Annotated in this window: 40 protein-coding genes, 1 other RNA gene and 1 pseudogene (1 of these 42 cut by a window edge); 23 read left to right on the top strand and 19 right to left on the bottom strand. The window is 72.6% G+C overall.

Annotated elements, in window-relative coordinates; genetic code table 11:
• A partial coding sequence (locus A3Q37_RS38240) for an ALF repeat-containing protein (protein ID WP_304364744.1) occupies positions 1-980 on the bottom strand: 980 nt, incomplete at its 3' end.
• 404 nt (positions 981-1,384) lie between these two features.
• Here A3Q37_RS38240 and A3Q37_RS37935 point away from each other — a divergent pair.
• On the top strand, positions 1,385-1,891 hold the full coding sequence (locus tag A3Q37_RS37935; RefSeq protein ID WP_255311899.1) for a hypothetical protein: 507 nt from the start codon (positions 1,385-1,387) through the stop codon (positions 1,889-1,891).
• 204 nt (positions 1,892-2,095) lie between these two features.
• Positions 2,096-4,198, top strand: coding sequence for a trypsin-like serine protease (locus A3Q37_RS22335; protein ID WP_369691465.1), 2,103 nt, complete (start codon positions 2,096-2,098; stop codon positions 4,196-4,198).
• A gap of 31 nt (positions 4,199-4,229) precedes the next feature.
• Here the strand turns inward: A3Q37_RS22335 and A3Q37_RS22330 are convergent, their stop codons facing one another.
• The 3 genes from A3Q37_RS22330 to A3Q37_RS22320 all read right to left on the bottom strand — a co-directional run bounded on the left by A3Q37_RS22330 (position 4,230) and on the right by A3Q37_RS22320 (position 8,197).
• Positions 4,230-4,904, bottom strand: a complete 675-nt coding sequence (locus A3Q37_RS22330) for a PhzF family phenazine biosynthesis protein (RefSeq protein WP_065487388.1) — start codon at positions 4,902-4,904, stop codon at positions 4,230-4,232.
• 114 nt (positions 4,905-5,018) lie between these two features.
• Complete coding sequence (locus A3Q37_RS22325) at positions 5,019-6,629, bottom strand: HtaA domain-containing protein (RefSeq protein ID WP_065487387.1); 1,611 nt, start codon at positions 6,627-6,629, stop codon at positions 5,019-5,021.
• 92 nt (positions 6,630-6,721) lie between these two features.
• Positions 6,722-8,197: an HtaA domain-containing protein gene (locus A3Q37_RS22320; protein ID WP_065487386.1), complete on the bottom strand. Its 1,476-nt coding sequence runs from the start codon at positions 8,195-8,197 to the stop codon at positions 6,722-6,724.
• 143 nt (positions 8,198-8,340) lie between these two features.
• Between A3Q37_RS22320 and A3Q37_RS22315 the strand changes: the two genes are divergently transcribed.
• From A3Q37_RS22315 to A3Q37_RS22300, 4 genes are all read left to right on the top strand, one after another.
• A complete protein-coding gene (locus A3Q37_RS22315; RefSeq protein WP_065487385.1) occupies positions 8,341-9,423 on the top strand; it encodes a hemin ABC transporter substrate-binding protein in 1,083 nt (360 codons plus the stop codon).
• On the top strand, positions 9,420-10,529 hold the full coding sequence (locus A3Q37_RS22310) for an iron ABC transporter permease (RefSeq protein WP_065487384.1): 1,110 nt from the start codon (positions 9,420-9,422) through the stop codon (positions 10,527-10,529). Before A3Q37_RS22315 ends, A3Q37_RS22310 begins: the two co-directional genes overlap by 4 nt.
• Entirely contained in the window at positions 10,526-11,365 is an 840-nt protein-coding gene (locus A3Q37_RS22305; RefSeq protein ID WP_065487383.1) for a heme ABC transporter ATP-binding protein, read from the top strand. Before A3Q37_RS22310 ends, A3Q37_RS22305 begins: the two co-directional genes overlap by 4 nt.
• A gap of 138 nt (positions 11,366-11,503) precedes the next feature.
• A complete protein-coding gene (locus tag A3Q37_RS22300; protein WP_065487382.1) occupies positions 11,504-12,526 on the top strand; it encodes a hypothetical protein in 1,023 nt (340 codons plus the stop codon).
• 85 nt (positions 12,527-12,611) lie between these two features.
• Here the strand turns inward: A3Q37_RS22300 and A3Q37_RS22295 are convergent, their stop codons facing one another.
• Positions 12,612-13,358, bottom strand: coding sequence for a bifunctional DNA primase/polymerase (locus tag A3Q37_RS22295; RefSeq protein WP_065487381.1), 747 nt, complete (start codon positions 13,356-13,358; stop codon positions 12,612-12,614).
• A 166-nt stretch (positions 13,359-13,524) separates the two neighbouring features.
• Positions 13,525-14,166: a TetR/AcrR family transcriptional regulator gene (locus A3Q37_RS22290; protein WP_065487380.1), complete on the bottom strand. Its 642-nt coding sequence runs from the start codon at positions 14,164-14,166 to the stop codon at positions 13,525-13,527.
• A 193-nt stretch (positions 14,167-14,359) separates the two neighbouring features.
• Between A3Q37_RS22290 and ddaH the strand changes: the two are divergent.
• Positions 14,360-15,211 (top strand): annotated as a pseudogene (gene ddaH / locus A3Q37_RS22285) (dimethylargininase); the annotation flags it as partial.
• On the opposite strand, the gene A3Q37_RS22280 reads toward ddaH, so the two are convergent.
• Entirely contained in the window at positions 15,208-16,215 is a 1,008-nt protein-coding gene (locus A3Q37_RS22280) for a small ribosomal subunit Rsm22 family protein (protein WP_065487378.1), read from the bottom strand. The pseudogene ddaH and the gene A3Q37_RS22280 overlap by 4 nt on opposite strands.
• 230 nt (positions 16,216-16,445) lie before the next feature.
• Here A3Q37_RS22280 and A3Q37_RS22275 point away from each other — a divergent pair, with 230 nt between their 5' ends.
• Entirely contained in the window at positions 16,446-17,768 is a 1,323-nt protein-coding gene (locus A3Q37_RS22275) for a hypothetical protein (protein WP_065487377.1), read from the top strand.
• A gap of 49 nt (positions 17,769-17,817) precedes the next feature.
• Here A3Q37_RS22275 and A3Q37_RS22270 read toward each other — a convergent pair whose 3' ends face one another.
• A complete protein-coding gene (locus A3Q37_RS22270) occupies positions 17,818-19,134 on the bottom strand; it encodes a multidrug effflux MFS transporter (RefSeq protein WP_065487376.1) in 1,317 nt (438 codons plus the stop codon).
• Between the two features lie 89 nt (positions 19,135-19,223).
• On the opposite strand from A3Q37_RS22270, the gene A3Q37_RS22265 reads away from it, so the two are divergent.
• Positions 19,224-20,219 carry a Gfo/Idh/MocA family protein gene (locus A3Q37_RS22265; RefSeq protein WP_065487416.1) on the top strand — a complete coding sequence of 332 codons (996 nt, stop codon included), beginning with the start codon at positions 19,224-19,226 and terminating at the stop codon, positions 20,217-20,219.
• A 6-nt stretch (positions 20,220-20,225) separates the two neighbouring features.
• Here the strand turns inward: A3Q37_RS22265 and A3Q37_RS22260 are convergent, their stop codons facing one another.
• Positions 20,226-21,893, bottom strand: a complete 1,668-nt coding sequence (locus A3Q37_RS22260; RefSeq protein WP_065487375.1) for an alkaline phosphatase — start codon at positions 21,891-21,893, stop codon at positions 20,226-20,228.
• 143 nt (positions 21,894-22,036) lie between these two features.
• On the opposite strand from A3Q37_RS22260, the gene A3Q37_RS22255 reads away from it, so the two are divergent.
• From A3Q37_RS22255 to A3Q37_RS22245, 3 genes are all read left to right on the top strand, one after another.
• On the top strand, positions 22,037-22,819 hold the full coding sequence (locus tag A3Q37_RS22255) for an SDR family oxidoreductase (RefSeq protein ID WP_065487374.1): 783 nt from the start codon (positions 22,037-22,039) through the stop codon (positions 22,817-22,819).
• Positions 22,820-23,000: 181 nt separating this feature from the next.
• Complete coding sequence (locus A3Q37_RS22250) at positions 23,001-23,480, top strand: lamin tail domain-containing protein (protein ID WP_065487373.1); 480 nt, start codon at positions 23,001-23,003, stop codon at positions 23,478-23,480.
• Positions 23,481-23,609: 129 nt separating this feature from the next.
• A complete protein-coding gene (locus tag A3Q37_RS22245; RefSeq protein WP_065487372.1) occupies positions 23,610-24,464 on the top strand; it encodes a PhzF family phenazine biosynthesis protein in 855 nt (284 codons plus the stop codon).
• Between the two features lie 72 nt (positions 24,465-24,536).
• Here A3Q37_RS22245 and A3Q37_RS22240 read toward each other — a convergent pair whose 3' ends face one another.
• Together A3Q37_RS22240 and A3Q37_RS22235 are read right to left on the bottom strand one after the other, a co-directional pair.
• Entirely contained in the window at positions 24,537-25,559 is a 1,023-nt protein-coding gene (locus A3Q37_RS22240; protein ID WP_065487371.1) for a hypothetical protein, read from the bottom strand.
• Positions 25,560-25,625: 66 nt separating this feature from the next.
• Positions 25,626-26,270: a TetR/AcrR family transcriptional regulator gene (locus A3Q37_RS22235; RefSeq protein ID WP_176711478.1), complete on the bottom strand. Its 645-nt coding sequence runs from the start codon at positions 26,268-26,270 to the stop codon at positions 25,626-25,628.
• A 108-nt stretch (positions 26,271-26,378) separates the two neighbouring features.
• On the opposite strand from A3Q37_RS22235, the gene A3Q37_RS22230 reads away from it, so the two are divergent.
• The 3 genes from A3Q37_RS22230 (at position 26,379) to A3Q37_RS22220 (ending at position 29,599) form a co-directional block, all read left to right on the top strand.
• Complete coding sequence (locus tag A3Q37_RS22230; protein ID WP_065487370.1) at positions 26,379-27,836, top strand: MFS transporter; 1,458 nt, start codon at positions 26,379-26,381, stop codon at positions 27,834-27,836.
• Positions 27,837-27,945: 109 nt separating this feature from the next.
• A complete protein-coding gene (locus tag A3Q37_RS22225; RefSeq protein ID WP_255311898.1) occupies positions 27,946-28,617 on the top strand; it encodes a GNAT family N-acetyltransferase in 672 nt (223 codons plus the stop codon).
• 79 nt (positions 28,618-28,696) lie between these two features.
• Positions 28,697-29,599, top strand: a complete 903-nt coding sequence (locus A3Q37_RS22220) for a glycosyltransferase family 2 protein (protein ID WP_065487369.1) — start codon at positions 28,697-28,699, stop codon at positions 29,597-29,599.
• Positions 29,600-29,606: 7 nt separating this feature from the next.
• Here the strand turns inward: A3Q37_RS22220 and A3Q37_RS22215 are convergent, their stop codons facing one another.
• Entirely contained in the window at positions 29,607-30,107 is a 501-nt protein-coding gene (locus A3Q37_RS22215) for a GNAT family N-acetyltransferase (protein ID WP_255311897.1), read from the bottom strand.
• A 151-nt stretch (positions 30,108-30,258) separates the two neighbouring features.
• On the opposite strand from A3Q37_RS22215, the gene A3Q37_RS22210 reads away from it, so the two are divergent.
• The 4 genes from A3Q37_RS22210 to A3Q37_RS22195 all read left to right on the top strand — a co-directional run bounded on the left by A3Q37_RS22210 (position 30,259) and on the right by A3Q37_RS22195 (position 33,987).
• Positions 30,259-30,669, top strand: coding sequence for a hypothetical protein (locus A3Q37_RS22210; protein ID WP_065487367.1), 411 nt, complete (start codon positions 30,259-30,261; stop codon positions 30,667-30,669).
• Between the two features lie 106 nt (positions 30,670-30,775).
• On the top strand, positions 30,776-31,789 hold the full coding sequence (locus A3Q37_RS22205) for a LacI family DNA-binding transcriptional regulator (protein ID WP_065487366.1): 1,014 nt from the start codon (positions 30,776-30,778) through the stop codon (positions 31,787-31,789).
• A 58-nt stretch (positions 31,790-31,847) separates the two neighbouring features.
• Positions 31,848-33,062, top strand: coding sequence for a D-mannonate dehydratase ManD (manD, locus tag A3Q37_RS22200; RefSeq protein WP_065487365.1), 1,215 nt, complete (start codon positions 31,848-31,850; stop codon positions 33,060-33,062).
• Positions 33,063-33,207: 145 nt separating this feature from the next.
• Positions 33,208-33,987, top strand: a complete 780-nt coding sequence (locus tag A3Q37_RS22195; protein WP_065487364.1) for a glycoside hydrolase family 16 protein — start codon at positions 33,208-33,210, stop codon at positions 33,985-33,987.
• Positions 33,988-34,059: 72 nt separating this feature from the next.
• Here A3Q37_RS22195 and rnpB read toward each other — a convergent pair.
• Both rnpB and A3Q37_RS22185 read right to left on the bottom strand, forming a co-directional pair.
• An RNA gene (gene rnpB / locus A3Q37_RS22190) (RNase P RNA component class A) lies at positions 34,060-34,467 on the bottom strand.
• Positions 34,468-34,523: 56 nt separating this feature from the next.
• On the bottom strand, positions 34,524-35,093 hold the full coding sequence (locus tag A3Q37_RS22185) for a Uma2 family endonuclease (protein WP_065487363.1): 570 nt from the start codon (positions 35,091-35,093) through the stop codon (positions 34,524-34,526).
• Between the two features lie 180 nt (positions 35,094-35,273).
• On the opposite strand from A3Q37_RS22185, the gene A3Q37_RS22180 reads away from it, so the two are divergent.
• Positions 35,274-36,023 carry a MerR family transcriptional regulator gene (locus A3Q37_RS22180; protein ID WP_065487362.1) on the top strand — a complete coding sequence of 250 codons (750 nt, stop codon included), beginning with the start codon at positions 35,274-35,276 and terminating at the stop codon, positions 36,021-36,023.
• Positions 36,020-37,021, top strand: a complete 1,002-nt coding sequence (locus A3Q37_RS22175; protein ID WP_065487361.1) for a hypothetical protein — start codon at positions 36,020-36,022, stop codon at positions 37,019-37,021. The genes A3Q37_RS22180 and A3Q37_RS22175 overlap by 4 nt, the downstream gene beginning before the upstream one ends.
• On the opposite strand, the gene A3Q37_RS22170 is transcribed toward A3Q37_RS22175, so the two are convergent.
• Positions 36,972-38,399: an RNB domain-containing ribonuclease gene (locus tag A3Q37_RS22170; RefSeq protein ID WP_079137926.1), complete on the bottom strand. Its 1,428-nt coding sequence runs from the start codon at positions 38,397-38,399 to the stop codon at positions 36,972-36,974. The genes A3Q37_RS22175 and A3Q37_RS22170 overlap by 50 nt on opposite strands.
• Positions 38,400-38,642: 243 nt before the next feature.
• Here A3Q37_RS22170 and yaaA point away from each other — a divergent pair, with 243 nt between their 5' ends.
• Both yaaA and eda read left to right on the top strand, forming a co-directional pair.
• Positions 38,643-39,443 (top strand): peroxide stress protein YaaA, encoded by an 801-nt coding sequence (yaaA, locus tag A3Q37_RS22165; protein ID WP_065487359.1) that lies wholly within the window; start codon positions 38,643-38,645, stop codon positions 39,441-39,443.
• A gap of 83 nt (positions 39,444-39,526) precedes the next feature.
• The gene (eda, locus tag A3Q37_RS22160; RefSeq protein ID WP_065487358.1) at positions 39,527-40,174 is read left to right on the top strand and encodes a bifunctional 4-hydroxy-2-oxoglutarate aldolase/2-dehydro-3-deoxy-phosphogluconate aldolase; all 648 of its coding nucleotides are present in this window, start codon (positions 39,527-39,529) and stop codon (positions 40,172-40,174) included.
• 16 nt (positions 40,175-40,190) lie between these two features.
• Here the strand turns inward: eda and A3Q37_RS22155 are convergent, their stop codons facing one another.
• The 4 genes from A3Q37_RS22155 to A3Q37_RS22140 all read right to left on the bottom strand — a co-directional run.
• Positions 40,191-41,540, bottom strand: a complete 1,350-nt coding sequence (locus tag A3Q37_RS22155; RefSeq protein WP_065487357.1) for a bifunctional RNase H/acid phosphatase — start codon at positions 41,538-41,540, stop codon at positions 40,191-40,193.
• Positions 41,540-42,283, bottom strand: coding sequence for a zinc ribbon domain-containing protein (locus tag A3Q37_RS22150; RefSeq protein ID WP_218064566.1), 744 nt, complete (start codon positions 42,281-42,283; stop codon positions 41,540-41,542). The genes A3Q37_RS22155 and A3Q37_RS22150 overlap by 1 nt, the downstream gene beginning before the upstream one ends.
• Positions 42,280-43,116 carry a Nif3-like dinuclear metal center hexameric protein gene (locus A3Q37_RS22145; protein WP_065487355.1) on the bottom strand — a complete coding sequence of 279 codons (837 nt, stop codon included), beginning with the start codon at positions 43,114-43,116 and terminating at the stop codon, positions 42,280-42,282. The genes A3Q37_RS22150 and A3Q37_RS22145 overlap by 4 nt, the downstream gene beginning before the upstream one ends.
• A 122-nt stretch (positions 43,117-43,238) precedes the next feature.
• Positions 43,239-44,049: the 3' portion of an ABC transporter substrate-binding protein gene (locus A3Q37_RS22140; RefSeq protein ID WP_065487354.1), read on the bottom strand. The gene runs 227 nt beyond the window's last position; the window shows 811 of its 1,038 coding nt (coding positions 228-1,038); the start codon falls outside the window, past its right edge; it ends in the stop codon at positions 43,239-43,241.

Below are 44,049 nucleotides of genomic sequence, written 5' to 3'. Positions count from 1 at the left end.
GCACCCGCCGCCGCGGCCGCGGCCTGCGAAGCCGCGTTCGCCGCGACCCGCGCCGAGTTGTTCGCCGCCCTCGACGCGTCGATGGCCACCTGCGCCGACACCGCCGCCTGCGAAGCGGCCTTCGCCGCCCGCCCCGCGGCCCGCGCCGCCTTGTTCGTGTCGTTCTTGGCCGCCTCCGCTTCGGACGCGGCCCTCAACGCCGCTTCCTTGGCCAGCTTGGCGGCCTCGACCGCCTTCTTCGACTGCTCCTGGGCCGACTTCGTCTCCTTCGCGGCCTGCCGCCCCGCCTCCTTCGCCTGCGCGGCAAGCTGCGCGACCGTGTCGTGCTCCTGGTCCTTCGCCCGCGCGACGAACTGCCCGACCTCCAGGAACTCACGGATGTCCGCAGCGTTCCCCGACAGGGCCAGACGCCCCGCCGCCTGGACATTGGCCCCGCCCACGCTGATGACCTGCACCAGCTGAACCCGCTCGTCCTGCTCCCGCTGGACGAACTGGCCCTCCTTCAGGAACTTCGAGACGTCCTCCGCCGATCCGGCCAGCGCCGCCCGGCCCGCCTCCTGCACACCGGGCCCGCCCGCATCGATCACCTGGGCGACCCGGACCCGCTGATCCTGCTCGAACGGGTCCTCCCAGCCGTCGTCCAGGAAGTCCTCCAGTTCGTCGGGGGTCCCGGCCAGCGCCTCACGGGCCGCGGCCAGCAGTTCGGGGCCTCCCACCGAAGCGATCTGCGCCGCGCTCACGCGGCCGTCCTGGAAGGACAGTTCCTCCGCCGCGGCGAGAAACGCCTGGACGTCGGCGTCGCTGCCGGTCAGCGCGGCCTCGGCAGCCGCTCTGACACCCGGGCCGCCCGACTTCCAGAGGTCGACCGCCAGACCGCGATCGGTCGGGTCCGCCTCGGCGAGCGCACCGATCCCGGCGGTCGGTCCGTCTTCCCGGGCCACTGCGGGCGAGGCTCCCAGGAGACCCAGCGTGAGCGCCATCGACACCATTCCCAAAGCGGCTGACCTCACCGCCCTCCCCTGAAGCAGAGACCGTCCTCTTCTGCGATTCACGAAATCCCCGTCCCTTGCCCCGCGCAGGCGGATACAGCCGCCTATGAATTTGTCAGAACCGGCGCATCATAACCTCTCGAAGATTCACCGGCCCTCCATAGGTGGCACCCACACGAACCGGTAAATGCTTCCGGATTTCCGGCGAAACCGGGAATTGTGCGCCGCAGAGCGGACGACACCTCCAGACGAAAGCGAAATCACCGCCCATAACGGTCACTTGACGTCGACTCAACTTGTGAGTAAGTTGTGACGGCATCTTTCATGGTTCTTTTTACATTTCATCTAGGCGGGGGTCTTCAGATGCGCAGGCGCCATGCCTGAAAGGAATTTTGATGGCTCTCCGCCGTCGCTCCCTGTGGGCATCCGGAATAATTGGCGCAGCGGCTCTGATATTTGCCGTTCCGTTCTCATCGGCCGCCGGTCCCGCTCCGGCGGCGAATGAGGAACTGCCGCCTTTCGCGGTCGAGGACTTCGCCTACCCCGGGGCCGACCGGGTTCTGGAGACCCGGGGAATCGAGCTGAAGCGGGGCGACGGCCACATCGTGCTGACGGACTGCGACCTGAACGCCCCGCAGATCCGCGTGCTGACCGTCGCGGACTCCGGTGCCGGCCGCGAGGGCACCTACTGCTTCCGGGCGACCGCGGCGAAGGGCTTTCTGACGCTCTCGCTCCCCCGGGTCTTCGCCCTCGAAGCGGCGGACCGCCCGATCAGCGCCGACCTCACCGCCGACGGCGAGACCACCACGGTGGACGTCCCCAAGGGCGGCTTCGAGAGCGTGGGCGAGGGCACCCCGGGCGGAGCCCGTTCCGTGCTCGTCGAGCTTCGCGTCACCGGCTGATCCGCCGGGCGCGGTATTTCGGTCCCCGCTCGGGGATCGTTCGCCCGCCCGACCGCGGAACGCGCGTCCGCGCGTCAGCACAGCCACCTACCCGATAGGAAGAACCCCGTGCTCCTCCCCCGCCCTCGTACGGCTGTGACCAGCGGGCTGCTGGCAGCAGCCCTCGTCTCAGGCACCTTTCTGGCTCCCGCGGCCCATGCCGTCGTGGGAACACCGTCCGCCGCCGACGCCCACGGCTTCACCGCCCGGCTGGACATAGGCAACGGCAAGCGCGCCTGCTCCGGCACGCTCGTCGACCGTGACTGGCTCCTGACGGCGGCCAGTTGTTTCGTGGACGACCCGGCCCAGGCCCAGCAGCTGCTGCCGGGCGCGCCGAAGGACGCCACCACGGCTGTCATCGGCCGCACCGACACCAGCACCTCCGCCGGCCAGGTCCGTACCGTGGTCGAGCTCGTGCCCCGTGCCGACCGCGACCTGGTGCTGGCCCGGCTGGCCAAGCCGGTCACCACCATCGCCCCGGCCGCCCTCGCCGCGACCCCGCCCGCTGCCGGCGAGACCCTCACCGGCACCGGCTTCGGCCGGACCGCGGACGAGTGGGCCCCGATCCGGATGCACCAGGGGCGGTTCTCGGTCGACGGGTCGGACGCCACCACCGTGAACATCACCGGGGTGGACGGCGCGGCCGTGTGCGCCGGCGACACCGGAGGCCCGGTCTTCCGCGAGCAGAGCGGAACCGTCGAGCTCGTCGGCGTCAACAGCCGCTCCTGGCAGGGTGGTTGTTTCGGCGCTCCGGAGGAGGAGACCCGGACCGGCGCGGTCGGGAGCCGCGTCGACGACCTGCGCGACTGGGTCACCGAGACCGTCACGGCGGCCCCGTACGCCGACTTCAACGGGGACGGCCACCGCGACGTGGCCGTCGCCGACCCGAAGGCGACGGTGGCCGGTGCGGCCGACGCCGGGCTGATACGCGTGGTGTACGGCAACGGCGCGGGCGTCGCCGAGCTGGTCCAGGGCGGTCCGGGCGTCAACGGCGGCCCCGAGGCGGGCGACGGTTTCGGTACGGCGCTGGCCACGGTGGACTACAACGCCGACGGCTACACCGATCTGGTGGTCGGGGTGCCCGACGAGGACATCGGCAACGTCGCCGACGCCGGGGCGGTGCAGATCGTCTACGGCTCGCCCGAGGGGCTGGGCAAGGGACGTGCCGGGACCTGGTTCGAGCAGGGCAGCGGCACCGGAGCGCTCCTCGGTTCGGCCTCCGAGGCCAAGGACCACATGGGCTTCTCCGTCGCCGCCGGGAAGACCGCGGCCGGAGACCCGTACATCCTGATCGGCGTGCCCGGCGAGGACCTGGGCACGGTGGCCGACGCGGGCAACGCGATCTATCTGCGGGGCGACACGAACGTCGCGATCAATCAGGGCAACTCGTCCGTCCCCGGGGCGACGGAGAAGGGCGACCAGTTCGGCTACTCCGTCGCGGGCTCGCCGAACCACCTGGCGATCGGCATGCCGTACGAGGCCATCGAGACCACCGCGGGCACCGGTGGCATCCAGACCTTCAAGCACGACCTCAACGCCAACAAGATCCCCACCCCGGTCAAGGCGGTCCACCAGGACACCGAGGGCATCAGCGGCGCCAACGAGGCGAACGACTTCTTCGGCAAGGCGCTGTCGATGATCTCCTACCGGCCCGAGGGTTCCGCCGTCGACGGCGACTCGATCCTCGCCGTCGGCTCTCCGGGCGAGGACCTCGAGGTCGCGGGAGTGAACAAGACGGACGCGGGCCGGGTGGTCGTCCTGCGCATCACGGCGGGCGGCGTGGTCAGCGAGCTCAACGACATCCACCAGGAGAAGGCCGACGTCACGGGCGCCGCCGAGGCGGGCGACCGGTTCGGTGAGCAGGTGGCCGCCGTCAACGCCCGCCCCAGGAACGTCGGTACGACCGCCACACTGCTGCTGGCCGTCGGTATCCCGGGCGAGGACGAGGGCACGGTCGTGGACTCCGGCGCCATCCAGACGTTCGCGCTGCTCGGCGCTCCCGGGGCCTCGGACCGCTGGATCGTCCCGGGCGGAACCCCCGGTCTGCCGGGCGTTCCCGGAACCGGCCAGTTCCTCGGCAGCAGCATCACGGCGACCCCGTCGCACCTGTACATCGGCACGCCGAACGGTCCCGGCGCCCGGGGCGGCGCGCACCTGATGCCGTGGTCCAACGTCACCGGTGGTCCGGTCCAGCCCGTGACCAGCTACGAGCCGGGCAAGGACGGACTGCCGGCGGTCGGCAAGGCGTTCGGCGCCGCGATCCGGTAGGCGCCGTCGCGGGAGGAGAGGCCGCCCGGGTTCACCCCCGGGCGGCCATCAGGACGCGGCCCCCGACCTCCACCGTGCCGTCCGGCGCGGGTGCGGTGAGGATCTGGGAGCCGCGTCCCTGTGTGATGTTCAGGGCCCGGCCGAGGCGGGCGCTCAGCAGCATGGCCGCGGCGCCAGTCGCCTCGTCCTCGGCGATTCCCTCCTCGCCCCGCCTCGGGAAGGCCCGGGCCCGGACCCGTCCGGCCGCCTCGTCCTCCCAGGCCCAGGCGTAGAGCCAGCCCTCGCCGGGCGGCGGGCCGGGCAGTGCCTCGATCTCGGCGGCGCTCGCGTACTGCTGGAGCGTGCGCGGCGGGGCCCATTCGGGGCAGGCGGTGATCCAGGTGAACTCGCCGTCCTGGCGCGCGAACACGTCCCCCACGGCCAGTTCCAGGATCTCCAGGTCGAGCAGCCAGGCGGCGCCGACCAGCGGGTGACCGGCGAACGGCAGCCGGAGTCCGGGGGTGTGGATGTCCACCCGGCCGCGCTCCGGGTCGTCGACGAACACGGTTTCGCTGAAGCCCAGTTGGCGGGTCAGCCGCTGCCGGGACGCCTCGTCGGGGTGGCCGCTTCCGTCGCGTACGACGCCGAGGGCGTTGCCGTACCGGCCGTCGGGTCCGCAGAACACCCGCAGGACGTCGATGCCCCGGGGTACGTCGTAGTCGTTCACCAGGGCATTCAAGCACTGCCGGGCGCCGGGGCGGGAAGCGAGCGGGCATGGCCGCGGGGCCGTACCGGCGAGCACTGCTGCTGCCGGTACGGCCCCGGGGGATGTGCGGGTGGATCAGGCGGTGACGTCGCGGCGACGGCGCGCCACGATCACGGCACCCGCGCCGGCCGCCACGACGACGCCGGAGGCGGCGATCAGGGCGCCGGTCGGGACGTCGGAGCCGGTGGAGGCGAGGGCGCCGGAGCCGCCGACCGAACCGCCGGTGGAGCCGCCGCCGACCGTACCGCCGCCGGTGGTCGAACCGCCCGCCGTGGAACCGCCGGTGGAGCCCGAACCGCCGGTGGAGCCGGAGCCGCCGGTGGTGTCGCCCGGGAGCTGGGCGTCCTTGTCGATGGAGACCGCGACGTTCAGCGCGTCGAGTTCCTCGCCCTTCTCGTAGAAGCCGCCGAACGCCTTGGCGCCGTCCGTGGTGAGCGTCGCCGGGACGTTCTTGAGGTTCACGATGCCGCCCTTGGCGGCGAGCGCGCCGGCGGGCACCTTCAGGTCGGCGAAGGACAGGGCGGTGAACTTGTTGACCTTGCCGGTCTTCTGGTCCTTGGAGGCAACGTCGGCGAGGAGCGTGCCGGAGGTGCCCTCGATGTCGACCTTCAGGTTGCTGATGGACAGGTCGAGGACGTACGCGCCGTTGGTCTCGTGGCCGAGGAAGCGCACCTTGCCCTTGAACGCGGCGTCGAGGGTGTTCTTGTCGGCGTCGAGGAGGCCGGTCGCCTTGGTGAAGCGGTAGCCGTCGCCGTCGGCGGACGCGCCGTCGCTCGTCACGATCTTGCCGTGGGCGATGTTGCCGACGACGTAGGAGCGGAACTTCTCCTTGACGCCCCAGTTGAGGGTGCCGTCGACGACCGGGCCGCTGACGGGCGCGGCGGTCTCGGAGGCGGTCGGGGTCGGGTCGGCGCTCGGGTCCTTGGTCGGGTCCGGGCCCTTGGTCGGGTCCGTGGTGGGGTCCGGGTCCTTGGTGGGGTCCGGGTCCTTCGTCGGGTCCGGGTCCTTGGTCGGGTCGTCCGACGGGGACGGGCTCGGAGCCGCGGTCTTGAGCGTCAGCGTCGCCGGGTCGAGTTCGGCGCCTTCCGCGTAGAAGCCGGCGAAGGCCTCCGAGCCCTCGGCGGTCAGCTTGGCCGGAATGTCGGTGAAGACCGTCTCGCCGTTCGCGCCGCGACCGCGCTCGGCGCCGGTGATGTCGAGGGCGGCGATGGGGGCGTCGTCCTTGGAGACGACGGTGCCGTCCGTCTTCTTGCTGGTGAAGTCGGCGGTGATGGTGCCGGTCTCGCGGCCGGTGCCGACCTTGATGTCGCTCAGCTGGACGTCGAGCACGCCGTGGTGGCCCTCGAACCGGACGCCGCCCTTGAACGCGGTGTCGGAGGCGTGCGTCCCGACGTCGTAGGAGCCCTTGCCGTCGACGAAGGTGAACACGCCGTTGCCGTCGGCCTGCTTGGCGCCGTCGGAGACGGTGATCTCGCCCTGGGCGATCGGGCTGACGATGTACTTGCGGAAGGACTCCTTGATGCCCCAGTCCAGCGTGCCGTCCACGATCTCGAACGTCGGGGCGGCGGTGGGGGCGGCCGCCGGGGCCCCGGCGGCGAGGGCCGGGAGGGCGAAGGCGGTGGCGCCGAGGGCGGCGGCCGTGGCGACGGCCGCGGCAAGGGCTATGGGGCGGCGGGTTGCTGCCATGTCGGTGTGTCTCCTAAGGGGAGCGGGGGCGGAAGAGAAGCGTGGGGGGAGGGGGTGATGATCCATAAGGCACGCATGGGGGGATGCCGGGGTCAGGAAGTCTGGGGTGAGTCGGGGGCCGCGGCGTCGGCGCCGGCTTCGGGGGCCGGCTGCGCGGACCGGCGGCGCAGGACGAAGAACGCCGCCACGGCTCCGAGGACGAGCAGCGCACCGCCGCCGACGGCCGCCCAGGTGCCCGCGCCCGGGCCGGAGTCGGAGGAGGCCGCGGCCGGTGCGGCGGAGGGCTCCTCGGCGGCCTTCTTCGTGGGCTCGGCGGCCGCGGTCGGCTCGCTGCCGAGGTCGGGCAGCGCGGGCAGTTCGGCCTTGTCGTCGACGGCCACGGCGAGCGAGACCGGGTCCATCGCGGTGCCCGCCTTGTACATCGAACCGAACGCCTTGGAGCCTTCGGCGGTGAGGGCGGCGGGGACCTCGGTGAGGGCGGCGAGGCCGTTCTTCGGCGCGAAGTCCTCGGCCTCGAAGGTGACGATCGGGACGTCCTTGGTGGTCTTGCCCTCGCTGGTGACGTCGGCGGAGAGGGTGCCTTCGCCCTTGGCGACGGCGACGGTGACGGCGGCGAACTTCAGGTCGAGGTCGTGGGCGCCGGTGAAGCGGATGCTGCCGCTGAACTCCGCGTCCAGCGTCTCCTTCTTCGCGTCGTACGTTCCCTTGCCCTGAGGGAAGCGGAACAGGGCCCCGCCGTCCTGGGCGCCGTCGGCGAGCGTCCACTTGCCCTGGCCGATGGAGCCGGTGACGTACTCGCGGAAGGTGCGGCGTACGCCCCAGTCGACGGCGGCGTCCTCGAAGCGGCCCGCCTTCTCCTTGTCCTTCTCCGCCTTGTCCTTGTCCTTCTTCTCGCCCTCGTCCTTCTTCTCGTCCGGGGCGGTCGGCTTCGGCTGGGCGGCGGGGCCCTTGGTGTCGACGGAGAGGCTGACCGGGTCGAGCGGGGTGCCCTCGGTGTAGTAGCCGGCGAAGGCGGAGGCGCCCTCGGCGGTCAGCGTGGTGGGGACGTTGGTGAGGGCGACGGGGGTGGACCCGCCCTTCATGTTGATCCCGCCGAGCCCGAGCCGGGCCAGCGGCACCTGGGAGCGGCTGGAAACCTTGCCGGTGCCCCGCTCCTTGCTGACCATGTCCGCGTGGAGCATGCCGCTGCCGCCGCTGATGCGGATCGTGGGGCGGCTGATCGTCAGGTCCAGCTCGTTGCTGCCGTCGGCCTTCTTGTGGCCGGTGAAGTGCACGCCGCCGGAGAAGGCGGAGCTGAACGCCCCGGTGTCCGGGTCGTAGGAGCCGGTCGCCGAGTGGAACCGGAACTGGCTGCCGCCGACCGTGGCCGCGCCGCCGGTCAGGCTCCAACTGCCGTTCGCGATGGGCCCGGTGACATAGCTCTGGAAGGACGCCTTGATGCCCCAGTCCAGCCGTCCGCCCTGCACCGTGCGGCTTGCCGCTTGCGCGGTGGCGGCGGGGAGCAGAGCCCCCAGCAGTACCGCGAGGAGCGCGACGGCGAGCGCGCGGGTGGATCTGGACGACGGCATGAGGGACCCTCCGAGGACTGGATGCGCAGGTAAGGCTAACCTAAGGTATTCCCAGCCTGTGCCGGAACCCCTCCGCCACCTCCACCATCTCCACACATCCGAACCACCCACCGCACGCCGCGGGAACGACAGGACGGTGCCCAGTGCGCATCTCGCAGGACTTCGCCCCGACGGGCCCAGACACCGGACGCACGGCCCGCCGTCGCCCGGCCCGGGGCAGGGCTGCCGCCGCCCTCACCGCCGCCGTGGCCTTCGCCCTGGTCCTGACCGGCTGCGGTGGAGGTAACGATTCCGCGCCGAAGCCCGCGTCCGCCAAGAGCTCCGCCGACGCGGACCGGGTCGAGCCGCTGGCCGCCGCGCCCGCGCCGAAGCTGCCGGTGACGGTCGATTCGGCGGACGGCAAGAAGGTCACGATCGACTCCACCGACCGGATCGTGCCGCTGACCGGGTCGCTCAGCGAGATCGTCTTCACGCTCGGCTTCGGCAAGCAGGTCGTCGCCCGCGACATCACCGCCACCTTCGAACAGGCGGAAAAGCTCCCGGTGGTGACCCGGGCCCATGACGTCTCGGCGGAGAGCGTGCTCTCGCTGAAGCCGACGATCGTGCTGGCCGACACCACGACCGGGCCGTCCGAGGCCATCGACCAGATCCGCGACGCGGGCATCCCGCTGCTCGTCGTCGAACCCGCCAAGGGACTCGACGACGTGGGCCGCCGGATCGACACCGTCGCCGAGGCCCTGGGCGTACCGTCGGCCGGTACGGAGCTCAAGGAGCGCACCGAGAAGCGGATCGCCGACGTCCAGAAGTCCATCCCGGACCACGCCGACGGCAAGAAGCCCCGGGTCGCCTTCCTCTATCTGCGCGGTTCGGCCTCCGTCTATCTGCTGGGCGGCGCGGAGTCCGGGGCGAGTTCGCTGCTGGAGGCGGCGGGCGCGGTCGACGCCGGGAAGGAATCGGGTCTGAAGAAGGACTTCACCGCCATCACCAGCGAGGCCCTCGCCAAGGCCGCCCCGGACGCGATCCTGTTGATGACCAAGGGGTTCGAGTCGGTCGGCGGCATGGACGGCCTCGTGAAGATCCCCGGCATCGCGGAGACCCCGGCCGGCATGGACCGCCGGGTCGTCACGGTCGACGACGGGGTGCTGCTGAACTACGGGCCGCGCACCGACCGGGTACTCACCGAGATCGTCGAGCAGCTGTACGCGAAGGGCGGCACGGGCCAGTGACCACCTCGTACGAGGAACGGACCGAGTCCGTGGAGAAGTCCCCGGACGGGCCAGTGGCGGAAGCCGCCCCCAAGTCCTCCCGCGGCACGGCGTATCTGCTGACCGTGGGGCTCTCCCTCGCCCTGCTCGCGGGCTGTCTGCTGTCGGCGGCGATCGGCGCGTACAACATCCCGCTCGGGGACGTCCTGTCCTCCGTGCAGCACCGGATCGGGCTCGGCGGGCAGGCGCTGGACCGGGTCGGCGAGAGCGTCCTGTGGAACGTGCGGCTCCCCCGGGTCGCCCTCGCGCTGCTCGTCGGCGCGTCGCTCGGCTGCGCGGGCGCCCTGATGCAGGGCGTGTTCGGCAATCCGCTCGCCGAACCCGGCGTGATCGGGATCTCGGCGGGCGCGGCCGTCGGTGCGGTCGCCTCGATCGCGCTCGGCCTGACCTTCTTCGGCAACTGGACCATCACCGTCTTCGCGTTCATCGCGGGTCTGGCGACCGTGCTGCTCGTCTACGCGCTGTCGCGCTCCGGCGGCCGGACCGAGGTGGTGACGCTGATCCTCACCGGTATCGCCGTCAACGCCTTCGCGGGCGCGCTGATCGGGCTCTTCATCTTCTTCGCGGACAACGCGCAGATCACCCAGATCACCTTCTGGCAGCTCGGTTCGCTCTCCCAGGCGACCTGGCCCAAGGTGCTGGCCGTGCTGCCGTGCGCGCTGGCCGGGCTGTTCATCGCCCCGTTCTACTCCCGCAAGCTGGACCTGCTGGCGCTGGGCGAACGGCCCGCCCGGCACCTGGGCGTGGACGTGGAGCGGCTGCGGATCGTGCTGGTGCTGGTGGTGGCGCTGCTGACGGCCGCCGCGGTCGCGGTGGCCGGGATCATCTCCTTCGTCGGGCTGCTCGTCCCGCATCTGCTGCGGATGGCGAACGGTCCGGGGCACCGCTTCCTCGTCCCGGGCAGCGCGCTCGGCGGCGCCCTGGTGCTGGTGGCGGGCGACCTCGCGGCCCGGACCGTGGCGGCCCCGGCCGAGCTGCCGCTCGGGGTGCTGACCGCGCTCTTCGGCAGCCCGTTCTTCTTCTGGCTGCTGCGCAGGACCCGTCGTAAGCAAGGTGGTTGGGCATGAGGACGCTGAGAGATCTCTTCGCGGTACGGACCCGGGAGCTGCCCTCGCCCGTCGCGCCCGGCGCCCCCGCCGTGGAGGCCGCCGGGCTCTCGGTCCGCCTCGGGCAGCGGCAGGTGCTGGACTCCGTCGACCTGACCGCGCACGCCGGTGAGGTGGTCGCCCTGGTCGGGCCGAACGGGGCCGGCAAGTCGACGCTGCTGGCCGCTCTCGCCGCCGATCTGGCCCCCGGAAGCGGCGAGGTGCGGATCGACGGCCGCCCGGCCACCGCCTGGACCGCGCCCGAACTGGCGCTGCGCCGCTCGGTGCTGCCGCAGTCGGCCGCGCTGTCCTTCCCGTTCCCGGTGGAGGACGTCGTACGGATGGGGCGCGCGCCCTGGGCCGGTACGGAGCGGGAGGACGAGGACGACGCGGCGGTGGCCGCGGCGATGGCGGCGACCGAGGTGACCCGGTTCGCGGCCCGCCCGTTCTCGGCGCTGTCGGGCGGCGAGAAGGCGCGGGTGGCGCTGGCCCGGGTGCTGGCGCAGCGGGCCCCGCTGATGCTGCTCGACGAGCCGACCGCCGCCCTGGACCTGCGCCACCAGGAGCTGGTGCTGCGGATCTGCCGGGAGCGGGCGGCCGCCGGGGACGCGGTGGTCGTCGTCCTGCACGATCTGGGGCTCGCCGCGGCGTACGCGGACCGGGCCGCCGTCCTGCACGACGGGCGGATCGCGGAACTGGGCCCGCCGGAGACGGTGTTCAGCGGTGAACTGCTCGGCGAGGTCTACCGGCAGCCGGTGGAGGTCTTCCCCCACCCGCGTACGGGCACACCGTTGATCGTGCCGGTACGTCAGAACTGACGTGGTTCCAGGGCTTGTCCGGCCGGCAGGTCACGGTGTGGACGCTGTATCCGGTCCGCGCCCGCACGCCCGTCGCGGCCCCGGTAGGGTTTCGACGGTCAGTGCGGGCGACGGACGCGGAAGGCGCAGAAGCAGCGGATGACGAGACACCCTGGACTGGGCCGGCTGACGGCGGGGCTCGCGACGGCGACGGTGCTGTGCCTGACGGCGACCGGCTGTGTGACGGTGCACGGGGAGCTGGAAGTGCTGCCCGGGGCGAAGAAGTCCGAGGCCGCCCAGGCGCTCAAGGACTTCACCGACGCCTACAACGCGGCGGACAAGGCGTTCGATCCGGCGCTGGACGCGGACCGGGTGACGGGCTCGCTCGGCGCGATCAATCAGGCCGGGCTGAAGGCCCGCCAGACGTACAACCCGGACGGCAACAAGGCGCACAAGCCGTTGGTGCTGGACGACGCGAACTACGTCATCCCCAAGAAGGCGGGCTGGCCGCGCTGGTTCCTCGCGGACACCGACTCCAACCGGGACCAGGACGGCGGGAAGCTGGACACCCGCTGGCTGGTGGTGTTCGTACGGACGGGCCCCGACGCGCTGTGGAAGGCGGCCTACCTCGGTGTCCTCCCGGCCTCCCAGGTGCCCGAGTTCGCCCTCGACGGGGACGGGCTCGCCACCCCGGTGAAGCCGCAGGACGACGAGCTGGCCGTGGCGCCCGCCGACCTGAGCTCCTCGTACACGGGCTATCTACAGAACGGCACCCCGGACGTGTTCACCGCGTCCACGTCCACCTCCGGCTGGCGCGAGACGCGCCGCACCACGCGGCGGGCGGGGTTCTCGTACCAGTACGTCGACCAGCCGCTGACGGGCGACACGTTCGCACCGCTGGGGCTGCGCACCGAGGACGGCGGGGCGCTGGTCTTCTTCAACAGCAAGCACTTCGAACGGCAGGTCGCCGCGAAGGGGCTGCGGCCCGAGGTCAACCCGGATGTGAAGGCGCTGCTCACCGGCGAGGTGAACAGCACCCTCACCAAGGAGCGGATCTCCAGCCAGCTGGTGCACGTGCCGCCGCGGGCCGCGGGGGCCGGTTCCGGTGCGGACGCGGGCTCCGGCGGCAAGGTGCGGATGCTGAACCGGCTGCCGGGCCTGATCGCGGCGAAGGGCGAATAGCGCCTCCGCGCGGCTCAGCGGCCCCGCACGGCGTGGCGGCTCAGCTCCTCGGCTCAGCGGCTCAGCGGCTCAGCGGCTCAGCGGCTCAGCGGCTCAGCGGCCAGGCGATCGCGTCGTGGTCCAGCTCGCTCTGCTCGGCGCTGCCCGCGTACCGCGCGCAGGCGTCGGTGAGCGTCTCCAGCAGGGTCAGCGGGTCGGGCAGCTCGTGCTCGGGCCCGCGCACCCAGTGGACGTCCAGCTCACCGGGGAGCCGGGCGGGCGGCAGGAGGACATAGCTGCCCCGGCAGTGCCAGCGCAGGCCCGGGTGGGCGTCCATGGTCTCGGGGTGGCAGTCCAGCTCGCAGGGCCACCACTCGTCCTCGTCCTCGGGGGTGCCGCGGGTGGCGGTGAAGAAGAGCATCCGGTCGTCGCCGGACCGGGCGACCGGGCCGACGTCGATGCCCGCGTCGAGAAGACGCTCCAGAGCGCTCTCGCCCGCGGTGAGCGGGACGTCCAGCACATCGTGGATCATGCCGGTCGCGGTGATGAAGTTGGCCTGCGGCTGGCCGGCGGCCCAGCGCTCGATCTGGGCCCGGTCGGTGGTCGACTGCGTCTGCCAGGCGAAGGAGACGGGGTGCCGGGCGGGGGTGGGACAGCCGATGCGTTCGCACGAACATCGGTATCCGACGGGGTGGGCGGCGGGGGCGATCGGCATGCCCGCGTCGGCGACCGCCAGGAGCAGCTCCACCCGGGCCGACTCGGCGGTCTCGGCCCCGGATGATTTGGGACGTCGCCGCAGCCACTGGGAGATCCTGCTCTCTGTGCCGCGGAAACGGCCGGAATCGGCGCCCATCTATCCCCTCACCTCAGCAGTTCACCTCAGCGTTGCCTGTCCATGGTCGCACCATCCTGCGGTTCGGGTGGCCAGAGTTCACCAGCGGGGCCGTGTACCACTGCACCGAGTGAGCACCATCACGCCCGATGTCGCCACATTTCGGATACGACGGCGGGTCCCGGTGTCACGGTCGCGGGGCGAGCCCGCCGACCGCGTAGTCGACGATCTCGTCGGCGTACGCATGGGTGAGCGGCAGCGTCCGGAGCAGCCAGCGGTGCATCAGCGGGCCGATGAGCAGCTCCAGGGCGGTCCGGGGATCGATGTCGGCGCGTACGTCCCCGGCCTCCTGGGCGGCCCGCAGCCGTGTGACGTACAACGCGAGCTGCGGATCGAGCAGCTTGTGAACGAATTCGGCGCCGAGCTTCGCGTCCACGATGCCCTCGGCGGTCAGCGCGCGGATGGGGGCCTCCAGCGCCGGGTCGTTCAGCTCGTCGACGGTGGCCCGCAGGACGAGCTTGAGGTCGGCGACCAGGTCACCGGTGTCGGGGATGCCCTGGGCGGCCTCGCCGGACTGCGCTTCCTCGCCGGACCCGGCCCCCTCGGCGACCCGGCCCGCCAGGTCCAGGAAGGCGTCCATCAGCACGGCGGCCTTGGAGGGCCACCAGCGGTAGATGGTCTGCTTGCCGACCCCGGCGCGGGCGGCGATACCCTCGATCGTCGTCCGCGGGTACCCCACCTCGGCGACGAGGGCGAGGGCGGCATCGTGGATGGCGCGGCGGGAGCGGTCGCTGCGGCGGCTGGAGTCGGGTGCCTTGGTGGGTGCCATGCGGCCAATCTACCGCCGCGCAAGCCGATACGTATCGTCTTGCAGGGTCTCGTGCCGTCTCGCGGTGTCTTGTGCGGTGTGCCGTCTCGCGGTGTCTTGTGCCGTGTTCGGTGAACCACCCGATCGGATCACTGCGGATCCGGCGCGCACGGCGCACCATGGGCTCACGCACAGACCGTGCGCATCCCACCGTTCCGCGGCCCCGGCCGCCGATCGCGAGGAGCCCGAGTTGAACCGTGACGCCACCCCTCGTCGCTACCTGATGTGCGCGCCGACGCACTTCCGGGTCACCTACTCCATCAACCCGTGGATGGACCCGTCCAAACCCGTGGACCTGCCGCTGGCCCAGACCCAGTGGGAGGACCTGCGCGACCGCTACCGGGGCCTCGGCCACACCGTCGAGCTGCTCACCCCCCGTCCCGACCTGCCCGACATGGTCTTCGCCGCCAACGGGGCCACGGTGATCGGCGGCCGGGTGCTCGGCGCGCTGTTCGCGTACCGGGAGCGGTTCGAGGAGGCCGGGGCCCATCGGGACTGGTTCCGGGAGAACGGTTTCGCCGAGGTCCATGAGCCGGAGCACGTCAACGAGGGCGAGGGGGACTTCGCCGTCACCGCCTCCTATCTGCTGGCCGGGCGCGGCTTCCGCTCCAGCCCGCTCTCGCACATGGAGGCCCAGGAGTTCTTCGGGGTGCCGGTCATCGGGCTCGATCTGGTGGACCCGCGCTATTACCACCTGGACACCGCGCTCTGTGTGCTGGACGCGGCGGCCGACGAGATCATGTACTACCCGGACGCGTTCTCCCCCGCCAGCCGGGCGGTGCTGCGCCGGCTGTTCCCGGACGCGCTGCTGGCCCGGGAGGCGGACGCGGCGGCGTTCGGGCTCAACTCGGTGAGCGATGGACTCCATGTGCTGCTGCCGCAGGGCGCGACCGGGCTGCTCGATCCCCTGCGGGACCGGGGATTCGAGCCGATTCCGATGGACCTGGGCGAGCTGCTGAAGGGCGGCGGCAGCGTGAAGTGCTGTACGCAGGAGCTGCGCGGCTAGCCTGCCGCGCCTTCGGTGCCTTCCGGCGGCCAGGGGTCGCCCCAGGCGATGTCCCTGGCCGCCCGGTACTGCGCGCCGTGGCGCTTGGTCACCGTGGCGCGGGACAGCCCCTCGTCCCGGGTGCACAGCTCCAGCTGCACCAGGCCCTTGCGGATCTGCGGTTTGCGGGTGATCCGGGCGGGCGCGGGGGCGGCGGGGAAGCGGGTGCCGATGACGTAACTGAACTTCTCGTCCTCGTGGCTCAGCGAGCCGCCCTTGACCTGCCGGTGCAGCGAGGAGCGGCTGACCCGGGCCGAGAAGTGGCACCAGTCGGTCCCGGGCGCGATCGGGCAGGCGTCGCTGTGCGGGCAGGGGGCCGCGATCCGCAGTCCGGCGGCGATCAGCCGGTCGCGGGCCTCGATGATCCGGGCGTACCCGTCGGGGGTGCCGGGCTCGACGATCACCACGGCCTGCCCGGCCCCGGCGGCCGCGTCGACCAGCTCGGTCCTGGCGGCGGCCGGCAGCTCCTTGAGGACGTAGCTGACGGTGATCAGGTCGGCCGGGGCCAGCTCAAGCGCCGCGCCGATCCGGGCCCGCTCCCAGCGCGCCGCCCGCAGGGACTCCACGCCGGACGCCTCGGCCAGTTCACGGCCGAGCGCGAGGGCGGGTTCGGCCCAGTCCAGGACGGTGGTGGCCGGGCCCTCCCAGGCCCCGGCGACCGCCCAGCTCGCCGCGCCCGTGCCGCCGCCGACGTCGGTGTGGGTGGCGGGGGCCCAGTCGGGCGCGGCCTCGACGAGGGCGTCGAGGGCGGACCGTACGGCTTCGAAGGTGGCGGGCATCCGGTACGCGGCGTACGCGACGACGTCGGAGCGGTCCCGCAGGATCGGGGCGTTCGTCGGGGTCTCCCCGCGGTAGCTGGCGATCAGCCGGTCGACGGCCTGCGCGGCCTGCTTGGGCGGCAGTCCGTCGAGCAGCCCGGCCAGCGCCGCGCGCAGGGACTGTGCGGTGGGGAGGGTGACGTTCACCGCCGAATTGTAGGCGGAGGCGGCCCGCCGGCCGCATTCCGCTTCGCCGTCGCCGGAGGGGGTACGCCGTCGTGTGCGCGAGCGGCACGAGGCGCCGGGCGGGCCCGCACGAGGGGTCCACGTAACCGGTACGGAACAGGAATCCGGCGAACTCCACGTGGCCGGAGGCCTGTTGCTACGCTGACCCGCGCGTGCACGGCACCAGATCAAGATGGTCCAGCGGGGGAGCCATGAGGCAGAAGATCGTGCGGCTGACGCTGGTCGGCGGGGTGGTCTTTCTCGCCCTGCTCCTGCTGCTGGCGACCTGCGGCGGCAGCCCCGACGACAGCGGGAGGAAGAACGGCGCGGCCACCCCCACGGCGAAGCCGGTGCTGCCGAGCGCGGGCCCGGTGACCCGGCTGAACGTGCCGCCGCAGTACGCGACGAACCGGGGCTGGGAGATCATCGGCTCCTCCCCCGATGTCGCCGTCTCCCACTCCACGGGTCTGCTGGCCTATCTGGAGCGGTCCGAGGGAACCCGCTACCGGCTGCGCACCGTCGACACGGCCACCGGCGAGCTGGGCTGGCGGGGCCAGGCCTGGCGGCCGCCGGACCCGCTGCACTACCCCAAGCTCGCCACGGTGGCCAAGGGCGACCGGCAGTACTTCGTGACCTGGTCCTACGGGAAGGCCGGCGACGGTCTTTCGCCGGAGGACACCTTCCTCTCCCTGGATCTGTACGACGTGACGAACGGGAACCGGCAGCGCGTCGAGGTGCCGTGGTCCGGGGCCCCGAAGGTGACCACGACCGGGCCGGGCATCGTGATCAGCGACGCGAAGGCGAACAGCACCCTGGTCGACCCGGTCACCGGTGAGGTGTCCGAGCTGGGCGCGGACAAGCTCGGGTATCCCAAGGGCTGCCCGGCGTGCAGGCAGCTCACCGAGGTGCACGGCCGGACGGCCGACGGCCTGCTGGTGGGCGGGGCGCGGGAGTTCTGGGTGCGCGGCGGCTGGTTCAGCCGGAACGTGGCGCCCGAGGGGACCGAGAAGGACAGCGGCGTGGTGACGTCGATGACCCCGGACCACGTACTGGCGAAGTGGCAGCCCGCGAAGAAGACCAAGCGCGCGGCGACCCATGAGCTGTGGGCGGTGCACGACGCGGCGACCGGGGAGGTGCTCACCTCGGTGGAGTGCCACAAGCCGGCCATAAAGCCGGGGCGCTACCCGCAGGCGGTCCTCTCCCCCTCCGGCGACTATCTGATCGCCGGGAACCTGGCCTTCGACCTGGAGGCGAAGCAGGGCCGCTGCTTCGAGGACGAGAGCGGCACCGCGCATCTGACGCTGGCCACGGTGACGGACGACGGCATCGCGTACGGGGCCGAGAACGCGCGCGACGCCTCGGAGGCGCTGTCCGGCGGCGGGCTCCCGGTCGCGATGGACTTCGCCACCTGGAGCACCGAGCGGCTGTCGCGCAACGCCCGGCTGCCGGGGACGGAGACGACGGGGGTCGGGGTGTTCCGCTGGACCGACCGGCAGGACCGTACGCATCTGATCGGCTACCCGCGCACGGGCTGAGCCCTCCCGGACGCGCACGGGCTGAGGCTCCCCGGCCGACCCGCAGGGCTCAGAGCCCGCCGGCCTCGCGTCCCGTGCGCTGCCAGGGGCGGCACAGGAGCAGGAAGCAGCCCACCGCCGCGACCGCGCAGCTCACCTGGACGACGGCCATCGGGACGGCCGTGTCCTCCCCCGCGATGCCGACCAGCGGGGAGGCGACGGCCCCGATGAGGAACGAGGACGTGCCGAGCAGCGCGGAGGCGGAGCCCGCCGCGTGCTTGGTCCGCATGAGGGCCTGGGCGTTGGTGTTCGGCATGGCGAGGCCCATCGCCGACATCAGGACGAACAGCCCGGCGGCGACCGGGACGAGCCCGACCTCGCCGAAGACTCCGGTCGTCATGAGCAGCAGCGCGACGGCGGCCAGCACGATCACGGCGAGGCCGAAGCCGAGCACCTTGTCGAGGCGGAACCGGCCCACGAGGAGCTTGCCGTTGATCTGCCCGACGACGATCAGGCCGATGGAGTTGAGGCCGAAGAGCAGGCTGAAGGTCTGCGGGGAGGCCCCGTAGATCTCCTGCACGACGAACGGGGAGGCGGAGATGTACGCGAACAGGACGGCGAAGGCGAGCCCGCCCGCGACCATGTAGCCGGTGAAGACCCGGTCGGCGAGCAGCCCGCGCATGGTGCGCAGGGCGTCGGTGACGCCGCCGGTGTGGCGGGCGGCGGGCGGCAGCGTCTCGTGCAGCCACTTCCACACGACGAGGGTGAGGACGATGCCGACGGCGGTCAGCACGACGAAGATGCCCCGCCAGTCGGTGATCCGCAGGACCTGCCCGCCGATCAGCGGCGCGACGATCGGGGCGGCGCCGGAGATCAGCATCAGGGTGGAGAAGAAGCGGGCCATCTCCACGCCGTCGTAGAGGTCGCGGACCACGGCCCGCGCGATGACGATCCCGGCAGCGCCCGCGAGCCCCTGGAGGAGGCGGAAGCCGATGAGGAGTCCGGCGGTGGGGGCCAGGGCGCAGATCGCGGTGGCGAGGACGTAGACGACCATGCCGAGGAGCAGTGGCCTGCGGCGGCCCCAGCGGTCGCTCATCGGTCCGACGACGAGCTGGCCGAGCGCCATCCCGGCCAGGCACGCGGTCAGCGTGAGCTGGATGGTGGCGGCGGGGGCGCTCAGGGAGTCGGTGACGGCGGGGAGCGCCGGGAGGTACATGTCCATGGACAGCGGCGGCAGGGCGGTGAGCCCACCGAGGACCAGGGTGACCAGGAGTCCGGTGCGCCGGGCGGCCTTCGCCGCCGGGGCGGGAAGGCCGGGGGTTCCGGGGCCGGTCCCGGAGGAGGGTATGTGCTCTTGCTGGGCCCGGCCGCCGCCGCTCTCCGGCATTCTCATCTCCACATCGTTGAATCCGCATCTATGCTCTCAGCTCGACCGGAGTGGTCGATACCTTTTTCGGGTGGGCTGGGGTGGCGGGCATGGGTGACAGGGTGCGCTGGGGTGTTCTGGCAACGGGCGGCATAGCCGCGACCTTCACGGCGGACCTACAGGGGCTGCCGGACGCCGAGGTGGTGGCCGTCGCCTCGCGTACGGAGGCCTCGGCGCGGGCCTTCGCCGACCGGCACGGGATCGCCCGGGCCTACGGGAGCTGGGCGGAGCTGGTCGCCGACGACACGGTGGACGTGGTCTACGTGGCCACCCCGCACTCGGCGCACCACGCGGCGGCCTCGCTCGCGTTGAAGGCCGGAAAGCATGTGCTGTGCGAGAAGGCGTTCACGCTCAACAGCCGGGAGGCGAAGGAGCTGGTCGCGCTCGCCCGGGAACGCGGCCTGTTCCTGATGGAGGCCATGTGGACCTACCTCAACCCGGTGGTCCGCCGGCTGACCGAGCTGGTCCGGGACGGGGCGATCGGCGAGATCCGTACCGTACAGGCGGACTTCGGCTTCGCGGGCGACTTCGCCCCCGGCCACCGGCTGCGCGACCCGGCCCTGGGCGGCGGAGCCCTGCTGGACCTCGGGGTCTACCCCGTCTCCTTCGCCCACCTGCTGCTGGGCGAGCCGGACCGGATCCAGGCCGACGCTCTGCTCTCCCCCGAGGGCGTGGACCTGAACACGGGGATGCTGCTCGGCTGGGACTCCGGTGCGACCGCGCTGCTGTCCTGCTCGATCGTCGGCCACCATCCGACGGCGGCCACCGTGATCGGCACGGAGGGCCGGATCGACCTCCCGCGCGACTTCTTCCACCCGGACCACTTCGTGCTGCGGCGGGCGGGTGCGGAGCCGGAGACGATCACGTCGGGGCCGGGGCCGCGGGGGCTGTCGGGCATGCAGTACGAGGCGGCCGAGGTGGTGCGCGCGGTGCGGGCGGGCGAGGTCGAGTCGCCGCTCGTCCCGCTGGAGGGTTCGCTGGCGGTGATGCGGACGCTCGACGCGGTACGGGACCGCATCGGCGTCCGCTACCCGGCGGACGCCTGAGTTCTCTCAGGCCGGGTTGAGCCCCGGGTTCCCGGCCTCCGTGACGAACGAGGCCGCGGTGGCGAGGGGTGCGTCGGGGGTGGTGACGGCCGCGACCGTACGGAAGTCGGCGCGGGCCTCCTTCGTGCCGAGGGTGACAAGGGCGTAGCCGCGCCGCCCGTTGTAGTGCTTGAGGTGCGGATTGGCTCGGGTCTGGTTCTCCCAGTTGGCGGGCCGGTCCGCGCCGTCCTTGCCGCTGGCGATGGAGGTGGTCACGATCTCCGTGCCGACCGTGCGCGAGGCGGGGTCGGCGAAGTCCTTCTTCAGGTCGAAGGCGTACGAGACGTGGACGTCGCCGGTGAGGACCATGAGGTTGTCCACCCCGGCGGCCTCGGCCCCGGCCAGCACCCGCTGCCGGGAGGCGGGGTAGCCGTCCCAGGAGTCCATGGAGAGCTTGAAGGCGTCGGTGGGCACATCGCGCCGCTGGGCGAAGGTGACCTGCTGCGGGACGACGTTCCAGGTGGCGTCCGAGGCCCGCCAGCCGTCGATCAGCCAGCGTTCCTGGGTGGCGCCGGTCATGGTGCGCGCGGGGTCCTCGGACTCGGGTCCGGGGGTGCGCCAGCCGTCGCCGTACGCCTGGTCGTCGCGGTACTGGCGGGTGTCGAGGATGTCGAACTGGGCGAGCCGCCCGAAGCGGAGGCGGCGGTAGAGCGTCATGTCGGGTCCGGTGGGGCGCTGCGGGGCGCGCAGCGGCTGGTTCTCCCAGTACGCGCGGTACGCGGCGGCCCGGCGGAGCAGGAACTCCTCCGGGGGGACGTCGTTCTCGGGGATCTCGCCCGCGTAGTTGTTCTCGGTCTCGTGGTCGTCCCAGGTGACGACGAAGGGGTGGGCGGCGTGGGCGGCGCGCAGGTCCGGGTCGGACTTGTAGAGGGCGTAGCGCAGCCGGTAGTCCTCCAGCGTCGTCGTCTCGCGGTTGAAGAGGTCCGGGAGGCGGCGGTCGGTGTAGTTGCGGGCCCCGCCGGTGGCGTTGACGGCGTACTCGTACAGGTAGTCGCCGAGGTGGAAGACCACGTCGACGTCCTCGGCCGCGAGGTGGCGGTGGGCGGTGAAGTACCCGTCGTGGTACGCCTGGCAGGAGACGGCGGCCAGGGTGAGGGAGCTGTTACGGGCGCCGGGGGCGGGGGCGGTGCGGGTGCGGCCGACCGGGCTGGTCCAGTTGCCGGTGCGGAAGCGGTAGTAGTAGAGGCGGCCGGAGTCGAGGCCCTGGACGTCGGCGCGGACGCTGTGGGCGAACTCGGGGTGGGCGGTGGCGGAGCCGCGCCGCTCGATCCGGCGGAAGCGCTCGTCGCGGGCGACCTCCCAGCGCACCTCGATCCGGCTGTACGGCAGTCCGCCGCCCGGCTCGAAGGGGCGGGGGGCGAGTTTGGTCCAGATCAGGACGGACGTGGGGTGCGGATCGCCGGAGGCGACGCCGAGGGTGAAGGGGTCCTCGGCGATCCGGCGGGCGTCGGCCTCGGCGGCGCTCGCCGTGCCGGCGGCGGGCAGGTTGACGGCGAAGGCGAGCGCGGCGGCGGCCCCGGTGACGGTCAGGAAGCGCCGGCGGCCCACCCCCGGTTCCAGTAAGCGGGCGGCGGTGCGGAGTTCGAAGGCTCGGGTGTTCTGATCGGGCGTCATGGTGGTCTGTGCGGCTGTCATATGCCCTCCTCGGCCCGGATGCTGACGGGCTTCATGGCAGCGGGAGGGGACGACGCACCGTTGTCGCGTGCACAACATCCGCATGGCGGGTCGATGAGCACCGCGTGCCCTGTGCACGGATCCGTCCCGTACGCTGCCGGGCCATGAACACTGAGCAGACGGAGCAGACAGAGCGGGCCCGGAGGAAAGTCGCCGTCGTCACGGGGGCGGGGTCGGGGATCGGGCGGGCCGTCGCGCTCGCCCTCGCGAGCGGGGGGTGGTCGCTGGCGCTCGCGGGCCGGCGGGCCGAGCCGCTGGCGGAGACCGCGGCCGCCGCCGGGGACACCGAGGCGCTGTGCGTCACCACGGACGTGACGGACGCCGACGAGGTGGCCGCGCTCTTCACCGCCGTACGGGAGCGGTTCGGCCGGCTGGACCTGCTGTTCAACAACGCGGGCACGTTCGGCCCCGGCGGCGTACCGCTGGAGGACCTGGCCGTCGCGGACTGGCGGGCGGTCGTCGACGTGAACCTGACGGGCGCGTTCCTGTGCGCGCAGGCGGCGTACCGGCTGATGAAGGAGCAGGACCCGCAGGGCGGCCGGATCATCAACAACGGCTCGATCTCGGCCCACGCGCCGCGCCCGCACTCGATCGCGTACACCGCGACCAAGCACGCGATCACCGGCCTGACGAAGTCGCTGTCGCTGGACGGCCGCCCCTACCGGATCGCCTGCGGTCAGATCGACATCGGCAACGCGGCGACGGAGATGACCGAGCGGATGCGGACGGGGACTCTCCAGGCCAACGGGGAGCTGGCGGTGGAGCCGGTGATGGCGGCGGCGGACGTGGCGCGGACGGTGCTGCACATGGCGGAGCTGCCGCTGGAGGCGAACGTCCAGTTCGCGACGGTGATGGCGACGAACATGCCGTACGTCGGCCGGGGCTGAGCCGGGGGAACCTGGGTGGGGCGGCCGGGGCGCGGGTGATCATGTGCGATCACATCTGACCGAACTGGCCAACGGATAACCGGATTTGCGGATTTCTCCGCCTGTGGCCGAGCAAGCGCGTGCTGTCCGTATGATCGCATCCTGTTACACCTTCACCAGAACGACACAGAAGGAACACCGCATGCGCATACGCACCGCTGCGCTGATCGCCCTGGCCGCCGCCACCGCACTGGCCGGCTCGCTCCTCGCCACGGCGGCACCGGCCTCGGCGGCCGCCCACCAGGGCGGGCTGCACTTCGGGGCTGTTCAGTTCGACAGCCCCGGCAAGGACGACCGGTCGAAGAAGTCGCTGAACGCCGAGTGGGTGAACATCCACAACAACAGCAAGAAGAAGGTCCAGCTCAAGGGCTTCAAGGTGAAGGACAACACCGGCTACACCTACACCTTCGGCAGCTACACCATCGGCGCGGGCAAGACGGTCAAGCTCCGCACCGGCAAGGGCAAGAACGTCTCGGGCACCGTGCACTGGAACCGGGGCTCGTACGTCTGGAACAACACCGGCGACAAGGCCCGGCTGATCAAGCCGAACGGGAAGCTCCAGGACTCCTGCTCGTGGGGGAAGTCCACGAAGGCCAACAAGGGCGCCAAGAACTGCCACTGACACATCCGGCGCCTTGAGGGAGGGCCGGTCGCGACTGCTGGGGGGCCGCGACCGGCCCTTTCCCGCGCCGGGCCGGACCGCGCCGACTGGGCCGGGAATGGCGGTGGCCGTGGCACGGTTGCCTGCTGCATGACACCTGATCACGGGCCCGAGGTCCTGCGCTACACCGCCTTCTCCGCCGACCCCGCGGGCGGGAACCCCGCCGGGGTCGTCCTGGACGCCGCCGGTCTTGACGAGGAGCGGATGCTCGCGATCGCGGCGGAACTGGGGTACAGCGAGTCGGCGTTCCTGACGGAGCGGACCGGCGAAGGCGCGTACACGATCCGCTACTTCAGCCCGAAGGCCGAGGTGCCGTTCTGCGGTCACGCCACGGTCGCCACGGCTCTCGCGCTGGCCGAGCGGGACGGGCCGGGCGCGCTGGAGTTCACGACGCCCGCGGGCCCGGTGCCGGTCTCCGTCACCCGGGAGGGCGGCGCGCTCCTCGCCACCCTGACCAGCGTGGCCCCGCACGTCGAGGAGACCGCCGAGGCCGATCTGACGGAGGCGCTGGCGGCCCTGGACTGGGCGGCCGCCGACCTCGACCCGGCCCTGCCGCCCCGGATCGCCTACGCGGGGGCCCGGCATCTGGTGCTGGCCGCCGCCACCCGGGAACGGCTGGCGGACCTGGACTACGACTTCGCGCGGCTGGAGGCGCTGATGCGCCGGCTCGACCTGACCACCCTGCAACTGGTGTGGCGCGAGGGGCCCGAGGTGTTCCACGTCCGGGACCCGTTCCCGGTGGGCGGGGTGGTGGAGGACCCGGCGACGGGGGCGGCCGCGGCGACTTTCGGCGCGTACGCCCGGGAGCTGGGGCTCGTACCGGAGGCGGCGGTCCTGACCCTGCACCAGGGGGCGGACATGGGCCGCCCCGGCACCCTCACCGTCGAACTCCGCGCGGGCGATACCCGGATCCGGGTCAGCGGAACGGGCACCAGGATCGGCTGAGGCGGGGCGGGGCCGGGCGCGTTCCCGGCCGGGCCTCCGGCGTACAGGGCTGATCCGGGCCGGAAGCCCGCCTCAGCCCGTCGCGTTCTCGGCCGGGGAGACGTGGGCGTACCAGCGCTCCGTCTCCTCCGGGTCGAGGGCGCGCTCCAGCAGGACGTCACCACGCATGCCGGGGAAGAAGCGGCCCGCGGGCCAGGTCCGCCGGTACGACGGCTCGTCCAGGACCAGCAGCCGGACGCCGTCGACGACGGGGATGTCGGCGGGGGTGCCCTCGTTCCAGATCAGTTCACCGTCCGGGGCCACCAGGTCGAAGGAGCCCACGGTGTCCACCTGGCCGGGGGTCTCCCGGCAGACGGCCACCTCCTGCGACGACGGCGCGTGGCCCGCCACATGGCCGCCGCCGATGAGCGCGTCGGCGAGCAGGGTGTGCAGCTGGAAGTTGTCCCCGATGCCGGAGATCCGCAGGAGGTAGCCCGTGCCGCTCGCCCGGTGAAGGGCGACGAGCGGTTCGTCGTCCAGCACCAGAAGGGCATGGGCGAGGGACTTCAACTCCAGGCCGGAGGCCCGCTCCACCGCGCCGAGCAGCCGCAGCGCGTCGCCCCGCGAGCCGGCCTCCCGCCGTACGCCGGGGTGGTTGAGCATCGCGACGGCGGCCATCTCCCACTGGGGAAGCGTCACCCAGCCGACGGCCGCCTCGAAGCCGGTCCGCTCGACGAGCTCCGGGCCCGGCTCGCCGCCGTCCGGGGCGGGAAACGCGCCGCCCCCGGTCGCGGCCCAGGCGTCGGCGAACGCCACGGCCTGCTCCAGGGCCCCCCGCAGCCCGGCCAGCACCGCCGGGGCGCAGCGCTCGGCGTCCGCGCCGCGTTCGACGCAGGCCCCGACGAGCACGGCGACGACGGCACGCGGGGCGGGCGGCACCTGCTCCAGCACGGCGGCGAGGCGCGGCCCGCCGGCCAGCAGCTCCGACTCCTTGGCCTGCCCGAAAGTCTCCTGCAACCGGACGAACGCCTTGCCGGACCGCTTGGCGTCCTGCGCCGACACCGCCGCCTCGAAGTCGGCGACGGCTCCCCCGAACCCGGCTTTACCGAATATCATTCCACCACTTTATCGACGGCCCGTTCGATGCTATGAGGCCGGTCCCGCCGTGGGCTCCCGCGCTCCTCACCGCACGAAGACGCCCGCCCGCGCGGCGGCGGCCGCAGCGTCGGCCGCCCGGTCGGCGACCTCCTCGTCCAGCGGGGCTCCACTGGCGAGCAGCCGGTAGTACAGCGGGGCCGACACCGCCGCGATCACCTCGCCCGGGTCCGTACCCGCGGGCAGTTCACCGCGTTCGACCGCCGCTTCGACGCAGCCGGACCACTCCCCGATCCGCACCGCGTAGAAGCGGTGCAGGGCTTCGGCGGTACGCGGATCGCACGCGGCGGCCGCGATGACGGCCACGAAGAGAGCCCCTTGACGGGGGTCGGTCAGCGTGCGGACCACGAGGCGGGCGTTGGCCCGCAGGTCCTCGGCCAGGGATCCGGTGTCCGTACGCGGCAGGGACTGTTCGGCCATGTCCGTGAGCAGGTCCGCGACCAGCCCGGCGGGGGCGGACCAGCGCCGGTAGACGGTCGTCTTGCCGACCTCGGCCCGCCGGGCGACATCGGCCAGGTCGAGCCCGTCGAAGCCGTGCTCGACCAGCGCGTCACCGGCCGCGCGCAGCACCGCCTCGCGCACCCGGGCGGTGCGACCGCCGGGACGCACGGTGCCGGGCTCCACTCCGTCCGCGTCGGCACCTTCAGCGCCTCCAGCACCTTCAGAAGTCATAACGGGTCTCCAGTTCCATTAACGACGCCTCCCCTGCTACGGTGACACCCACCTTAACGGAACCACAGAACCATTAAGAGTTCCCGTGTCCAGGAAGGCGTCTCTGCCATGCCCACACCTCGTACCGACGCGTCCACGGCGGACCTCACGGCCGGCCCTCCCCTCACCGCCCCTCGTATGTCCGGCCGCCAGAAACTCGTCCTGGCCCTGCTGCTCGGCTCCCAGTTCATGATCGCGGTCGATTTCTCGATCCTGAACGTGGCGCTGCCCGTCGTCGGGGAAGGGCTCGGCTTCTCCCTCGCCGGTCTCCAGTGGATCGCCACCTCCTTCGCGCTCGCCGCCGCCGGGTTCACGCTGCTCTTCGGCCGGGTCGCCGACCTCGTCGGCCGCAAGAACCTGTTCGTCGGCGGTATGGCCGTCCTCGGCCTCTCCTCCGTGCTCGGCGGCCTCGCCACCTCGCCCGAGGTGCTGCTCACCGCCCGGGTGCTGCAAGGCCTGGCCACCGCGGCGGTCACCCCGGCCGGACTCGCGCTGCTGACCACCGCGTTCAAGGAAGGGCCGCTGCGGGAACGGGCGCTGGGGCTCAACGGGGCCCTGATGTCGGCCGGGTTCACCGCCGGGGCGATCCTCGGCGGGCTTCTGACGGACCTGCTCTCCTGGCGCTGGGCCTTCTTCATCAACGTACCGATAGCGACGCTCGTCGTGATCCTGGCCCCGTCCGTGATCACCGACTCGCGGCCGAAACGGCGGCCCCGGCTGGACGTGCCCGGCGCGGTCACCGTCACCGGCGGGCTGCTGCTGCTCGTCCTCGGGCTGACCCGGGCCGGCGAGACCGGCTGGACCAGGCCGGCCACCCTGGCCGCGCTGGCCGCCGGAGCCGTCCTCCTGACCGCGTTCGTCGGCATCGAGCAGCGGGCCGCCGCCCCGCTCGTACCGATCCGCATCCTGAAGCGGCGCAGCGTCGTCTGGGGCAACACCGCCGGGCTGATCGCCTTCGTCACCGAGACCTCGCTGGTCTTCCTGCTGACCCTCTACCTCCAGGAGGTCCTGGGCTACTCCGCACTCGCCACCGGCCTCGCGTTCGGCGTGCTCGGCGCGGGCACGGTCGTCGGCGGGGTGCTCGGCGGACGGGCGGTGGGCCGCTTCGGCGACCGCCGCGCCATCGTCCTGGGCGGCGGCGTCCAGGCCGCCGCCACGCTCTCCCTCGTGGCGCTCGGCACGTCCGGGGCGTGGATCTGGCTCCTGCTGGCGGCCACGTTCGTCGGCGGCGTCGGCAACATGCTGATGATCGTCGGCTTCATGGTCACGGCCACCTCGGGCCTGCCGGACGAGGAGCAGGGGCGGGCCACCGGGCTGGCGACGATGACACAGCAGGTGGGCATCGCCCTCGGCATTCCGGTGATGAGCGCGGTGGTCACCGCCCGGATGGGGTCCGCGAGCGGGCCCGACGCGGTACTGTCCGGCGTCTCCACCGCGATCCTGGTCAACTCGGCCCTGGTGCTGGCCGGGGCGGTACTGGCCGGGTACTTCCTGGCGGGCGGGGCGCGGGGGCCGAAGGACAGGTGAGCCGGTTCCGTTTCCCGGGCGGGCGCAACCGGCCCGGAAACAGGAGCAGCTCGGGGAACCGACCCCGGCCCGGGAAGCGGAACCGGATCGACAGCGGGAGGATACGGACATGGCTGCTCCCGAGCCTGACCCCAGCCCCGCCCCCGACCCGGCCCGCGACCCCGCCCCGGGCTCCGACCCGGGCCCGGACCAGGCCCCCGGCCCCGAGCCGCTGACCGTCCCGAGCATGTCCGCGGGCCCGGACTTCGTCCTGCGCCCCTGGGAGATGAGCGACCTCCCCCTGGTCCGCGAGGCCTCGCTCGACCCGTACATCCCGCTCATCACCACCATCCCGGCCCCCTACTCCGAAGCCGCCGCCGAGGCGTTCGTCCGCAGGCAGTGGGAGCGCGCGGCCACCGGCGCGGGGTACCCGTTCGCCATCGTGCGCTCCCGGGACCGCCGCCCGGTCGGCGCGATCGGGCTCTGGCTCCGGGACCTGCCCGAGGGCCGCGCCTCCCTCGGCTACTGGCTCACCGGCCTCGCCCGCGGCCAGGGCGTCGCCCGGGCCGCGCTGCGTACGGTGACGGGCTGGGCACTGCGCGACCTCGGCGTCCCGCGCCTCCAGCTCTACATCGAGCCGTGGAACACCGCCTCGGCCCGGATCGCCGAGGACATCGGCTTCCGGCGGGAGGGGCTGCTGCGCGGCTGGCAGCAGGTGGGCGACGAGCGGCGCGACATGGCCGTGTACGCGCTGCTGAACAGCGACGGACCGGTGGATGGCCGGGCGGTAACCGCGGACTGAACACCGAGGCGTTACGATCGCGGGCACCGCTGCCGACCAGCAGCCGGCCACCGGCAGCCGAGTTCCAGGAGTACCGACCGTGTCCGCACCGCGCATCGGCGTATCCATCGTGACCATGGGAGACCGCCCGCAGGCGGTCGAGGCGCTGCTGGCGTCGGTGGCCATGCAGGACGTCCGGCCCACCCGGCTCGTGATCATCGGCAACGGTACGGCCCTCCCGGACTACTCCTCCACGCCCGGCCTGGAGAACCTCGACGGCGGGGTGACCACCATCGAGCTGCCGGAGAACCTCGGCTGCCCGGGCGGCCGGAACGAGGGGCTGCGCAGGCTCGCCGAGATCGGCGACGTGGACGTGGTGATCGAGCTGGACGACGACGGGCTGCTCGTCGACAAGGACGTCTTCCGCCGGGTGCGGGACCGCTTCGCGGCCGACGACCGGCTCGGCATCATCGGCTTCCGGATCGCCGACGAGACCGGCGAGACGCAGCGCCGCCATGTGCCGCGCCTGCGGGCGGGCGACCCGATGCGCGGCGGCCCGGTCACGGCGTTCCTGGGCGGCGGCCACGCGTTCTCGATGAAGATGCTGGCGGAGACCGGTCTGTGGCCCGCGGAGTTCTTCTTCACCCACGAGGAGACGGACCTGGCCTGGCGGGCGCTGGACGCCGACTGGAAGGTGGAGTACGACCCCGAGCTGCTGCTCCAGCACCCGAAAACGAGCCCGGCCCGGCACGCGGTCTACTACCGGATGACGGCCCGCAACCGCGTCTGGCTGGCCCGCCGCAATCTGCCCTTCCCCCTGGTCCCCGCCTACCTCGGCACCTGGACCCTGCTCACCCTCGCCCGCACCCGCGACCCGAAGGGCCTGCGGGCCTGGGCGGGCGGCTTCGCCGAGGGCGTCCGGACCCCGTGCGGGGAGCGGCGCCCGATGCGCTGGGCCACGGTGTGGCAGATGACGCGGCTGGGGCGCCCGCCGGTCATCTGAGTCACCGTCAGGGCGCCCAGCGGTACAGCACGTCCGGCTCGTTCTCCTCGTTGCGGCCGCCGTCGTCGAACGCGACGGCGGTGAACCCGTGCCGCTCGTAGAAGGCACGGGCGGCGGCGTTGCGCTGGAACACGTACAGACGGATCGGCCCGTCGACGGCCCCGCGCACCTCGGCCAGCAGCCGGCTCCCGATCCCCCGCCGCAGCGCGTCGGGCCGCAGATAGAGATGATCGAGCTCGTCACGCCCGGCGAGCACGGCGAACCCGAGAACCTCCCCGCCTTCTCCGCCCGCTTCGGCCACCCACACCGCGGTGCTGGTGGGCAGGACGACATGGGTGATCCAGGCGAGGGTGTCCGCGTCGCTGTGGATCCGGGGCAGCCAGGGCATGGCGGCGGCCCGGGAGTCCAGGAAGACCCGCGTGACGGCCTCCGCGTCCCCGGCCGTCGCCCGGCGTACCCGTACCGCTCCCGGCGCCTCGGACCCGTCCACGTACACGTGCTCCGCCACCCGCATCACTCCCCGCGTCTCAGGGCCGGTACGTTCCCGCCCGTGCGGGTGGGGAACAATGGCCGCGGGCAGCAGAGCACGCCAAGGGGCCGGCGCGCAGGTGAAATACCGTGCGGCGAGAGGGCGTGGGGACAACGGGGAGGAAAACGCGATGAGCTGGTTCTGGTGGATTCTCATCTTCTTCTGGGTCGGGGGCTTCGCCTGGACCCAGGACACCGTCCGCAAGGCTCTGCGCAAGCGTCACAAGCGGAAGCTGGAACTTCTGAAGGCGACGACGCAGAAGCAGCTCGCGATCGAGGCCGCGAACAGGCCGCCGGAGCCGGTGTGCGGCTGCACCCACCATCTCGCCAAGCACGACAAGCAGGGCCGGTGCCATGAGCAGGTCGAGGTGGCGACCGCCTGGGACGAGAACAAGAAGCCGCTGCGCTACGAGCCGGGCCGGTGCAACTGCCAGCAGTACGTGGGCCCGCAGCCGCTCTCGCAGGTGTACGCGGAAGACCTGACGGACCGCTGGCCCACCGAGCCCCCGACGGCGGAAGAGCCTCCGGCCAAGTCCGTGTGACGGCGGAGCCGCACCGCGGGGGCCCAGTGGGTGTCTGAAACAATTCCGCGCGGGCAGGCCACAATGGAAGGGCTTCCAGATCCATCGCGAGGGAAGGCCCGTTTCCATGGCCGAGGAACTGCCGCAGCGCCACGCCACGCTCGACGAGGTGGCCGCGCTGGCCGGTGTGTCGCGGTCGGTGGCCTCCCGGGTGATCAACAACGCCCCCCATGTCAGCCGGGCCAAGCGCGAGTCCGTCGAGAAGGCGATCAGGAAGCTCGGCTACGTACCGAATCCGAAGGCGCGCGCCCTGGCCACGCGTCAGGCGGGCGCGGCCGCGCTGGTCATCTCGCGGGACGACCCGGAGGTGCTGACGGACCCGTTCTTCGGGCAGGTCATCGCCGGAGTGGCCGGCGCCCTGGAGGAGGCCGACCTGCACATGATGCTGTGCGTGGCCGCCACCCCGCGCGGCCGGGAGCGGGTGGAGCGGCTGGTGCGTTCCCGGGCCGTCGACGGGGTGATGCTGACGGCGTCGCACGAGGACGACCCCCTGGCCCGGATCGCCAAGGAGAGCCCGCTGCCGGTCGTCTTCGGCGGGCGCCCGGTGGACTTCGAACCGCGGTGGTACGTGGACATCGACAACGTCGGCGGCGCGCGGGACGCGACGGAGCACCTGCTCGCGCGGGGGCGGACCCGGGTGGTCACGATCTGCGGGCCGCTGGACACCGAGGTGGCCAGAGCCCGGCATCGCGGCTACCGGGAAGCGATGACGCTCGCCGGTCTGACGCCTCGTCCGCCCGAGGCGGGTGACTTCTCCGAAGCCGCCGGAGCCGCCGCCATGGCCCGGTTGCTGGAAGCGCATCCGGACCTGGACGGGGTGTTCGCGGCCAACGACAACATGGCGGCGGGCGCGTTGCGCGCGTTGCGCGGAGCCGGCCGGTCGGTGCCCGGGGACGTGGGCGTGGTCGGCTTCGACGACCTCGCCGTCGCGCAGCTCACCGAGCCGGCGCTCACCACGATCCACCAGCCCATCCGGGACCTCGGGCGGGAGATGGCCCGGATGCTCGTCGCGATCGTCGCGGGCCGGGCCGCGGGCCCACTGATCCTGCCCACGCATCTGGTGAAGCGTTCCAGTACCTGACGGGCCGAACGGACCGAAGTGGCCGCATGGGCCGACCGTTTCGGAGAGAGCAGTTCACATGAAGATCATCGACGCGAAGACCGTCGTCACCAGCCCCGGCCGCAATTTCGTCACGCTCAGGCTGACGACCGACGAGGGCGTCACGGGGCTGGGCGACGCCACCCTCAACGGCCGGGAGCTGGCCGTCGTCAGCTATCTGAACGACCACGTGGCCCCGCTGCTCCTCGGCCGCGATCCGCACCGTATCGAGGACACCTGGCAGTACCTCTACCGTGGCGCCTACTGGCGGCGCGGCCCGGTGACGATGGCCGCGATCGCCGCCGTGGACACCGCGTTGTGGGACATCAAGGCCAAGGTCGCGGGCCTCCCGCTGTACCAGCTCCTCGGCGGCGCCAGCCGGGAGCGGGTGCGCACCTACGGTCACGCCAACGGCCGCGACCTGCCGGAGCTGCTCGATTCGGTGCGCGCCCGTCTCGGCGAGGGCTATCCGGCCGTGCGCATCCAGTCCGGCGTCCCGGGCCTGAAGGCCGTGTACGGGGTGCACGGTACGAGCGGCGACGGCACGCCGGTCCTCCATCAGCAGGCCCGCCCGCTGGTGGAGGACTGGGACACCGACGCCTATCTGCGGCACATGCCGGCCGTGTTCGAGGCGGTACGGGCGGAGTTCGGCCCCGAGCTGCCGCTCCTGCACGACGCGCACCACCGGCTCACCCCGGTGCAGGCCGCGCGCCTCGCCAAGGACCTGGAGCCCTACCGGCCCTTCTGGCTGGAGGACTGCACGCCCGCGGAGAACCAGGAGGGGCTGAGGCTGGTCCGCCGGCACTCGACGACGCCGCTGGCGGTCGGCGAGGTCTTCAACACCCTGCACGACTACCAGACGCTGATCACCGAGCAGTTGATCGACTACGTCCGCTCCGCGGTCACGCACTTCGGCGGGGTCACACCGCTGCGGAGGCTCTTCGACTTCGCGGCGCAATACCAGATCAAGAGCGCCGTGCACGGCCCCGAGGACATCTCGCCGGTGGGGATGGCGGCGGCCGTCCATCTCGACCTGGCGATACACAACTTCGGCATCCAGGAGTACTCGGGCCACACTCCGCTGACCGAAGAGGTCTTCCCGCACGCCTACACGTTCGCCGACGGCCATCTGCACCCGGGCGAGGAACCGGGCCTCGGCGTGGAGCTCGACGAGAAGCTGGCGGCGGCGCATCCGTACGAGGCGGCGTACCTTCCGGTGAACCGGCTTCAGGACGGCAGCATCCACGACTGGTGAGCAGGCCGCTGCCGACGGCAAGCCGCACCCTCGCATTCCGGTAGCGCTTCCAGACCACCCAGCCTTGTCCGATCCCTTGTCGCCCCTATAGGCCACTGCTACTTTCTGGAAGCGCTCCCAGTTTCTCCCCCACAAGGAGGCCGAGATGCACTCCCGCACGAGATCACGTCGGTTCCCCACACCTCGCTGGCTGCTGGCTCCGCTGGCCGCCCTGGCGCTGATCTTCCAGCCGATGACCAGCCCCGCGTACGCCGTCGGCGGCAGCTTCACCGACAACTTCGACTCCTACGACACCGCCCGCTGGAGCAAGGCCGACGGCTGGTCCAACGGAGACATGTTCAACGTCGGCTGGCGCGCCGACCACACCTGGTTCAACGGCGGCGTCATGGGCCAGAACCTCGACGACGCGACCTGCCCGGCCGGCTGCTCGGGCAAGCCCTACGCCTCCGGTGAGTACCGCACCAACGACCTGTACTCGTACGGCCGCTTCGAGGCCAGGCTCCAGGCGGTCAAGCGCGAGGGCGTAGTCACCGGGTTCTTCACCTACACCGGGCCGAGCGACGGTCAGCCCTGGGACGAGATCGACGTCGAGATCCTCGGCAAGAACACCACCCAGATGCAGACCAACTACTTCACCAACGGGGTCGGCGGCCACGAGACCGTCATCGACCTCGGGTTCGACGCCTCCGCCGGGTATCACGACTACGCCATCGAGTGGTGGAACCAGGGCACGATCAACTGGTTCGTGGACGGCAGACTCGTCCACCAGGAGAACGGCTCCCGCGGCCCGCTCCCCACCCGCCCGATGCGCATCATGACCAACCTGTGGCCGGGGATCGGGGTCGACGACTGGCTCGGCCCGTTCACGTATCCGGGCACGCCGCTGACGGCCCGCTACGACTGGATCAAGTACACGAAGTACTGATGCCGGCGAAGGAAGCAGGGACATAAAGGCGGAGCCCCTGACCAGCTCAACACCGGTCGGGGGCTCTTGCGGCAGACGAGTCGTGCTGTACGCCGGGTTCTGTCTCCCGGTCGCCTCGCGGCGGCCGGGGAGACGGCCATCCATCTAGGGCCGACATTGCTGCCGGCCTCGTGCGGTCTACCCGCGAACTCGGGCGAGCAGCCCTCGAACGTCCGCGCAGGGCCGTCCCGTCTCCGGCACGACCCCTCTTGACCTTGCTCCGGGTGGGGTTTACCTAGCCGCCTGAGTCACCTCAGGCGCTGGTGGTCTCTTACACCACCGTTTCACCCTTACCCGCGACCGAAGTCCCGGGCGGTCTGTTTTCTGTGGCACTGTCCCGCGGGTCACCCCGGGTGGCCGTTAGCCACCACCCTGCTCTGTGGAGCCCGGACGTTCCTCGGGAGGATCCGGAGATCCTCACGCGGCCGTCCGCACGGCTCGTCTGCCGTGATCGCCATCCTACCGGGCATACAGACCGACAGGTCTGTCGGTGTCCCTCAGCCGAAGTCGCCGGTCTCCAGGTCGAAGGCGAAGGGCTCGGGGAGCGGGAGCGGTTTCCCGTACGGGATCGTGAGGCGCTGGCGGTAGTCGTCGCGCTCCGGGTCGCTGAACAGCGTCACCGAGCTGTCGTCCCGGTCGATGAGCAGATAGAGCGGGATGCCTCCGCGCGCGTAGCAGCGGCGCTTGGCCTCGCGGTCGGCCTGCGGCTTGGTGGAGGTGACCTCGACCACCAGGGCGACGCCCTCACAGGGCATCCAGGGGTCGGCACCGCGGAAGAGGCGACGCTCGGTGGGGGCGAAGGTGCCATCGGGGATGGCGTGGTTCTTCGGGCAGCCACCGCCGCTGCGGAGCTTCAGGCCCTTGTTCCCGGAGAAATCCATGTCGGTGCGGGACTTTCTCAGCACCTGCTTCAAAACCAGGCTGATGTAGTCCTCGTGGTCCCCGTCCGGCGGCGGCGTCACGACAATCTCCCCCTCGATCAGCTCGGCCCGGAAGCCTTCCGGCGTGTCCAGGGCCAGGAAGCCCTCCAGAAGGACTTCTGCCTGCGTGAGCGGCTCGTGCGCCATGGCAGTCATGTCACGCTCCTTCCTCGGTCGCTCGCCAGACTGGGACATCGGGGGACCAGCCGTCCGTGAGATGGGAGTTCTTCCTCCGATCGTGGCACAGGACCGCTCGGCGTGGACGAAAGCGCGGGAAAGGGACGTGCCGCTTGACCTTGTCGTAGCGGCAACGTTTCTACTGGCCGCATGCGTATCGGAGAGATCGCCGCGCTCGTGGGAATCACTTCCCGGGCCGTCCGGCACTACCACCACATCGGGCTGCTGCCCGAGCCCGCGCGGCAGGCCAACGGGTATCGGGCGTACACCGTCCGCGATGCCGTGCTGCTGGCCCGGATCCGGCGGTTGACGGAGATCGGGCTCTCGCTGGACGAGGTGCGGGACGTGCTCGCCGATGACGCGGGGCGGGAGCTGGGTGAGGTGCTCGCGGAGCTGGACGCCGATCTGGCGCGGCAGGAGCGGGAGATCCAGGAGCGGCGGCAGGTGCTGGCCGTGCTGCTGGAGGCGCCGCCCACCGCGGACGGGCCACTCTCGCCCGCCCTCGCCGCGCTTCTGGAGCACGCGCCCGCCACCGCGTCCCCGGCCGCCGCGAAGGACCGCGAGCATCTGGCGTTGCTGGACGCGGCGGGCGATCCGGCCGGGGCCGCGGTGTTCGCGGCGCTGCGGCCGCTGGCCGAGGACCCGGGGGTGGTCAGGCTGTACGAACGGCTCGACGAGCTGGAGGGGGCCGGGGTGGACGATCCGCGGATCGCGCCGCTGGCGGCCGAGCTGGCCGCCGCCGTGCCGGACGAGGTCCTGGCGGTCATCCCCGAGGGGGAGCCGTCGGCGACGGGGTTCGGGCGGGTGCTGCTCGACGACTACCCGCCCGCCCAGCGCGCGGTGGTGCGCCGGGTGATGGAGGAGCTGGCCGAGCGGGTGCGGCGGAGGGGGACCTCATGAGGGCACGGGTGGCGAGGGGCCTGCGGGTCGCTATGTGGGCGGTGCTCCCCGGGGAACTGGCCCTGGTCGTCTGCCTGGTGGCCGGGGTGCGGATCCCCGGCGCCGTTCTGCTGGGGGCCGAGGCGCTGGTCGTGGGCATGCTCGCGCTGGAGGCGTACGTGATGTGGCCCTTGTACGCGGCCCGGCGGCGGGCGGGCGACACCCGGCGCGAGGCCGGGCTCGCCGTGGTGCGTGCGGCGGTGCCGGTCGCCCTGCGACGGCTGATCGTCCACGAGTTCCGGGCGCTGCACAGCCTCGGGCTGTGGGCCGTACGGCGGCGCCACCGGATTCCGGAGGGGGCCCGGCCGTTCTCGTACACCGAACCGCAGACCGGGATCATGTGGGCGTTCCTCTTCGTCTCCGTGATCGAGACCGTGGTGCTCGCCCTGGTGATCCCCTGGCCGCTGGTCCACGCGATCGTGCTCGTGGTGGACGTGTACGGGATCGTCATCATCCTCGCCCTGCACGCCGCCTCGGTGACCCGGCCGCATCTCGTGGGGGCCGACGGTTCGCTGCGGCTGCGGTACGGGGCGTTGTTCGACCTCCGGGTGCCCGCCGCCGTCATCGCCTCCGCACGGGTCGAGCGGCGCTTCCCGGACGGGGGGCTGGTCCGGGTCGACGAGGACGAGACGCTGGATCTGGCGGTGGGGAGCCAGACGACGGTGACCGTGGAGCTGGCGGAGCCGGTGGAGTTCGTGCGGCCGCTCGGGCGGCGCGGGAGTGCGCGGACGCTCCGGTTCCACGCGGACGATCCCCGGGCACTCGTCGCGGCGCTCACCGCTCCCGGGCGGGCAGCGAAGCCTCCGCTCACGCCGGAGCGGACCGCACCGCCCAGGGCCTCGCTCACGCCGGAGCGGGCCGCACCGGAGCGGGCCGCGCCTCGGACTCCGCCCTCGCCCTCGCTCCCGCTCACGCCGGAGCGAACAGCACCGTCCTCGCCGCCGGCCCCGCCCGCGTGAGCCGGACCCGCAGCCGCTCCCCCAACGGCAGCGCGGCCGTGCCGCCCTCGATCCGGCCGACGATCGCCGGGTCCCGGAGGTGGACCGTGCCGACGGACGGGTCCCGGTCCTGGACATCGACGACGTACGCGTCGAAGAGTTCGCCCTCGCGCCCCTCCAGCAGCGCCGCCTCGACCAGATCGACGCAGGCCCGCTCCACGGTGCCCGCGCGGCGCGTCCCCTCGGCCATCTCCTTCGGGAGGGCGGGCAGGGCCTCCCGTACCCACTCGGGCGCTTCCTTCTCCGCCGCCGCGGCGAGGCAGAGCTCGGAGGCGTACCGGTCGACCAGGCGGCGCAGCGGTGCCGTGCAGTGCGTGTAGAGGTCGGCGACGGCGGCGTGCACGGCGGGGTCGGGGAGGTCGCCGCCCTCGAAGACGGTGTAGCCCGCGCCGCGCAGCAGGGTGGTGCACTCCTGGAGGAATGCCGCGTGGTTGCTCCTCCCCGGGTCGAGGGAGCGGACGACCTCGGCGTACGGGACGTGGTGCGGCCAGTCGATGCGCAGGGCGTGGGCGGAGCGCCGCAGCCGGGCGACGGCCCCGTCCGGGGCGAGCGGCAGGGTGCGCAGGATGCCGGTGCCCGTGTCGGCCATGAGACGGGCGGCGGCCATCCCGGTGAGGAGTGAGATCTGCGCGTTCCAGGCCTCGGCGGGGAGCGTGGCTCGGTAGGCGAGGCCGTAGGAGCCGTCGTGCTCGACGATCTCCTGCTCGGGGACGTCGAGCGAGATGCCGCCCCGGGCCACTTCCTGTTCGGCGCGCAGCCGTCCGATGTCCCGGAGCAGGGCGAGAGGTTCCTCGGCGGTGCCCGTGTCGATCTGCCGCTGGACGCCCGCGTAGTCGAGCTTCGCGCGGCTGCGGACGAGGGCCCGTCGTACGTCGGTGGCGACGGCCACCCCGTCGCCGTCCAGGTCGATCCGCCACAGCGCGGCCGGGCGCGTCTCGCCGGGGAGGAGGCTGGCGACGCCCTCGGAGAGGACGGTGGGGTGGAGCGGGATCCGGCCGTCGGGGAAGTAGAGGGTGGTGACCCGGCGGTGGGCCTCGGCGTCGAGCGCGCCGCCCGGCCGGAGATACGCGGCGACGTCCGCGATGGCGTAGAACACCCGGTAGCCGCGCCCGTCCCGGCGGCGCTCCAGGTGCATCGCCTGGTCCAGGTCCGTGGAGGCGGGCGGGTCGATGGTGAGGAAGGGGATGCCGGTGGCGTCCAGGTGGTCCGCCAGGTCCGGGGACCGGGCCGCGTCCGCCGCCTCCGCGAGCACGTCGGGCGGGAAGGCGCCGGGCAGGTCGAGTTCGGTGCGCAGGGCCCGCAGGGCGGCCCCGAGCGAGCAGTCGGCTGCGCCGGTCATACGCAGGTGGCGGCGGGGCATGGCCCGAGCGTAGGCCGGGAAGGGACGGGCGGCATCCGGGGCGGCTCTCCAGGGCACTCCCCAAAGGCGCGGGCGGCATCCGGGGCGGCTCGCGAGGGCGCTCCTGGTTCGCCCCCTGCTCCGTACGGGAACCCCCGCCCCGTCCCCGTACCCTTGCCGAGGACCCGGCGAGCCCGCACGCCACCGGATCCGCGCTCGCCGTACGTACGAAGGAGAACCGCCGTGCTCGTGCTGTTGCCGCCCTCCGAAGGAAAGGCCGCCTCGGGGCGCGGGGCCTGTCTGAAGCCGGAGTCGCTGTCGCTGCCGGGGCTCGCCCCGGCCCGTGCGGCGGTGCTGGACGAGCTGGTCGAGCTGTGCCAGGCGGACGAGGAGAAGGCCCGTGAGGTGCTCGGGCTGAGCGTGGGTCTCGCGGGCGAGGTCGGCAAGAACGCCGAGCTGCGCACCGCCGGGACCCGCCCGGCCGGGGAGCTGTACACCGGTGTGCTCTACGACGCCCTCGACCTGGCCACGCTGGAGACGGCCGCGCGGCGCCGGGCCGCCGCCTCGCTGCTGGTCTTCTCGGGGCTGTGGGGCGCGGTCCGGATCGGTGACCGGATTCCGCCGTACCGCTGCTCGATGGGGGTGAAGCTGCCCGGTCTCGGCGCCCTCGGCGCGTACTGGCGCACCCCGATGGAGGCCGTGCTGCCCGAGGCGGCGGGCGACGGGCTCGTCCTGGATCTGCGGTCCTCCGCGTACACGGCGGCGTGGAAGCCGAAGGGCGAGGTGGCGTCGCGGACGGCGAGCGTGCGGGTGCTCCACTCGCAGATCGTGGACGGGGTGGAGAAGCGGTCCGTGGTCAGCCACTTCAACAAGGCGACCAAGGGCCGGCTGGTGCGGGACCTGCTGGTGGCCGGTGCGCGGCCCAAGGGCCCGGCGCAGCTGGTGGAGGCGTTGCGGGACCTCGGTTACGTCGTGGAGGCCGAGGCCCCCGCGCGGGCCGGGCGGCCGTGGTCGCTGGACGTGGTGGTGACGGAGATCCACTGAGCGGACCGCGCGCGAGCGTACGTCCATTGCACAAGACGCAACGCTCGTTGCAGATATTGATGGCGGCGCGGCAGGATGGCCTCATGACCTCCTCCGTGCCGCCCGCCGCGCCCGCCGCCTCCGTGCTCGATCTCGCGCCCGTCGTCCCCGTCGTCGTCCTGCACGACGCCGCCGACGCGGTGCCGCTGGCGCGGGCGCTGGTGGCGGGCGGGCTCCCGGCGATCGAGGTGACGCTGCGGACGCCCGCCGCACTGGAGTCGATCCGGGCCATGGCCGCCGAGGTCCCGGGCGCGGTGGTCGGCGCGGGCACGGTGATCTCGCCGGAGCACGTCCGGGAGACGGTGGCCGCCGGGGCCCGGTTCCTGGTCAGCCCGGGGTGGACGGACGCGTTGCTGGAGGCGATGCGGGCGTCCGGGCTGCCGTTCCTGCCGGGTGTCTCGACCACCTCCGAGGTGGTGGCCCTGCTGGAGCGCGGGGTGCGGGAGATGAAGTTCTTCCCGGCCGAGGCGGCGGGCGGCACGGCCTATCTCAAGGCCCTGTCCGCACCGCTCCCCCAAGCCCGCTTCTGCCCGACCGGCGGTATCTCCCTCGCCTCCGCGCCCTCCTACCTCGCCCTGCCCAACGTCGGCTGCGTGGGCGGCAGTTGGATGGTCCCCGGCGACGCGGTGGCGGCGAAGGACTGGGACCGGGTGGCCCGCCTGGCGGCCGAGGCGGCGGCGCTCGCCCCGTAGTCGCCGGGGCCCGACGTCAGCGCAGGTGCGAGGTGTCGTTGAGCAGGCGTACGGAGGCGTTGCCGTCCCCGTAGTACGCGACGGTGGAGATCGAGGCCGCCGACAGCTCCATCCGGAACAGCGCCTCGGGCGGGGCTCCCAGGGCCAGCCGGACGAACGTCTTGATCGGCGTCACATGCGTGACCAGCAGGACCGTGCGGCCCGCGTACCGGGCGACGAGCCGGTCCCGGGCGGCGGCGACCCGCTCGGCCACCTCGGCGAAGCTCTCGCCGCCGCCGGTCGGGGCGGTGTCCGGGGAGGCCAGCCAGGCGGTGAGGTCGTCGCCGTACCGCTCCCGTACCTCCCCGAAGGTCAGGCCCTCCCACGCGCCGAAGTCCGTCTCGCGCAGGCTCTCGTCGATCCGGACGTCCAGGCCGAGGCGGGCGGCGACGGCGGCTGCGGTCTCGCGGCAGCGGCGCAGCGGGGAGCTGACGATCTCCTGGACCGTGCCGAGGGCGGCGAAGTGCTCGGCGGCCCGCTCGGCCTGGCCGCGGCCGGTGGCGGAGAGTTCGGGGTCGGTGCCGCCGCTGCCGGAGAACCGCTTCTCGGGCGTGAGCGCGGTCTCGCCGTGCCGGAGCAGGACGAGCGTGGCGGGCGCCCCCAGGTCGGGGGCGGAACCCCAGCCGGTCTGCGGGGTACCGGCGGCCTCGGGACCGCTACCGGCCGACTCCGGCGCGGCTGCATCCGGCGCGACCGGCTCCGGAACGGCTGCCTCCGGCAGCGGGAAAAGCCCCTCCGGGGCAGCCGCACCGCGAGCCGCCGCCAGCGCCGCGCGGGCCCTGGCCGCGCCCGCGGCCTGGTCGCCGGGCGGGCCCTGCGCCGGCGGCGGGGCGACCGGCGTGCGAGCGGACGGGGCGTCCAGGGCGGCCGTCGACGCGGACGCCTCCCACTGGCGGCCGTCGCGGCCCGCGTCCATCGCCTCGTTGGCGAGCCGGTCCGCGTGCTTGTTCTGCGCGCGCGGGATCCACTCGTACGTCACCGAGGACGGCGGCAGGATCGCCGCGGCCCGGGCCGCCAGCGGCTTCATGTCGGGGTGCTTGATCTTCCAGCGGCCCGACATCTGCTCGACCACCAGCTTGGAGTCCATCCGGACGTGGACCCGCAGCGCGTCCCCCGCGTCCGGGAACAGCGCCTTCGCGGCCGTCAGACCGGCGATCAGGCCCCGGTACTCGGCGACGTTGTTCGTCGCGACGCCGATGTACTCGGCGGCCTCGGCGAGGGGTTCACCGGTGGCGGGGTCGATGACGACCGCGCCGTAACCGGCGGGCCCCGGGTTGCCCCGGGAGCCGCCGTCGGCCTCGACCACCACCTGGCGGGCGACGCTCATTACAGGCCCGACTCCGCGGTGCGGACCAGGATGCGGTGGCAGTTCTCGCACCGCAGGACCGTCTCGGGGGACGCGGCCTTCACGTCGTTGACCTCGGCCATGTTCAGTTCGAGGCGGCAGCCCTCGCAGCGGCGCCGGTAGAGCCGGGCGGCGCCGACCCCGCCCTGCTGGGTGCGGAGCTTGTCGTACAGCTTCATCAGGTCGGCGGGGACGACCTCGGCGACGACCTGGCGGTCCTTGGTCACCGTGGCGGCCTCGGCGTCCAGCTCGGCGGTGGCCGCGTCGCGGCGGGCGGTGGCGTCGTCGACCTTGGCCTGGACGGCGGAGACCCGCTCGGTCAGCTCGGCGACCCGCTCCTGGGCGGCCTCGCGGCGCTCCATGATCTCCAGGACGACGTCCTCCAGGTCGCCCTGGCGCTTGGCGAGCGAGGCGATCTCGCGCTGGAGGCTCTCCAGGTCCTTGGGCGAGGAGACCGCGCCGGAGTCCAGGCGCTGCTGGTCGCGGACGGCGCGCTGACGCACCTGGTCGACGTCCTGCTCCGCCTTGGTCTGCTCGCGGGCGGTGTCGCTCTCCTCGGTGGTGGAGGCGACCAGCAGGTCACGCAGTTGCGCGAGGTCGCTGCTCAGCTGCTCGATCTCGGCGTGCTCCGGCAGCGAGGACCGCTTGTGGGAGAGCTGGGCGAGACGCGTGTCGAGGGCCTGGACGTCGAGAAGTCGGATCTGGTCGGCGGGCGCGGCGTTCAGTTGGGGGCTCCAGAGGAATGGTGGGTGGTCCAGGGGTCGGTGACCTGCTTCGAGACATGGACCCGCAGGTCCCATCCGTGGCGGTCGGAAAGCGCGTCGAGCTGGGCGGCCGCCTGCTCGCACCAGGGCCATTCGGTGGCCCAGTGCGCGGCGTCGACGAGGCCGAGCGGCGAGTGCTGCACGGCCTCGGACGCCGGGTGGTGGCGCAGGTCGGCGGTGAGGAAGGCGTCGACGCCCGCGGCGCGCACGGCGTCGAAGAGGCTGTCGCCGGAGCCGCCGCTGACGGCGACGGTGCGCACCAGCGCCGCCGGGTCGCCGGCCAGCCGGATGCCCTGCGCGGTGGCGGGGAGCCGGGCGGCGGCCCGGGCGGCGAAGTCGGCCAGCGTCTCGGGGTGGTCCAGTTCGCAGATCCGGCCGAGTCCGCGCCGCCCGGCGGGGTCGGTGGGGTCGGGGACGAGGGGTCCCGTGACACGCAGGTCCAGGGCGCCGGCGAGGGCGTCGGAGACGCCGGGGTCGGCGGTGTCGGCGTTGGTGTGCGCGACGTGGAGGGCGATGTCGTGCTTGATGAGGGTGTGGACGACCTTGCCCTTGAAGGTGTCGGCGGCGACCGTCGTCGTCCCGCGCAGATAGAGCGGGTGGTGGGTGACGATCAGCTGGGCGCCGAGTTCCAGGGCCTCGTCGGCGATCTCGCGGACCGGGTCGACGGCGAACAGCACCCGGTCGATCTCCGCGTCCGGATCGCCGCAGACCGTGCCGACCGCGTCCCACCCCTCGGCCCGCTCGGGGGGCCAGAGGGCGTCGAGGGCGGCGATGACTTCAGACAGACGGGGCACGGGGGAAAGGCTACCTGTCCGGGCAGGCCCGCCGCCCCTGGCCGCCGGACCTGTACGCCAGGACCGGCGGCCGGACACGAATCGTTACTTCACGGGTCGTCGTCGCCTCTTCGGAGACGCGGTCACTTCACCAGGTCCGCGCGGAGGTCGTCCAGGACCAGATCGGCCGAGGTGACGCCGAGGCCCAGGTACCAGGTCTCGTCGGGGACGTCCTTGGCCCGGCCCTCCTTGACGGCCTTCAGGTTCTTCCACAGCGGGTTGGACCGTGCGGTGTCGCGCTGGGTGGCCTTCGGGTCGCCGTAGACGCCGGTGAAGATCCAGTCGGCGTCCGCCTCGTCGATCTTCTCCGGGCTGATCTCGGCGGCGAGGTCGTCGATCTGCTGGTTCTTCGGCCGCGGCAGGCCGACGTCTTCGAGGATCGTGCCGATGAACGAGGCCTTGGCGTAGAGCCGGAGGCGGTCGGGCATGTAGCGGACCATGGACACGGTCGGCTTGTCCGGGCCGATGTCCTCGCCGAGCTTCTCCGCCTTCGCCTGGTAGGCGGCCAGCGCCGAGTGGGCGCGCTCGGTGCGGTCCAGGGCGGCCGCGTTGAGGAGGTAGTTCTCCTTCCAGGTGAAGCCGGGGCGGATGGAGAACACGGTGGGGGCGATCTTGGACAGCTCGTCGTACTTGTCGGCGGCGCGGAGCTGGCTGCCGAGGATCAGGTCCGGCTGAAGGCCCGCGATGGCTTCCAGGTTGAGGCTGTTGATCGTGCCGACGCTCTTCGGTTCGCCCGCGTCCTTCTTCAGGTACGAGGGGATGGCCGCGTCGCCCTCGCTGGGGGCGTAGCCGACCGGCTTCAGGCCCAACGACACCACGTTGTCGAACTCGCCGACGTCCAGCACGACCACACGCTTGGGCGCGGCCTTGATCTCGGTCTTCCCCATGGCGTGG

The organism is Streptomyces sp. PTY087I2, from assembly GCF_001687325.1.
In the GTDB taxonomy this organism is placed as follows: Bacteria; Actinomycetota; Actinomycetes; order Streptomycetales; family Streptomycetaceae; genus Streptomyces.
This window is presented reverse-complemented; position numbering and strand designations above follow the sequence as displayed.

Excerpts from the sequence above, each read along its gene's own strand:
- A3Q37_RS22245 (WP_065487372.1), top strand. The coding sequence starts at position 23,610 with ATGACACCTGATCACGGGCCCGAGGTCCTGCGCTACACCGCCTTCTCC.
- A3Q37_RS22230 (WP_065487370.1), top strand. The coding sequence starts at position 26,379 with ATGCCCACACCTCGTACCGACGCGTCCACGGCGGACCTCACGGCCGGC.
- A3Q37_RS22225 (WP_255311898.1), top strand. The coding sequence starts at position 27,946 with ATGGCTGCTCCCGAGCCTGACCCCAGCCCCGCCCCCGACCCGGCCCGC.
- eda (WP_065487358.1), top strand. The coding sequence starts at position 39,527 with ATGACCTCCTCCGTGCCGCCCGCCGCGCCCGCCGCCTCCGTGCTCGAT.
- A3Q37_RS22260 (WP_065487375.1), bottom strand. The coding sequence starts at position 21,893 with ATGACAGCCGCACAGACCACCATGACGCCCGATCAGAACACCCGAGCC.
- A3Q37_RS22185 (WP_065487363.1), bottom strand. The coding sequence starts at position 35,093 with ATGGCGCACGAGCCGCTCACGCAGGCAGAAGTCCTTCTGGAGGGCTTC.
- A3Q37_RS22170 (WP_079137926.1), bottom strand. The coding sequence starts at position 38,399 with ATGACCGGCGCAGCCGACTGCTCGCTCGGGGCCGCCCTGCGGGCCCTG.
- A3Q37_RS22155 (WP_065487357.1), bottom strand. The coding sequence starts at position 41,540 with ATGAGCGTCGCCCGCCAGGTGGTGGTCGAGGCCGACGGCGGCTCCCGG.
- A3Q37_RS22325 (WP_065487387.1), bottom strand. The coding sequence starts at position 6,629 with ATGGCAGCAACCCGCCGCCCCATAGCCCTTGCCGCGGCCGTCGCCACG.
- A3Q37_RS22255 (WP_065487374.1), top strand. The coding sequence starts at position 22,037 with ATGAACACTGAGCAGACGGAGCAGACAGAGCGGGCCCGGAGGAAAGTC.
- A3Q37_RS22210 (WP_065487367.1), top strand. The coding sequence starts at position 30,259 with ATGAGCTGGTTCTGGTGGATTCTCATCTTCTTCTGGGTCGGGGGCTTC.
- A3Q37_RS22270 (WP_065487376.1), bottom strand. The coding sequence starts at position 19,134 with ATGCCGGAGAGCGGCGGCGGCCGGGCCCAGCAAGAGCACATACCCTCC.
- A3Q37_RS22235 (WP_176711478.1), bottom strand. The coding sequence starts at position 26,270 with ATGACTTCTGAAGGTGCTGGAGGCGCTGAAGGTGCCGACGCGGACGGA.
- A3Q37_RS22300 (WP_065487382.1), top strand. The coding sequence starts at position 11,504 with ATGACGAGACACCCTGGACTGGGCCGGCTGACGGCGGGGCTCGCGACG.
- A3Q37_RS22290 (WP_065487380.1), bottom strand. The coding sequence starts at position 14,166 with ATGGCACCCACCAAGGCACCCGACTCCAGCCGCCGCAGCGACCGCTCC.
- manD (WP_065487365.1), top strand. The coding sequence starts at position 31,848 with ATGAAGATCATCGACGCGAAGACCGTCGTCACCAGCCCCGGCCGCAAT.
- A3Q37_RS22275 (WP_065487377.1), top strand. The coding sequence starts at position 16,446 with ATGAGGCAGAAGATCGTGCGGCTGACGCTGGTCGGCGGGGTGGTCTTT.
- A3Q37_RS22195 (WP_065487364.1), top strand. The coding sequence starts at position 33,208 with ATGCACTCCCGCACGAGATCACGTCGGTTCCCCACACCTCGCTGGCTG.
- A3Q37_RS22180 (WP_065487362.1), top strand. The coding sequence starts at position 35,274 with ATGCGTATCGGAGAGATCGCCGCGCTCGTGGGAATCACTTCCCGGGCC.
- A3Q37_RS37935 (WP_255311899.1), top strand. The coding sequence starts at position 1,385 with ATGGCTCTCCGCCGTCGCTCCCTGTGGGCATCCGGAATAATTGGCGCA.
- A3Q37_RS22175 (WP_065487361.1), top strand. The coding sequence starts at position 36,020 with ATGAGGGCACGGGTGGCGAGGGGCCTGCGGGTCGCTATGTGGGCGGTG.
- A3Q37_RS22240 (WP_065487371.1), bottom strand. The coding sequence starts at position 25,559 with ATGATATTCGGTAAAGCCGGGTTCGGGGGAGCCGTCGCCGACTTCGAG.
- A3Q37_RS22205 (WP_065487366.1), top strand. The coding sequence starts at position 30,776 with ATGGCCGAGGAACTGCCGCAGCGCCACGCCACGCTCGACGAGGTGGCC.
- A3Q37_RS22295 (WP_065487381.1), bottom strand. The coding sequence starts at position 13,358 with ATGGGCGCCGATTCCGGCCGTTTCCGCGGCACAGAGAGCAGGATCTCC.
- A3Q37_RS22305 (WP_065487383.1), top strand. The coding sequence starts at position 10,526 with ATGAGGACGCTGAGAGATCTCTTCGCGGTACGGACCCGGGAGCTGCCC.
- A3Q37_RS22320 (WP_065487386.1), bottom strand. The coding sequence starts at position 8,197 with ATGCCGTCGTCCAGATCCACCCGCGCGCTCGCCGTCGCGCTCCTCGCG.
- A3Q37_RS22265 (WP_065487416.1), top strand. The coding sequence starts at position 19,224 with ATGGGTGACAGGGTGCGCTGGGGTGTTCTGGCAACGGGCGGCATAGCC.
- A3Q37_RS22250 (WP_065487373.1), top strand. The coding sequence starts at position 23,001 with ATGCGCATACGCACCGCTGCGCTGATCGCCCTGGCCGCCGCCACCGCA.